This is a genomic window from Streptomyces sp. 351MFTsu5.1, from assembly GCF_000383655.1.
Taxonomy (GTDB): Bacteria; Actinomycetota; Actinomycetes; order Streptomycetales; family Streptomycetaceae; genus Streptomyces; species Streptomyces griseorubiginosus.
The window spans coordinates 167,981-225,651 of the sequence record NZ_KB911789.1 but is presented as its reverse complement, the minus strand read 5'-3'; the positions used below and the strand labels follow the sequence as shown (position 1 = coordinate 225,651).

Sequence of the window (57,671 nt, the reverse complement as noted above, 5' to 3'; positions counted from 1 at the left end):
CGGATGCTGTACGAGGTCACGTCGAGGGCGCTGCGGCACCCCGTGGCCTCGCAGATCCTCCCGGACCTCCAGGCCGAGGCGGCCCGTAACCCCGAGATCGCCGAAGCCCTCCAGAACGCCTTGCAGAAGGGCCAGGAGGGCGTCGCCAGCAAGATCATCGTGGCGGCGGAGCAACGCGGTGAGATCAGGCCCGGCCTCAACGACGAACTGGCCCTCGACCTGATCTCGGGCCCTCTGTACTGGCGTTCCGTGGTGATCCGCAGCCCGAAGCTGCCCAAGGGCTACCTCGCGGCGCTGGCGCACGCGACCACGGAGGCGTTGAAGGCGCTCTGAGCGCTGCGCCGGGCGGCCCGTGTCCCTACGGGGGCGAGGGTCTGGCGAGGGCGCAAGGCCACCACTCGCGCGCGTCACTGCGGATGCCCCACCCCGACCCCGTCCCGCGGGCTCTGTGGCAGCCGGCCCGCGCTCTCGAGTCCGCTGCTCGCGCGGGTGTCGGTCACCATCGTCGGCCCCGGTCGGATCGCGAACGCGCCCCGTGACCTGAGACGGGCCGTCGGCGGATTGAGCCGTCCGCCGAGCTCGCCGCTCCAGTCGAGTCTCCCGTCACCAGCCGATCCGCGCCGCCACCGGCAGATGGTCGCTCCCCGTGGCCGGCAGCAGCCACGCGCTTTTCGGCTCCACCCCGCGGACCAGGATCTGGTCGATCCGCGCGACCGGGAAGCGCGCGGGCCAGCTGAAGCCGAACCCGGCCCCGGCCACGTCCTGAGCCGAGCGCAGCCGGGAGGTGAGGCCGTCGAAGGCCCGGTCGTCCGTGGTGCCGTTGAAGTCACCGAGCACCAGGACCCGCTTGTCGTGCTCGGCGGCGACGGCCGCGGCGAGCTTGGTCGCACCCGCGTCCCGCGAGTCCGTCCAGAAACCGGACCCGGCCGTCACCCGCACGGATCCCAGATGCGCCACGTACACCGCCAAGGGCCCCTTCCCGGTGGCCACCGTGGTGCGCAGCGCACGGGGCGGTTCCACCGGCATGTCCTCGGGCCGCAGCGTCTCGGCCAGGGGGCCGGCCATGCCCCGCAGGACGTCGACCGGCCGGGTGTCCGACAGCGGCAGCCTGCTCCACAGCCCGACCGTGCCCCGCACGACGTGGTGCGGGTACGCCTTCGCGAGCGCCTTCTCGTACGTGCCCCTGGCCCGGTCGGTGAGCTCCTCCAGCGCCAGCAGATCCGCGCCGGAGGCGGCCAGTTCGCGGGCGGTGCCGACCGGGTCGCGGTTCTCCGCGGCGACATTGTGGCTGACCACGGTGAGGTCACCGCCCTCCTGGGACCGGTCGCCGAGCAGCCCGCCGAAGAGGTGCAGCCACATCGTGACCGGCAGCAGCAGCGCGACGAGCGCGGTGGCGGAGCGTCGCAGCAGGGCCCCGGCCAGCAGGACCGGCACGAACAGGCCGAACCAGGGCAGGAAGGTCTCCACCAGACTGCCGAGCCCGGCGCGGTCCGTGAGCGTCCCGTGCAGCGGCAGCAGCAGACCGAGCAGCAGCGCGCACACCGTGAGGACGGGGCCGCGCCGCCACGGGCCGGTTCGGGAACCGCCCTCGGGCAGCCGGGAGTCTCCCTCGGGCCGCCGCTGCTTCGCCGCTGCGACGGCCGGCCGGACCTCGTCGAGGAGTCGGCGGACCCGACCGGGCGTCGCTGGTGCTGAGGGCTGGGTTCGAGGCATACCGGAAGTGAAGACGGCTGGGTGTTGCCGGCGCGTATGCGATTTTCGATACGCGGACGACATGTGGCGGCTCGTGGCGTCGGCGCATGCGCGACGGCACGCTCACGCCCGCCCCGCCCCCGGGTGCAGCCGCACCCACCCCTCCCAGGCCGAAGTGATCATGTCCTGGACGTCGTGCTTGGCCTTCCAGCCGAGTTCGGTCGCCGCCAGGTCGCAGGAGGCCACGACCAGGGCCGGGTCACCGGGGCGGCGGGGGGCGACGGCCGGGGGACGGTCGTGACCGGTGAGGGCGTTGATGCGGTCGATCATCTCGCGCACGGAGACGCCCTCGCCGCGCCCGATGTTGACGGTGAGGTCGCGGCCGGGGGACGACTGGAGGGCGCGCGTGGCGGCCACATGGGCCTCGGCGAGGTCGCTGACGTGGATGTAGTCGCGCACGCAGGTGCCGTCGGGGGTGTCGTAGTCGTCGCCGAAGATGCGGGGCGCGGCGTTCTCCGTGAGCTTCTCGAAGACCATCGGGATCAGGTTGAAGACGCCCGTGTCGGCCAGCTCGGGGGCCGCGGCGCCCGCCACGTTGAAGTAGCGCAGGGACGCCGTGGACAGGCCCGTCGCGCGGCCCGTGGCACGCACCAGCCACTCCCCGGCCAGCTTGGTCTCGCCGTACGGGGACACCGGCGCGCACGGGGTCTGCTCGGTCACCAGCGGGACGTCGGGCGTGCCGTAGACGGCCGCCGAGGACGAGAAGACGAAGGAGGGGACCCGCGCGGTCGTCACCGCCTCCAGGAGGACGCGCAGACCCTCGACGTTCTCCCGGTAGTAGTGCAGGGGACGGTCCACCGACTCGCCCACCTGTTTCCTCGCCGCCAGATGGACCACCCCCGTGACCTCGTGGTCGGCGAGGGTGTGCGCGACCCGTTCGGCGTCCAGCGTGGAGCCCACCACCAGCGGCACGTCCTCCGGCACCCGCTCGGCGATGCCGGTGGACAGGTCGTCGTACACGACCGCCTGCTCGCCCGCCCCGGTCATCGCCCTCACGACGTGCGCCCCGATGTAGCCGGCGCCGCCGGTGATCAGCCAGGTCATGTACGGCCGTCCCCTCGTCGGTTGCCTCGTGTCCGCGTGTCCGTGTTCGTGTCCGCGTGTCCGCGTCCGCGTATCAGTGAAGCAGGCGCTCGGGCTCGGGCGTACGCACGCCGGGGACGGGCCGGGGGGCCGTCGTCGAGCGCCACACGCGCGTGAAGGACAGCACGGCGGCCGCGCCCAGGAGCCCGTTGCGCAGGACCATCAGCGCGCAGCCCGTCCAGGTGGCGGCCGCGACCTGGTCGTACAGGACTGGAAACACCACGGCGCTGACCGCCGTCGCCGCCACGACCAGCGCGGCGACCGGCCGCTGGGTGGTGTGCCGGGACGTCAGGCACACGGCGGCCAGGCCCAGCAGCCAGATCATGTACTGCGGGCTGATCACCCGGCTGGTCACGGTGAACAGCAGCACGGCCGACAGGGCCGCGTCGTACGGCGTGGCCTCGCCCCAGCGCCGGGCCCTGGCCCGCCACAGCAGCACCAGACCGAGCGCCACGACCGTCAGCGCGAGCGAGGCGTGCGCGACCGTGGAGACGTACGGCCCCGTGTACTCCAGCGCCCCGTACCGGTACCGCACCTTCCCCGGCCAGCCCGCGTGCCGTGCCAGGGCGAGGAGGGTGCCGCCGAAGGACTCGACCTGCACGCCCCGGCCGCCCTGCTGGCGCAGGAACGCGAAGGGATGGTCGAAGAGGGTCACGAGGAGCGCGAGCACGGTCGTGCCGGTCACCGCGGCCGCGGTCCAGGCCGACCGGGTCGCCCGCCCCCGGGGAAGGCCCGTCAGCAGCAGGACCGGCCACACCTTGACCAGGGCGCCGAGTGCCGCGAGCGCCCCGCACGCGCGCGTGGAGCGCGTCGACGCCAGCAGGGCGAGCACCGCGAGGGCGGTGACCTGGACGTCGTAGCGGGCGAGCGGGAGGTGCAGGAGGAGCGGCAGGCCGCCGATCCAGACGCAGGCGCCGAGCAGGGTGCGGCCGGGGCGGGTGCCCGCGCGGGTGAGCGCGACGGCGACGGCCGCGTCCGCGGCGAGGGTGAGCGTGACGAAGGCCTGGAAGTACGTCAGGCCCGGCAGCAGCGCAGGGGAGAGGAGGAGCGGTCCCGCGCCCGGCGGGTACTGCCAGAGCGTGTCGCGCACGGGGTACGCGCCGTGCGCGAGGACCCCGTACCAGTGGTGGTAGAGCTGCCAGACCTCGCGTCCCACGGCGTCCCACCCGCGCAGGGTGAGCAGCCACAGCATCAGGGCCCGGGTGGCGAGCCAGACGGCGGCCAGGGCGGCACGGGGATGTCTCATCAGGGCGGATCGTAGGCGGGCATATGCCGCGCAAGCCCTAAAGCGCCGCTAGTTTTCGGTAAGTGTCCGTTTCGGTGAGCGTCAATGGCTCTCGGCGGCTTCGCTCTGTGCCGCCGCGTCCAGCATCGAGGTGAGCTGGTCCAGGCGAGTGCGCAGGTCGCGGATCTCGTCGACGTCGCAGCCGGTCGCGGCGGCGATCCGGCGGGGCACCTGGAGCGCGTGCTCCCGCAATGCCGTGCCCTCGTCGGTGAGGCGCACCTCGACCGAGCGTTCGTCGCGCGTGCTGCGCTCCCGGCGCACCAGGCCGGCCGCCTCCAGTCGTTTGAGCAGGGGGGACAGGGTGCCGGAGTCCAGGCGCAGGTGTTCGCCGAGCGCCTTCACCGGCAGGTCGCCGTGCTCCCACAGCACGAGCATCACCAGGTACTGGGGGTAGGTGAGCCCCAGGTCCTTGAGGATCACGCGGTAGACGCCGTTGAAGGCGCGGGAGGCGGCGTGCAGGGAGAAGCAGATCTGCTGGTCGAGCCGGAGCCAGTCGGTCGCGGGCGTGGTCATGTCCTCAAGGGTAGCTCTTACCCGCGATTTAGTTGTGCACAACTAAATTGTGTGCTCTACTTATGGCAACGACAAGGACTCACCCCCCAAGGGACGGATTTCCATGGACGCGCTCTACACCGCAGTCGCCACCGCCACCCACGGCCGTGACGGTCGTGCCGTCTCCAGCGACGGCAAGATCGACCTCAAGCTGGCCCCGCCGGTGGAGCTGGGCGGCAACGGAGAGGGCACCAACCCCGAGCAGCTGTTCGCCGCCGGTTACGCCGCCTGCTTCGGCAGCGCCCTCGGTCTCGTCGGCCGCCAGGCCAAGGTGGACGTCAGCGACGCCGCCGTCACCGCCGAGGTCGGCATAGGCAAGCAGGGCGAGGGCTTCGGCCTCAAGGTCGCGCTGCGCGTCGAACTGCCCGACACCGTGGACGCGGAGACCGGCCGCAAGCTCGTCGAGACGGCCCACCAGGTCTGCCCCTACTCCAACGCCACCCGCGGCAACATCGAGGTCGAGCTCGTCATCGAGTAACCCCGCACCGAAGCAGCGCTCAGGCGCCCGGCCGTCCGGCCGGGCGCCACGTCGTCGGCCGGCTCGGCGTGGGCCGGGACGAACTGGACGGCATGGGCCCTCCTAAAGGGTCTCGGTGAGGGGTGTCTCCCTGACGGTGTTCTCCCCCGTCGCGGGACGCGGCACGCTGGTCAGGGGCGCACGCCCCGCCGCGGCCGCCGCCGACGGCACCGGATGACGCTCCGTCGGCGGGATCACCGGCGGCGACTGCGGCTCGCCCAGCACCACATGGCGTACGACCCGTTCGGCGGCGCGGCCGTCGTCGTACGGGCAGAACCGCTCGCGGAACGCCGAGCGCAGCTGGGTGGAGCGGGAGCCGCGCCAGTGCCCGGAGGCGAAGATGTCGATCAGCTCGTCCTCGCTGCGCGCGATCGCGCCCGGCGCGAAGGACCGCAGGTCGACGTAGGTGCCCCGGGCCGCCTCGAAGGCCTCGCGGTCGTCGGCGTGGATCACGATCGGACGGTCGAGGCCCGCGTAGTCGAACATCAGGGACGAGTAGTCGGTCACCAGGGCGTCCGAGGCCAGGCACAGGGACTCCACGCTCGGATGGTCGCTGACGTCGATGACTCGGGGCGTCGGGACCGGGACGAGCGGGCCGCCGTGCCGGTGGTGGGCACGGGCCAGCACGACGTAGCCGGGACCCAGGCGGCGCAGCAGCCGCTCCAGGTCCAGCCGCAGGTGCTGGGTGCGCCGGTAGTCGCGGTGGGTGGGCGCGTACAGGATCGCGACCGTGCCCTCGGGCACGCCGAGCGACTCGCGCAGCCGCCGTACGTCCTCCGAAGTCGCCCGCTGGAACACGTCGTTGCGGGGCTGGCCGTAGGGAAGCACCGTGTAGCGGCCGGGGTGGACCCGCTCCCAGGTGAGGGAGGCGTGGCGGTTGGGGGACAGCACGTAGTCCCACTGGCCGACGCCCCTCAGCAGGGCGGCGAAGTCCATGTCGCGTGCCGCCGCCGGGCGTTCCTGGAGGTCCAGGCCCATGTGCTTGAGCGGGGTGCCGTGGTGGGTCTGCACGAGGACCTGGCCCGGGCGCTTGACCAGGCGGTGGTCGAAGTCGGTGTTGTGCACGAGGTACTTGGAGCGGGCGAGCGCCGTCCAGTAGGCGGCCGTGTCCGGGGTGATGCGCCGGGTCGCCGTCGGGATCGTGTGGTGGTGCTCGGGGGCGGCGACCCACGCGGTGCGGATGTGCGGTGCGAGGGTGCGGAACGCCTCCTCCAGCGCACCGGGGTTGCAGCCGTGGCCGCGGCCACCGTACGCGGCGAACAGGGCGCGGTCTGCCCGGACGGGCAGGCGCAGCTGGACGCGGTAGTGCAGCCGCAGGGCCGCCGCACGCAGGGCCGTCGCGAGCCGTACGGTGGGCCGGGCGATCCGCCGGCCGAGCAACTGGCCCGCTTTCAGGGCCCGGTGGGTGCGGTACAGGTTCAGGCGGATCGTGGTGTGACGCAGCCGGGAGCCCACCGGAGCCGGATGGCCCGGGGTGCGGTGCGCACGGTAGTGGTCGCGGGCCCGCCGCAGGAACTCGGCGCGGGTGTCCCGCGGCAGACGGCCCCGCCCGCTGAACACCGCCCACAGGTCGTCCACCATGCGGCGGAACAACACCGGCCGCCACTGGGCGAGTTCGGGACGCGTGTCGACGTACCCGAAGACCCTGTCGTACTGGTCGAGGACGTCGAAGTCCGCTCGCCCGGACAGCGCGGGGACGCTGCGCTGCCGGTGGTGGACGCAGACCCGCTCCAGGGTGGCGATGGACTCGGCCGCCATCAGGACCGGGTAGGTCCAGGGCAGGTCCGTGTGCCTCCCGGGCGGGAAGGCGAAGCCGCCGTCGCCGACGAACTCCCTGCGGCACACCTTGTTCCAGGCCGAGGCCCGCACCCGCAGCAGCCCCGGCCGGTCCTCCAGACGGAACGGCGCCGGACCCTGCTCGGTGAGCACGCCCGCGAACGGGTCGGGGACGATCTCGCCCGTCCACGGCACGAGCGCATGGCCGTGGACCAGGACGTCCGGCTCGCCCGTCTCCTTCAGCCGGTCGGCGATCGACCGCAGCGCGTGCCGGGTGAGGGTGTCGTCGCCGTCGAGGAACACCAGGTAGTCACCCGTGGCCTCGGCGATCCCCGCGTTGCGGGCGGACCCGAGGCCCTCGTTGCGGATACGGCGGACCACCCGGACCCGCGAGTCACGGGCCGCGAACTCGTCGGCGATCTCACCGCACGCGTCCGGGGAGCGGTCGTCGACCACGATCAGCTCCAGATCGTCGTACGACTGCGACAGCACCGACTCCAGGCAGGCGGGCAGATACGCCTGCACCTGGTACGCGGGGACGATGACACTGAACCTGGGCACGGCACATCCAAGAGTCGGCGCGGGAGTTCTGCCCGGGAACGCACCATGCACGCCCTTGGTTACGGTCCGTACGGCATCCGGGCGAACGCGAAGGAGGCGGGCCGGTGTCGGCCCGCCCCCAACTCGGCTGTCGTACCGGCTACTTGACCGCGCCCGCCATCACTCCGGACACGAACTGCCGCTGGAACGCGAAGAACACGATCAGCGGAATCACCATCGAGATGAACGCGCCCGGCGCCAGGATGTCGACGTTGGCGGCGAAGGCGCGCACCTGGGTCTGGAGCGCGACCGTGATCGGCTGGCTGTCGGCGTCCGTGAACACCAGCGCGATCAGCATGTCGTTCCACACCCACAGGAACTGGAAGATGCCGAGGCTCGCGATCGCGGGCGCGCCGAGCGGCAGCACCACCCGTGCGAACAGGCGCAGTTCGCCCGCCCCGTCGAGCCTGGCGGCCTCCAGGAGTTCGCGCGGGATCTCGGCGAAGAAGTTCCGCAGCAGGAACACCGCGAACGGCAGTCCGAACCCCGTGTGGAACAGGACCACACCGAAGATGTTGCCGAACAGGCCGATCTTGCCGAAGAGTTCGGCGATCGGGATCAGCGCCACCTGCACCGGCACCACCAGCAGACCGACCACGGCCATGAACCACCAGTCGCGGCCCGGGAACTCCATCCACGCGAACGCGTAGCCCGCGAGCGCACCGATGACGATCACCAGGAGCGTCGCCGGCACCGTGATCAGGATGGTGTTGAGGATGGAGTTGGTGATGTCGCTGTTGTGCAGGAGCTTGTCGTAGCTGTCCAGGGTGAGCTGGGACGGCTTGGTGAACACCGTCCACCAGCCGCTCGTGGCCATGTCCCCGGGGCTGCGCAGCGAGGAGATCAGCAGACCGAGCGTCGGCACCAGCCAGAACAGGCCGACGAGCACGAGCAGGACGCTGATCACGCCTGAGCTGACCCGCTCGACCAGCCGTGAGCCGAGGGACCGCTTCGCCTTCGTGTCTCCCGCCGACGCCGTCTCCGGAAGCCTCTCGGCATGGGTCGTCATCGCCGCACCTCCCGCCTGAGCCGCCGGATGTTGAACCAGATCACCGGGATCACGAGCAGCAGCAGGAACACCGAGATGGCGCTCGCGATGCCCGGCTGGTCCTCGGAGAAGCCCTTGCGGTACAGCTCCAGCGCGAGGACGTTCGCGTCGTCCTGCGAGGAGCCCGGGGCGATGATGTAGACCAGGTCGAAGATCTTCAGGACGTTGATCATCAGGGTCACGGTGACCACCGCGAGGACCGGCGCGAGCAGCGGCACCGTGACCCTGCGGAACACCTGCCACTCGCTCGCCCCGTCCACCCGGGCCGCCTCCAGGAGCTCCCGGGGGATGCCCGCGAGCCCGGCCGCGATCAGCACCATCGCGAAACCGGCCCACATCCAGATGTACGACCCGATGATGGACGGGGTCACCAGCGACGGGCCGAGCCAGTCGACCCCGTTGTAGGGCTCCCTGAAGTTGCTGGCGGGCAGCCGGAGTTGGGCGCCGTTCGCCTTCTCCGAGAAGGAGAACGTGCCGTCGTCGCCCGCCTTCACCGTCTCGACGACCTTGCCGTCCCTGACCGCCTCGACCTTCATGCCGGGGTAGCCGAGCTCGCTCGGGTCGACCCCGCCGAGCGTGCCGACGCCCTTGCCGCGGGTGAAGTCCTGCCAGGTGGTCCCGGTGATCCGGCCCGGGTCCGCCTGGGGCGCCACGGCCTTCTTGGCGTCACCGGGCATCTGGTCGGGGGCGACACCGACGAGGGGCAGCGTGACCGTGCCGCCGGTGTGGACCGTGGCCTTGGTGATGAAGCCGCCGCCCTGGGCCACCAGGGGCGAGTCGCGGCCCGGGTGCGCCTTCGGGAACGCCGAGGACTGCGCGAACGTGTCGTGCACGCCCACCCACACCGCGTTCGCGAACCCCTTGTCCGGGTCCTGGTCGTAGACGAGGCGGAAGATGATGCCCGCCGCCAGCATCGAGATCGCCATCGGCATGAAGACGAGCAGCTTGAACGCCGTGCCCCAGCGGATCCGTTCGGTCAGCACCGCGAAGATCAGGCCGAGCGCGGTGGAGATCGTCGGCGCGAACACCACCCAGATGACGTTGTTCTTCAGGGCGGTGCGGATGCCGTCGTCGGTGAACAGCGCCTTGTAGTTGTCGAACCCGGCGAAGCCGTCACCGGACTGGTTGTAGAAGCTGCGGACGAGCGAGTACCCGATCGGGTAGACCACGAGCGCGCCCAGCAGCACTAGGGCGGGCAGCAGGAACAGCACTGCCACGGTCCTGCGCGTGCCGGTCACGCTCTTGCGCGACTTGGGAGAGGCAGGGGCCGGTGGGACCCCTGCCTCGGTGGCCGACGTCATCGCCTCAGTTCCCGTAGGCGGCCGCCGCGTCGGCCTCCAGCTTCGCCTGGGTGCCCGCGATGTCCTTCGGGTTGGCCAGGAAGTCCTGGAGCGCCTTCCACTCGCCCTTGCCGGGCGTACCGCCGAAGGCCTGCGGGGCCTGGTCGGACATGTCGAAGCGGAAGTCGTCACCGGACGCGATCAGCGCCTTGGCGATCTTCTGCTGCACCGGGTTCGGATACGACGAGACGTCCACGTTCTTGTTCGGCGAGAGGTAGCCGCCGAGCTTCGCCTGGATGGTCGCCGCGTCCGGGGAGGCCAGGAAGGTCGCCAGGGCCTGCGCGGCCTTGGAGTCCTTCAGGATCACGGCCGCGTCGCCGCCGGAGACCACGGGGGCGGTGTCGCCGACCTTCGGGAAGGGGAACACCTTCGCGTCGGTGCCGACCTTCGCCTTGGCGGTCTGGATGTTGACCTGCGCGAAGTCGCCCTCGTAGACCATGGCCGCCTTGGGCTGGTCGCCCCCGGTGAAGACCTGCGTCACCGAGGCCGGGAAGTCGGTCTGGAGCGCGCCCTTCGCGCCGCCCGCCACATAGTCCTTCTTGCCCCAGATCTGGCCCAGCGTGGTCAGCGCGTCCTTCACGGACGGGTCCGTCCACTTGATCTCGTGCTTGGCCAGCTGGTCGTACTTCTCGGGGCCCGCCTGCGAGAGGTAGACGTTCTCGAACCAGTCGGTGAGGGTCCAGCCCTCGGCACCGCCGACGGAGAACGGGGTCACGCCCGAGTCGTAGACCGTCTGAGCGGTGGTCAGCAACTCGGCCCAGGTCTTCGGCTCGGTGGCGCCCGCGTTCTCGAAGACCTTGGCGTTGTACCAGATCAGGGACTTGTTGGCGGCCTTGTAGTAGACACCGTACTGGGTGCCGCCGACCTTGCCGATGTCCTGCCAGCCCTGCGAATAGTTCTTGGCGAGCTCCGCCTTGGCCTCCGCGCCCAGCGGTTTGGCCCACTTCTTGTCGACGGCCTGCTTGATCGCGCCGGGCTGCGGGAGCATCGCCACGTCCGGCGGCTGGCCGCCCGCGATCTTCGAGCCCAGGAAGTTCACGATCGGGTCCTGCGCGGGTACGAAGGTCACCTTGGCGCCGGTGCGCTTCTCGAACTCCGCGAGGACCTTCTTGAAGTTGGCCTGCTCCTCCCCGCTCCACACGGCGGCGACCTGGAGGCTCTGGCCGTCCAGCTTGGGGAGGGTGACACCGGTGCCGGTCGCCGTACCGCCGGTCGGACCGCTGTCACTGCTCTTGTCGTCGTCCCCGCCGCAGGCGCTGAGCGAGAGGGCGAGGGCCGCCGCGAGCGCGGCGGCCGCGGTTTTCGCGGCCCTGGGCTTTCGGTTTGTGCCGCTCGTGCTGCGCATCACGTCCCCGTTCCTCGTTCCTCGTCGAACGTAGAGGGTGTCCCGTGCGAACTGGTCTACGCCGGGAGAACGGGGTCGGCAAGGGCGCGTCCGCTGTCAATCGGGCGATCGTTGCGGCCTCGTGACCAGTACGGCTGCGTGCGGGCACGCGACGGAGAGAGGCAGCCTGATTCGGCTAAAGCAGTGACGGCACCTCTGCTGCTGCGACTTCCCTCGCTGCCCGTTCCAATGCACTGGCGAGCAGAGCGAGGTCCGTCGGACCGTTGCCCAGTTCCCGGACCTGACGACGGGCCGGGGGATCACCCATGCGCTCCCACTCCAGGGGCACGACCGTGGGCCGCTGGGTGGCCGTACGCGGGATGCGGCCGGTGACCCGGCCCGCCTGGAAGCCGGTCACCCGGCCGTCGGACCAGGTCAGACGGCCGCGTCCGGGAGCCGGCTCCTCCGGCCCGGTGGCCGGCGGGTCCAGGGTGACGCGGAGGGTGGCCCGGCGGGCCGGTTCCGACTCCGCCGTACGGCCGCCCGGGCCGGTCGCGGCCACCAGGTGGACGCCCAGCCGCTCGCCCTCGCGGGCCACCGCCTCCAGCGCGCGTATCACCGACCCGGCGGCGGGCCGGCCCGGAGAGCCGAGCGGCGGTGACACCAGGGCGTCGAGGTCGTCCACGACCACGACCAGACGGGGGAGCGGGGGCACCGCCTCCGCCTGGCGGCGGGCCGCGGCGGGGCGCAGCCGGATGGTGGAGCTGGGCGGCGAGTCGAGGTCGGCGGCAGCCGGATCGGCGGGAGCCTCGCCGGTGGCGCCGGGCGCGTGGGGGCCGCCCTTGCCGGCGGACGGGCCGCGGGTCGCCGCCGAGCGCTGGGAGACCATACGGCCGGACAGCTCGCGTCCGGTGTGCCACCCGGTGAAGTCGGAGCGGCCGAGCAGCTCCGCGCGCCGCTTCAGCTCGGCGCTCAGGGACTGCGCGAACTCCCGCATGCGGACCGGGTCGTTGGCGGTGAGGTGGGTCGTCACGTGCGGCACGTCGGTGCACACGCGCAGTCCCTCGCCGTGGCCGCCGCCCGCGCCCACGCTGTCCCGGCCGTCCATCAGGACGACTCCGAGCCGGTCGGGGCGCTCCGCGGCGGCCAGCGAGGCGACGACGGCCCGCAGCAGTTCCGTACGGCCGCTGCCCGCGGGTCCCTCGATCAGCAGGTGCGGGCCCTCGGCCACCAGGTCGGCGCAGACCGGCCCGCGCGGGCCCGCCCCGAGCACGGCCCAGGCACGTCCGCCGAGCGACTCCGGGTCGTCGGCCGCGTCCGCCCAGCGCGTCATCAGCGACGGCGGGGTGGCCCGGGCCAGCCCCAGCTCGTCCAGCAGCCGCGCCGACTGGGGCAGCGGCGAGGACACACGCGTGTGCCGCCCGTCGGCGGTCCCGTCCGTGCGCAGCGGGGCCAGCGCCCGCGCGAACCGCTCGGCCCAGGCTGCGGAGACGGCGTCCACCGCGGCGACCGTGCCGTGGCCCACGGGGGTGGGCGCCGAGGTGAGGTGGAGGGTGTCGGAGTCGGTACGCCCGCCGGTGCCGGTGCCGGTGCCGGTGCCGGTGCCGGTGCCGGTGCCGCCGTGGGCCGGGGTACGGGAGGCGCCGTCGGCGGGACGGGGCACGGTGCGGGTGCTGTCGGCGCCGAGCCGGCGGTGTGCCGGGCGGGGGCCGTCGCCCTCCTTCTCGGGCCCGGGCTTCTCGGGCGCGGTGTACGTCGCCTGATCGTCCCGCGCGCCGGTGGTTACGCCCTCACTCGCGCGCGGGGCGGAGGACCCGCTCGTCGCGGCCGGGAGCCCCGCCCGCGCCACCCGCATCAGCCGCAGGGCCGTCGCCACGTCCCCGCTGAGCAGTCCGACCGCGCCGCACTCGCGGAACGTCGGGGCCGCCGCGCAGGCCGCCTCGTAGGTGTCCGTCACGGGCGAGGCCGGAGAGGCAGGGGCCGTCTCGGCCAGGCAGACGACATGGATACCGGCTCGCGGGCCCTGCGAGGCCAGCCGGGCCACCGCCTTGCGCAGATCCGCGCCACCGGGATCGCCGTCCACGACGACCACGGTGTACGGCCCGGGGAAGCCGCCGGTCCCCTCGCCCTCGTCGTCGCGGGCCCAGGAGGGGCGTCGGGCGGCGCCCCGGAGTCGGTCCGGGGAGCCGGCGGAGCGGGCAGCCGGGATCACGCCGCGGGGCGGGACCGACTCCGCGTCGGCCAGGTGGTCGTCCAGGCGCCGGAGCAGTTCGTCGGTGCGGGCCGCGGCCTGTTCGCGATCGTGCGCCAGGAGGAGCCGGCAGTCCTGGCCGTGGCCCGGGCGGACATGGGGAAGCCAGCCGAGCCAGGACCACTCGGTGACGCGCTCCTGCGCGGGCCGGGAACGGTCCGCGCTGATCAGCACGATCTCCAGGGTCTCGGGCGCGTGCAGGGCGGCCAGTTGGGCCACCACCGCGCGGGCCAGCCCGGCCAGCCGCGCGCGCGGTCCGGCGAGACCCAGTGCGCCCGCCTCGCGCAGATCCGCGGTGACCGGGACGGCGGGCAGCAGCCCCGTCCCGTCGGGCGCGGTCCGGTCCGCGGTGCCGAGCCGGACGGTGAGCGCCTCGGGGTGTTCCGGCCCGCGCTCCCACAGCCGGGCGCCCGGGCCCAGCGCCGTCAGCAGCAGGGCGGCGGGGTCCGGCCAGACCTCGGGCAGCTGGGCGGCCACGGCCGGCGCGGCGGCGACGGGGGCCGGTTCCCCGGCGTACGGTTCGTCCTGCTCGGTGGTCCCGGGCTCGCCCCGGCCGCCGGCCAGCCGCCGCGCCCACTTGCCGAGCCCGCCACGCCGGCGCCCGCTCTGCGGGACGTCGGTGCCGCGCAGTGGGGTGCCTTTGCGGCGGCCGGTGCCGGGTTCGGCGGGGTCAGGGGTGGCGGCGGGCTCCTGGTCGGTGCCGGGCGCCTGGGTGGGTGCGGCAGCGGCAGCCGCCTCGGTGAAGGAACCGAGCCCGGTCCGGCCGCCGTGGGTGTCCCCGACCGCACCGACGGGGCCGGCAGGGCCGGTGAGACGCGAGGAACCGGTGCCGGGGGCCGCCCCCGCGGGGCTGTACGGGCGCCCACCGGGAGCCGTCCCGCTCCCACCCCCGCTCTCGATCCGCGGTGCCCCGCCCTGCCCGGGCACGACGACCGGAGGCTCGACGGGACCGTGGGCCTGTGCCTCCGCGATCCCGGGGTTCCCGCCGGACGCGCCCCAGTCGGCCGAACCGTAGGTGTGGTGGGTCCGGTCGGCGGGCTGCCGGGAGGGGCTGCCCCCGCCGCTGTCCCGGCCCTCACGCGCGTGTGGCGCCCTGGTGCCGTCCCCGGCCCCGGAGACCCCGGTCCCGGCGACAGCTGCCCCCGCCCCGGCCGCGGAGCCCGCGGCAGCCGCCGACACCCTGCGGCCCCGACGCTCGCCGGGCCGGTCGTACCCGGCCTCGCCCGCCCCGGGGGCACTCTCGGGCGCCGCCCGCCCCGGACCGCTCCCGCCGTCCGTCCGCCCATGCTCGCCGGTGTCCCCGGGGGCCACCCGCACATGCCCTTCCCCGTCCGGCTCCGTGCCCAGACGCCGGCCCCCGCTCGGGGCGAGGCGCAGGACCGACTCGCCGATCCTCAGGAGCGCCCCCGGGGGGAACCGGACCGGGCGGGTGCCCACGCGGGTGCCGTCCAGGACGGTGCCGTTCGTGGAGTCGAGGTCGGCCACGGAGACGCGGCCGTCGCCGGCGACGGTGATCGCGCAGTGCAGGCGGGAGACATCGGGGTCGTCCAGCGGGACGTCGGCGTCGACGGAGCGGCCGATGTGGATCTGGCCGCCGTGCAGCAGGTGGACGCCGCCCGCGTCCGGGCCCGCGACCACATGGAGCTGGGTCGGCGCCTCGTCGAGCTCGGGGTGGGGTTCGGGGGCGGCGGGGGCGCCCAGGGACAGCACGGCGCCGTCGATCAGCGGCGGCTCGCCGAGGGTGGCGCGCTGGACGTCGAGACGCTCGCCGTCCGCGTACAGCACGACGGTGCCGCCGCCGCGCTCCGCCTCGCCCGCGCGGGAGGCGCCCGCCTCCCCGGGGACCGCCGAGGCCAGCGCGGCGGCCACCGCGGCCAGGGCTGTGCCGACGGGAGCGGTGACCAGCACGTCGCAGCTCGCGGCGCGGCCGCGGGCCCGGTCGGGCGGGCCCAGCGGGTCTACGACGGTCAGCCGGATCTGCATCGCCGTCAGCGGTCCCTTCTGCTCGGACACGGACATCCCCCACCCCGCACGAGCACCATCGGCCAGTACTGCACGCATCCTCGCACCTGCCACTGACAACACGCCCGCCGCCCGAGGGCAAGTGATCTTGATTGGTCAGCTCTGCCCCCAAAAGTGCCTGACCAGTGCAGCGCCGGCGATCACTTGAGATCGGTCACGTCAACGCCCGGCAACCGGGAGACCCGGACGGAGCGTCCTTGTTTCGAACGTGCTTGGCATCGCTCACGTAGTGCTGGGACGAGCGGCACTACAGTGGGTCGGAAGTGGGTCGGAACGACAGCAAGCAGCAGGGAGTGCATGACGTGCGGCCGGTGGGCAGCAAGTACTTCCTCGAGGAGCCGCTCGGACGCGGTGCCACGGGGACCGTCTGGCGAGCACGCCAGCGGGAGACCGCCGGCGCCGAGGCCGCCGTGGCGGGACAGCCGGGAGAGACCGTCGCGATCAAGGTCCTCAAGGAGGAGCTCGCGAGCGACCCGGACATCGTGATGCGGTTCCTGCGCGAGCGCTCGGTGCTGCTCAGGCTGACTCACCCGAACATCGTGCGGGTGCGCGACCTCGTCGTCGAGGGCGATCTGCTCGCCCTGGTCATGGACCTCGTCGAGGGCCCCGACCTACACCGCTACCTTCGCGAGAACGGCCCCTTCAGCCCCGTCGGCGCCGCCCTGCTGACCGCCCAGATCGCCGACGCGCTCGCCGCGAGCCATGCCGACGGCGTGGTCCACCGCGACCTCAAGCCGGCCAACGTGCTGCTGCGCCAGTACGGCGGCCAGATGCACCCTCTGTTGACCGACTTCGGCATCGCGCGCCTCGCCGACTCCCCGGGCCTGACCCGGACCCAGGAGTTCGTCGGCACGCCCGCGTACGTCGCCCCCGAGTCCGCCGAGGGCCGCCCGCAGACCTCCGCGGTCGACATCTACGGCGCCGGCATCCTGCTGTACGAGCTGGTCACCGGACGTCCGCCGTTCGCCGGCGGCTCCGCCCTGGAGGTCCTGCACCAGCACCTGAGCGCCGAACCGCGCCGCCCCTCCACGGTCCCCGACCCGCTGTGGACCGTCATAGAGCGCTGTCTGAGCAAGAACCCGGACCGCCGCCCCAGCGCGGAGAACCTCGCGCGCGGGCTCCGGGTCGTCGCCGAGGGCATCGGGGTGCACGCGAACTCCGCGCAGATCGCCGCGGCGGAGAACGTCGGCGCGCTGCTGCTGCCCGACCCGGACCCGGCGGCCGTCCCGGACACGCCCGGTGCCGCCGACCCGACGCAGGTGCTGCCGCACGGCGCCGGTGCCGTCGACCCGAACGCCGCGACCAGCTTCCTGCCGCACACCGGCGCCGGGAACCCGGTCGGCGCCGCCGACCCCACCGCCGTACTCCCGACCAACCGGGGAGGTGCGGCCGACCCGACCGCCGTCATGCCGCCGGTGCCGCCCGGGCAGTACGGGCAGCAGGGGCACCAGTCCGGTGGGCCCGAGGAGCCGCACCCCTGGCAGAACCAGCTGCGCGCGGCCCGGGACCGCAACGAACAGACCCAGGTCCAGTACCTCGACCCCAACGAGGACCCGCTGCGCCGTCGCCCCCAGCGGCAGGTCGCCAGGCCGCAACCGCAGCAGCCGCCGCAACGGCAGCAGCGGCCCCAGCAGCGCCCGCCGCAGGGCGGTTACGACCAGGGCGGTTACGGCCGTCAGCCGCAGCAACCCCAGCAGTACGCCCCGCAGCAGCAACAGCCGCAGCGCTACGCGCCCCCGCCGCAGCCCGAGCGCCCCGCGCGCGAGCCCCGGCAGCCGCGGCAGCGCAGCGCCAACCCGATGAAGATCCCCGGTCTGGGCTGCCTCAAGGGCTGTCTGTTCACGATCCTCATCCTGTTCGTGGCGAGCTGGCTGATCTGGGAGCTGAGCCCGCTCCAGGAGTGGATCGGCACCGGCAAGAGCTACTGGCAGCAGCTCGGCGACATCGTCGACACCGTGAGCAAGTGGATCGGAGATCTGGGCGGAAACTCCTCAGGTCAGCAGTAGTACTGGGGATTTGTCGACATCCGGCGGGTGATTTCCGTCTCCGCGGTGAAGGTTGGCTCCTGCGACGCGTAGCTTTAGCGACAACACGCGTCTGTAGGAGCAGTCTTGGCACGGAAGATCGGCAGCCGGTACACCGCCAACCAGATCCTGGGGCGGGGCAGCGCCGGCACGGTGTGGCTGGGCGAGGGACCCGAGGGTCCCGTCGCCGTCAAGCTCCTGCGCGAGGACCTCGCGTCCGACCAGGAGCTCGTCGGCCGGTTCGTGCAGGAGCGCACGGCGCTGCTCGGCCTGGAGCATCCGCACGTCGTCTCCGTACGCGACCTGGTGGTCGACGGCAACGACCTCGCGCTCGTCATGGACCTGGTCCGGGGCACTGATCTGCGCACCCGGCTCGACCGTGAGAAACGGCTCGCCCCCGAGGCGGCGGTGGCGATCGTGGCCGACGTCGCCGACGGCCTGGCCGCCGCGCACGCGGCCGGGGTCGTGCACCGGGACGTGAAGCCGGAGAACGTCCTGCTGGACATGCAGGGACCGCTCGGCCCCGGCGGCGCGCACCCGGCCCTGCTGACCGACTTCGGCGTGGCCAAGCTCATCGACTCGCCGCGCCGGACCCGGGCCACGAAGATCATCGGTACGCCCGACTACCTCGCGCCGGAGATCGTCGAGGGCCTGCCGCCGCGCGCCTCCGTGGACATCTACGCCCTCGCCACCGTGCTCTACGAACTCCTCGCCGGGTTCACCCCGTTCGGGGGCGGGCATCCGGGCGCGGTGCTGCGGCGCCATGTCACCGAGACGGTGGTGCCGCTGCCCGGCATCCCCGACGAGCTGTGGCAGCTGATCGTGCAGTGTCTGGCGAAGGCCCCGGCCTCCCGGCTGCGCGCCTCCGAGCTGGGCGCCCGGCTGCGGGAGCTGCTGCCGCTGCTGGCCGGGATGCCGCCGCTGGACGTGGACGAGCCGGACGCGGAGCCGGAGGACGAGCAGGACGGCGAGGCGGCCGCCCCCGCGTCGGCCGGCGAGCCGGTGTCCTCCGGGCGGCCCGCGCGGCGCGGTGCCGTGCCCCTGGTGCCGGGCGCGAGGCCCACCGACTCCAACCGGGACACCCACACGTCGATGCGGGTCCCGGCGCCCGACGAACTCGCCGGAGGCGCCCTGGGCACCGCCCGGGTACCGCGGCCCGCCGGCGCACCGCGACCGGGCTCCGCCCGCCACCGGGCCACCACGCGCCGCCGCCGACTGGCCGTCGGCGCCGCCGCGCTGGTGCTGGTGGCCGCGGCGGGGGTCGGGGTCTGGGCGGCCACGTCGGGGGACGACGCGGGGGCGTCCCCGCAGGACACGAAGAACTCGGCGCCGGTCTCGCCCTGAGGGGGCGGGGGCGACCGAGGTCGGTTGTGGTGGTGCGGGGAGCGGAATCCGCGTGGAGCGGGCCTTGCCCTGAGGGGACGGAGTCCGGGGTCTGGGGGACCACCTCCGGGGACGACGCCGGTGCGTCACCGCAGGACACGGTGCCGGTCTCGCTCTGTGGGGAGTGGGGCTGCGGCCTGGGGGACGGCCGAGGTCGGTCCTAGTGGTGCGGTGGCTGCGATGGGGGTCGGGGTCTGGGCGGCCGCTTCCGGGGACGATCCCGGGGCGTCGCCGCACGGCCCGGGGAACTCGGCGCCCACCTCGCCGCCAGGAGACTCGGCGCCCACCTCGCCCCCGCCCCCAGGGGACTCGGCGTCCACCTCACCCGCCCCGCCCCGGGGGACGACCGACGTCGGTTGCCACAGCCGTTAGGCTGGAGGGCGTGGCAGTCGTCGATGTATCCGAAGAGCTCAAGTCCCTCTCCTCGACCATGGAGTCGATCGAGGCCGTTCTGGACCTCGACAAGCTGAGGGCAGACATCGCCGTGCTCGAGGAGCAGGCGGCCGCGCCGTCCCTGTGGGACAACCCGGACGAGGCGCAGAAGATCACCAGCAAGCTGTCCCACCTCCAGGCCGAGGTCAGGAAGGCCGACGCGCTGCGCAGCCGGATCGACGATCTCGCTGTGCTGTTCGAGATGGCCCAGGAAGAGGACGACCCGGACACCCTCGCCGAGGCCGAGTCGGAGCTCACCTCCGTCAAGAAGGCGCTCGACGAGATGGAGGTGCGCACCCTCCTGTCCGGCGAGTACGACTCCCGTGAGGCGCTCGTCAACATCCGCGCCGAGGCCGGTGGCGTCGACGCCGCCGACTTCGCGGAGAAGCTCCAGCGGATGTACCTGCGCTGGGCGGAGCAGAAGGGCTACAAGACCGAGCTCATCGAGACGTCGTACGCGGAAGAGGCCGGCATCAAGTCGACCACCTTCGCCGTGCAGGCGCCGTACGCCTACGGCACGCTCTCCGTCGAGCAGGGCACTCACCGGCTCGTGCGCATCTCGCCCTTCGACAACCAGGGCCGCCGGCAGACCTCCTTCGCGGGCGTCGAAATCCTCCCCGTGGTCGAGCAGACCGACCACATCGAGATCGACGAGTCGGACCTGCGCGTGGACGTGTACCGCTCGTCCGGGCCCGGCGGCCAGGGCGTCAACACCACCGACTCCGCGGTGCGGCTGACCCACCTGCCCACCGGCATCGTCGTCTCCTGCCAGAACGAGCGCTCGCAGATCCAGAACAAGGCGACCGCCATGAACGTCCTCCAGGCGAAACTTCTGGAGCGCAAGCGCCAGGAGGAGCGGGCCAAGATGGACGCCCTCAAGGACGGCGGCAGCTCCTGGGGCAACCAGATGCGTTCGTACGTCCTGCACCCGTACCAGATGGTCAAGGACCTGCGCACCGAGTTCGAGGTCGGCAACCCCGAGGCTGTGTTCAACGGCGAGATCGACGGCTTCATCGAAGCCGGAATTCGCTGGCGCAAGCAGCAGGAGAAGTAACTTTGTCGACTTGACCGCCGCTCCCCAACTGCCGCCCACCGGGCGGCAGTTTGCTTTATGTCTGGGTTTTACATCACACTCACAGACCGCTTTCCCCGGCAAAGAGCCCTTACCGGGACATCGCGCGCGCAACGGCCTTGACGATGCTTTGAAAAATGGGAAGGGTAAAGCGTGGCATGCGTATCTCTGGGGCGCATGTGAACCGGGGGATGCGAGCAAAGCTGCCTTCCTCCGTCGATCACGGCCCCGAGCGCCGCCTCATTGACGATGAGCTACTGGGGGTAGCAACCACATGACGAAGAAGACGCGGATCCGGATCGCGCGCATAGCCGCCGGTGCCGTGATCGCGGCCGGTGCCTCGCTGACGGCCGCCGGCGCTGCTTCCGCGCTGGAGATCAACGTGGGCGTGGGCGCCGATGGCGTCGGCGTGAACGTGAACACCGGCGACGACGACCCGGGCGACGGCATCCCGACGGCGCCCAACACGCCGACCGAGGACCCGACCGGGGACCCGACCGAGCTGCCCACCACTCCGGTGACGCCGCCGGTCACGCCGCCGGTCACGCAGGAGCCGACCGAGGAGCCGACGGAGCCCACCGAGGAGCCGACCGAGCCCACCGAGGCCCCGTCCGACCCGGGCAACGGGAACGGCAATGGGAACGGGAACGGGAACGGCAACGGCAACGGGAACGCCGGTGGCGGCGGCAACAACGCCGACCCCAACGGTGGTTCCGGCGCCTCCACCCAGGAAGAGGGCTCCTCGGCCCTCACCGAGACCGGCGCGGACACCACGTCCAACACGTCGGCCCAGGGCAACGGCAAGGAACTCGCCGAGACGGGTGCCGGTCAGACCGCCTTCCTGCTCGTCGGTGCCGCCACGATGATCGCCGGTGGCATCGGCTTCCGCATCCTGCCGCGCCTCGCCGGCGGCCGCGGTGGCGCTGCCGCCTAAGAGTGACTCCCGGTAGTCGCACCGCTGCCTAAGGTGCGCATGCCGAACGGCGAAGGGCCCGGAGCGTATCCGCTCCGGGCCCTTCGTGCGTCTTCGCCGAGGGTTCGTACGGGGACCGGCTAGGCGGTCTGGTGGGCCAGCAGGGCCACCGCCGCGATCAGGACCGCGAGCAGTGCGATCAGGGTCACAGGGTTCAGGCCCGCGAAGTGGTTCTCCTGCTGGAGCCGCTCACGGTTCGCCCGGCACACCGGGCACCGGCCCTCACTCACGGGCGCCGCACAGTTTGCGCACACCAGGCGGTCGTACGTCATGCGCGTCACCCTTCTTGCCGACTGTTCCGTACACAAGAACGCTCCCGGATCGCAGAACGTTCCCTTCTCCACTGTGCCAGGTTCGTCTGGTGGCCGCCTGTGGGCTTCGGAAGAGAGGGATTCCAGGTCGGCACAAAACCGCCCAACCAATACGCAACCCGAACCGGCGCCTGCGCTCGCACACCCGGTTCGCGTATGGTCACGCTCATCTACCCCCGGCCTACCGTGGTGCATCCGTGATCCGATTCGACAACGTATCCAAGGTCTACCCCAAGCAGACCCGCCCCGCACTCAGGGACGTCTCCCTCGAAGTGGAGAAGGGCGAGTTCGTGTTCCTCGTGGGGTCCTCCGGCTCCGGAAAGTCCACCTTCCTGCGGCTGGTGCTCCGCGAGGAGCGGACCAGTCAGGGGCAGGTGCACGTCCTGGGCAAGGACCTCGCGCGCCTCTCCAACTGGAAGGTGCCGCAGATGCGCCGCCAGCTGGGGACGGTGTTCCAGGACTTCCGGCTGCTGCCCAACAAGACGGTCGCCGAGAACGTGGCCTTCGCGCAGGAGGTCATCGGCAAGTCCCGCGGTGAGATCCGCAAGTCCGTGCCGCAGGTGCTCGACCTCGTCGGGCTCGGCGGCAAGGAGGACCGGATGCCGGGCGAGCTCTCCGGCGGTGAGCAGCAGCGCGTGGCCATCGCGCGGGCCTTCGTGAACCGGCCCAAGCTGCTGATCGCCGACGAGCCCACCGGCAACCTCGACCCGCAGACCTCCGTCGGCATCATGAAGCTGCTCGACCGGATCAACCGGACGGGCACCACCGTGCTGATGGCGACGCACGACCAGAACATCGTGGACCAGATGCGCAAGCGCGTCATCGAGCTGGAGAAGGGCCGCCTCGTCCGCGACCAGGCACGCGGCGTCTACGGCTACCAGCACTGACCGCCTCGAAGAGTCCCCGGAAAGGCCTGAAGAAGACGCCATGCGCGCCCAGTTCGTACTCTCCGAGATCGGTGTCGGTCTCCGTCGCAACCTGACGATGACGTTCGCCGTCATCGTCTCCGTCGCCCTGTCGCTCGCTCTGTTCGGCGGGTCGCTCCTGATGAGCGACCAGGTCGGCGCCATGAAGGGCTACTGGTACGACAAGGTCAACGTCTCGATCTTCCTCTGCAACAAGAGCGACGCCGAGTCGGACCCCAACTGCGCCAAGGGCGCGGTCACCGAGGACCAGAAGAAGGACATCCTCTCCGACCTGAAGAAGATGTCGGTCGTCCAGACGGTCCTCCACGAGTCCCAGGACGAGGCGTACAAGCACTACAAGGAGCAGTTCGGCGACTCCCCGCTGGCCGCCTCCCTCACGCCGGACCAGATGCAGGAGTCGTACCGCATCAAGCTCAAGGACCCGGAGAAGTACCAGGTCATCGCGACCGCCTTCAACGGCCGTGACGGGGTGCAGTCCGTGCAGGACCAGAAGGGCATCCTGGACAACCTGTTCACCATGCTCAACCTGATGAACCGGGCCGCGCTCGGCCTCATGGCGCTCATGCTGATCGTCGCCCTGCTGCTGATCGTCAACACGGTGCGTGTCTCGGCGTTCAGCCGTCGGCGGGAGACCGGGATCATGCGGCTGGTGGGTGCGTCCGGCTTCTACATCCAGGCGCCGTTCATCATGGAGGCCGCCGTCGCGGGCGCCATCGGCGGTGCGCTCGCCTGTGTCTTCCTGGTCGTCGGCCGGTACTTCACGATCGACCACGGCATGGCCCTGTCCACCAAGCTCAACCTGATCAACTTCGTGGGCTGGGACGCCGTCCTGACCAAGCTGCCGTTGATCCTCGCCGCGAGTGTGCTGATGCCCGCATTGGCCGCGTTCTTCGCGTTGCGCAAGTACCTGAAGGTGTGACGCACGCCAAGAGGGCCGTACGGTCAACCGGCCGTGCGGCCCTCTTGCGTTGTCCTAGACTCACCGGCATGTCAGGCCGTGACCTGTTCTGTCAGCCCCGCCGCATCCGCCGCGGGGCCGCCCTGACATTGGTGTTCGCGACCGTCCTGGTGGCCGGCGCTGCCACCGGCTCGCTCCCCGAGGGCGACCGCGGTGACCGGAAGTCCTCGTCCGACACGGCCCGTTCGACCGCGCTCGCGGGGGCGCACGAGGACGTGGCCAGGGCGGCCGAAGAGGCCATGGCCGACGGCAAGTCCCCCACGGAGGCCGCCCAGCGCGCCGTCAGCCGCAGCGGGGACCGCTGGGGCGCCGTCTACTCCCGTGGCGAGTACGAGGAGTTTGAGGAGGCCCTGGCCGGCCAGTACACCGGCGTCGGGCTGTGGGCGCGGCGCGAGCAGGACGGCCGTATCGAAGTGACCAAGGTGAGCTCCCACTCGCCCGCGGCGGCCGCCGGGATCCGCCGCGGTGATCTGCTGCGCAGCGTCGACGGGACGTCCGCGGACGGGCGGCCCGTCACCGAGGTGGTCTCCTTACTGCGCGGTGACGCGAAGGACGCGGCCGCCGGGACCATGGTCCGGCTGGGCCTGCAGCGCGGCACACGCGCGTGGAGCGAGACACTGCGGCGCGCTCGGCTGTCCACGGACTCGGTCAGCGTCCGGGAGCTGGCCGGCTCGATCACGCTCATCAAGATCGACTCGTTCACGAAGGGCGTCGGGAACGAGGTCCGTGACGCCGTGCGGGCCGCGCCGGCCGACGGCGGGATCGTCCTCGACCTGCGCGGCAATTCCGGCGGCCTGGTCACCGAGGCCGTCACGACGGCGTCCGTCTTCCTCGACGGAGGGCTGGTCGCGACCTACGACGTGGACGGATCGCAGCAGGCGCTGCACGCGGAGCCCGGCGGTGACACCACCCGGGCGTTGGTCGCTCTGGTCGACGGCGGCACGATGAGCGCGGCGGAGCTGCTGACCGGGGCGCTTCAGGACCGGGGCCGGGCCGTGGTGGTCGGTTCCCGCACCTTCGGCAAGGGGTCGGTGCAGATGCCCACCCGGCTGCCGGACGGGTCCGTGGCCGAGCTGACCGTGGGGCACTACCGGACGCCGTCGGGGCGAGGGGTGGACGGGCGGGGGATCACGCCTGACCTGGAGGCCGACGAAGGGGCTCTGGGCCAGGCCGAGACGGTGCTCGAGGGATTGGGCGACTAGAGGTCGTCCTTCGGCTGCCGGACGGTGACCACGTCATTAAGGGCTGGCCCCGGACCCCCTCAGTAGTGCGAAAATGGCAGCACTATGAGCAAGGGAATGTACGTACCGAAGGAGTCCCAGCCCAAGCCGGGCGGGGCGGCCGCGAAGGCCAGGGACGGTGAGAAGGGCGGCAAGCGCAAGATCGTCGCCCAGAACAAGAAGGCCCGGCACGACTACGCGATCATCGACACCTATGAGGCCGGCCTCGTGCTCATGGGTACCGAGGTCAAGTCGCTGCGGGAGGGCCGCACCTCCCTGACCGACGGCTTCGTCCAGATCGACGGGGGCGAGGCGTGGCTGCACAACGCCCACATCCCGGAGTATCACCAGGGCAGCTGGACCAACCACTCCGCGCGCCGCAAGCGCAAGCTGCTGCTGCACCGCGAGGAGATCGACAAGCTGGAGTCGAAGGCGCAGGAGACGGGTCACACCATCGTGCCCCTCGCCCTCTACTTCAAGGACGGCCGCGCGAAGGCCGAGATCGCGCTCGCGCGAGGCAAGAAGGAGTACGACAAGCGGCAGACGCTGCGGGAGAAGCAGGACCGGCGGGAGTCGGACCGGGCGATCGCTGCGGCGAAGCGCAAGCAGCGGGGCCAGTAGGGCGGCGGGTCACCGGGAATACGGTGGCATCGGCGCGCGTTGGTCACGTACGATGGACTCAACACCGGCCGCGGTCGGTGTGAGCATTGAAAACAAAACATGGGGATGATCGGTTTCGACAGCGGCTGTTGAAGCAGGGGAAGCGTGTCGAGGAAGCGGCAATGATCTCGTTAACCATATGTCGCAACCAATAATCGCCAATTCCAAGAGCGATTCCCGCGCCTTCGCCCTCGCTGCCTAATAAGCAGTGAGTGAAGGCCCTAACGGGTGTCAGCCCGGGGATGTTCCCGACCCGGACCCTGGCATAATCTAGGGGACTAAACCATTGAGCCCGGTCACGGGGTTCAATGGGAAATCAAACAGTGACTGGGCCCGTCGGCGACTTGTTCGCGTGATCGCCGGGGCCGAGAAAATCTCAGCGAACTGCACACGGAGAAGCCCTGATTCTGCACCGTTGGACGCGGGTTCGATTCCCGCCATCTCCACTCGTCCCTCCGGGGACAACCCCATGTGGGCGAAGGCCCCGCAACCTCACGGTTGCGGGGCCTTCGTCATGTCTGTCCCCGACTGTCCGTGACTGTCCCCGTCTGTCCGCGCCGTCCCGGGCTTCACATGTTTCCCACATGTAACCCAGAAAACTCTTGTCCTGCACCCGACATGTATGTCTAAGGTAAACGCCGCGCCGGACGGAGCCGACCACTCCGCCACAGGGCGCGTCGCACGGCGACCGGGGGAACACCGTCGCCACGGGGAGGACACACCACCATGCCGAGATATCGGCTCTTCACGCATGCCCGTGCACGCTCCGGGCTTCTCACACCGCTGCTGACGTCCGCCGTCGCCGTGGCCCTGATCGGCTCGGTGGCCGTTCAGCCGGATCTGATCAGCCGGTACGCGGCCGACGACATGGCACCCGTGGCCGATGCCGGTGACAGTTACGACGGCTTCGACGCCAAGGCCGCCGAGCAACTCCGCCAGGACCAGTGCCTGTTGGGCGAGGCGTTGCGAATGGGCGGCCCCGGCATGTTCGGCGTCGCGCAGGACGGACTGAACCAGACCCCGGACAAGCTGCACACCGCGGCCAACCGGTCGTACTGGGAGACCACTCCGCTGTCGACGGCGTTCGAGCAGGACAGGGACGCCGCCAACAAGGAGGGCTCGGCTCTCTACGACCACATCCGGGATTTCCAGATCTCCGGACTGCCGCAGCCGGGCGGCTTCAAGTCGAAGGTCGACTTCGAGTGGCCACCGGGCACGAGCAGCGACGAACCGAACTTCTTCCAGCAGACCGGCATCTCCACGTGGATCTGGGAGCAGTTCTGGAGGAGCGAGAGCGACTTCTACCGCGACCTGACCCCGCAGGCCGACGAGGCCACCGTCAAGGCAGTCAAGGATCTCGGAGACCCGCTGTACGGCGGTGAGCTCGACCCGAAGTTGCCCAACTGGAACCAGCGTTACGAAGAGCATCAGGCCTACGACAACCTGGTGAACTGGTCGATGGAGCCGCCTTCCGTCGACAACGCCCGTCTCTTCCTGTCGTACGGCGGTTTCCCGCGCACCGCGCCCGAGCCGGGCAGCGTCGAGTACCGCATCGCGGTCGAGGACCTGAAGACCCGTTTCTCCTCCTGCGCCTGGCGTGGCCCGGTCGACCCGAACAAGGTGCTCGGCAAGGAGGTCGCCGCCGCCTCCGCCGAGTGGCAGCAGGAGATCGCCGCGCAGGCCACCCCGCGCAATCAGCTCCTGACCGCCAACAAGACCGCCGTCAAGGCCCTGGCCACCGGCTCCAAGGCGCTCGGTGAACTGCTCGGCCTCTCCTGGCGCGCCGACCACCTGGTGCGCTGGCAGGACTACTGGTCCGCCGGCGGCCCCGGCTGGATCGGCACCAGCCCCTTCGTCGTGCACGCCCACGGGGCCACCGACAAGTGCCTGGACGTGGCGGGCGGCAAGAAGGACAACGGCACGCCGGTGCAGATCTACACCTGCAACGGCAGCGCCGGGCAGAAGTGGCAGATCGACGGCGACCGCCTGGTCAACCCCAACTCGGGCAAGTGCCTGACCGTCAAGGGCGGCGCGAGCGCCAACGGTACGGCCGTGCAGATCTCCACATGCGGCACCGGCGCCTCGCAGAAGTGGGAGTACGGCACTCACGGCACGACTCGGTTGTACAACCCGGGCACCGGCAACTGCTTCGACCTCGCCGACTACACCAACAGCCGGGACGGCCGGATGTGGGACTGCACCGGCAAGGCGCCGCAGCAGTTCGACGTCGTCCCGTCCGGGCACCAGGGTGCCGACGACGACCTCGACTACCCGACCAAGGCACAGTTCGACAAGGCGAAGCAGGGTGTCACGGCCGCCCAGACCGAGGCGAAGAAGCAGGTCGACCTGCTCAAGGCCCAGGCCACGGCGGCCAAGACGGCCGCCACCACGTCGGACACCGCGCTGACCGCGGCGTACGGCATCGCCGACAAGGCAGGTGCCCCGCGCGGTCGCGGGCTGCTCGTCGGGCAGCAGAAAGCCCAGGTCACCAAGGCATCGGCGGCCGCGCTGGACGCGCTCTCCAAGGCCGGTGACACCGCCTACGCGGCCACCCGTGCCGCCGCGGGCGACAGCGCCACCATCGCGTCCCGCGCGCTGACCCAGGCCGCGCAGTCGAAGGCCGCCTTCCGTACCGCGGCCGCGAACGAGGCCCGCGCCCAGGCGAAGTCCGCCGCCGACGCGGCCGCCGTACAGGCGCAGACCGCGAAGGCCGCCCGGGACCTCGCGAAGGCGAAGCTCGCCGAGACGCAGAAGGCCGAGGCCGACGCGAAGGCGGCGGCGGCCGACGCACACGCCAAGCGGCTCGCGGCGGAGGCCGAGGCGGCGACGGCGAAGGCGGAGAAGGAGACCGCCGCCGCCAAGCAGGCCGAGGCCGCGCAGCACAAGGAGAACGCGCAGGGCTACGCGAAGACCGCCGACGAGGCCAAGGGCCGGGCGGAGAGCGCCGAGTCCACGGCCCGCGTCAAGCGGCAGGACGCCGAGGCCGCCCGGGACCGGGCCAAGGGCAAGCGGGACGACGCGTGGGACGCCGAGAGCCAGGCCAACGCGGCCCGCGCCAAGGCCGATGCCAAGGACGCCTACGCCGAGGCGCATGACTCGGAGTCCGACGCCACGGAGTCCCGCGCAGCCGCCGACCAGGCGGACAAGGCCGCCGACGACGCGGAGTCGGCCGCGAGTTCGGCTCGCGCCGAGGCGGACGCGGCAACGCAGGCCGCGGCCGACGCGGACGCTGCCGCCACCCGCGCGGAGGCCGCCGCGAAGCGGGCCCGCTCCGACGCGGACGCGGCCCAGGCCGCCAAGCTCAGGGCGGACGCCGCCGTCCGTACGGCGACCAGCGCCGCCGCCGATGCCATCAAGGCGTCCGAGGCCTCGGCTACCGCCGCCCGCAATGCGGTCGAGCTGGCCGACGAGGCCGAGAAGCACGCCGCCGACGCCATGAAGCAGGCCGACGCGGCGAAGGCCGAGGCCGCCAAGGCGGTCGCGGGCGCGGCCGACGCGGCAGGCCACGCCTACACCACCGCCCAGGCGGCGGAGGACGCCGGCAACGCGGCCCAGCAGGTCGCCGCCCCGGCCAACGACGCGATCCAGCTGGGCGCGCCGTACGTCACCACCGACTCGGCGGCGGGCCTCGCCGTCCTGTCGGGCCAGTCGTCGAAGACGATCGCCGAGCAGCAGAAGGCGGTCGCCGAGGCGCACGCGGCCAACGCGCAGAAGAACGCGGCCCAGGCGGCGAGCCTCGCGGCGGCGGCGACCGGTGACGCTAAGGCGGCGTACACGCTGGCGGCGGAGGCGGCCGGGTTCGCGGCCGATGCCCGCAGGTCGGCGAAGGAGGCGCTCGGCTACGCGGCCGAGGCCGCCCAGTACGCGGCGGACGCGCAGGCCTCCCTGGCCCGCGCGAAGGAGTACGACCGCCAGGCCACCGTGGACGCGGCAGCGGCCGACCAGGCCGCCGACCAGGCCGAGACCTACGCGGCCGACGCCCGCTCCTCCGCCGACCAGGCGGCCCTGGACGCGGAGGCCGCCCGCACGGCGGCGGCGCAGGCCGAGCAGTCCGCGAAGGACGCCCGAGCCGCCGCCGACCGCGCGGACGCGGAGGCGACCGCGGCGGAGCAGGCGGCGAAGGATGCGCAGAAGTATGCGGAGTCTGCGCAGCAGGCGGCCGACCAGGCCGCGCGCAACGACGCCAACAGCCAGGTGCAGGCGGGCGCGGGCGCGGGTGATGGCGTTGGCGGCATGTTCTCGGTCATTGACGACATCAAGCAGAACGGAGACCCGCAGCGACTGCTTGACGACTGCTCGCGCCTTCCCTGCGACCTCGTCTACGAGGTGAAGTTCGACGCGATTGTCAGCTATTACCTCTGTACCAACCCGGACGTGCCTGCCACCGAGTCCGGCTGCCCCACCGAGGACACGTTCTTCCTCACCACGAAGAAGTTCCCGGGCTTGACGAAGAAGGTCAAGATCTCGTCCTGGGACGCGACCAAGGGGCTGTGGAAGGGCCTGTTCGACGCGCTCATCGGAGACTTCACCGGCTGCTACCACAAGGTCACTACTGCGAATGACGGCGGCAGCTACGGTGACTGCGCCTGGGCCGCGTCCAACTTCATCCCGGGCAAGGCTTACAGCCTGATCGCGGACGCGATCCATACCCTGAACACCGCCCTGCGCCGCGGGGAGGGTGTCGCCGACGCGCTCAAGGCGCTGAGGAAGCTGGACATCGACCCGGAAACGCTGGCCGACATCGAGCGCACGGTGGACGCGTACGACGACGCTCGGATCGCCTGCAACATCAACAGCTTCCCCGGCGGGACCCAGGTGGTCCTCGCCGACGGCAGCCGCAAGCCGATCCGGGACGTCCGCCTGGGCGACCTGCTCCTGGCGACCGACCCCGACGCCGGAACCACGCGGGGCGAGCCGGTCACGCGTACGTTCTCCCACCCGTCCAAGGACCTGCTGGACATCACCCTTGCGGACGGCAGGCGTCTCACCAGCACACCCGGTCACCGGTTCTTCGTCGTCGACCGCGGCTGGACGCTCGCCTCGGACCTGGGCGCCGGCGACCGGCTGCGCACACCTGAGGGCGCCCTGCGCACCGTCGCTTCCGTGCGCGACCGGAACGAGTCGAAGGCCCGGACCGTGTATGACCTGACCGTGTCTGGTCTGCACACCTTCTACGCCGTGGCGGGCGGCACCCCCGTGCTGGTCCACAACTGCAACGACCTCATCGTCGACGACCACAAGTACTCCGGCCTCGCCCACACGCTCGACGAGCACGTGGACCCGACCAAGGCGGAGGCGATCGCACTGGCCCAGGCCAAGACGCTCAAGCTGGGCAGGGACACGCCGAACAGCGTGTTCGTCGACCGGCAGACGGCACAGCAGGTCGTCGACTACGCGATCGCCAACAACGCGAACGCCATCGCAAAATGGCTGCGTGGAAGCAAGCAGGAGCGCGAGTTCGTGGGCACGTTCGGCGCGAGGAACTCCCTCGGCACGGTGTACTCCGCGAACGGAGCCGAGAAGGCCGCGGGCAATGGCTTCTACATCATGCTGAAGAGGGCACCGGGCCATCCTCGGGGCTATTACGTGTACACCTGCTACCCGAGGTAAGGAGACGACCGACAGTGCAGCGCTTCACCGAGTTCGAGTTCGGTGTCCCCTGGGTGATGGGCTTCTTCCACCAGGACTGGATCTACGACGGCCCCACGGCCGCAGACGTCGTCGCGAAGCACCTGGGGGAGGAGAGCGACGAGGAGGTCCTGGCGGTCCGGCGTGATGCCCAGGTCCTTCTCGACCACCTTCCCTCGGAGACGCTGGAGGTGCTGTGGACGGCCGGGACGCAGTACATCCCGAGCTTCGAGCGGATCACGGGAGCCGAGTGGACGCGGACGGTCGTCGACCTGTGCGCGGCTCGGCTGTCCGGGAAGGCGGACGTGCCTCCGCTGGCGGGAGCGGACATCGAGGACGGCTTCGCCCACCGGGACGCGGTCGTCGCCGAGATCGAACATGTGGAGTTCCTGGCCACCGAGGTGCGCGGCGCGCTCGTCGAGTGTGCCTGTCGCTGCACTCCGGACCTGGCGTTCCGGATACTGCTGAGGGCTGTCGTGTACGCCCCTGACGGATCGCTCGCACCGGCCCAGTACCAGCGGATGGAGTCCCTGGGATCGGCTTTCCACTACGGCGAGTTCGTGGTGCAGAGCGCCAGGTTCCTGGTCGAGGAGTCGTAGCGCACGGCCGCTGTCCCGGTTGCGAAGGCCCGCACTCACGTGAGCGCGGGCCTTTGCCCGTGGGTCGCCGGGACCCCGCCTCACGCCACCGTCCGCACCCCCGTACTCCCCCTCTCCGTCATCCGGGGAGCCAGCAACGTCGCCTCCGGTACCGCCGCTCCCGTCAGCTTCTTCATCAGGAGGTCCACGGCCCGTTCGCCGAGTTCTGCCGACGGCAGCGCCACCGACGTGATCGGGACGCGGGGGGACTGTGCGACCTCGTCGGGGCAGATCGCGGTGACGGAGAGGTCGGACGGGATGCGGAGGCCGAGGGCGGCGAAGGCGTCGACCAGCGGTTCCAGCACGGGTTCGTTGTGGACGACCACGCCCGTCAACGCCGGCTGTTCGCGCAGGAGTTGTTCGGCGGTCTCCTGGGCCGCGGCCGGCTCGCAGGGCAGGACCGTCGAGGACATCCCGGCGCGGTCGGCGGCGGCCGTGAAGCCCTGGACCACCCGCCCGGCGTACGCCGTCCCGCGCACGTACACCTCCGGCGGGGAGCCGACCAGGGCCACCGAGCGGTGGCCCAGCCGTGCCAGGTGCTCCACGCACGCCTCGCCCGCCGCCCGGAAGTCGAGGTCGACGCAGGTCAGGCCGTCCGCGGCGGCCGGGAAGCCGATCAGTACCGACGGCAGGTCCAGTGCGCGCAGCAACGGCAGCCGGGGGTCGTCGAGTTGGACGTCCATCATGACCAGGCCGTCCACCAGGGCCGTGTCGGCGACCCGGTGCAGTCCCTCCTCGCCCTCCTCCTGCGTCAGCAGCAGTACGTCGTGGTCGTGGCGGCGGGCCGCCGTCACCACCGACACCGCGAATCCCATCACGGTGGGGACGTGGATCCCGGTCCGCAGCGGCACCACCAGCGCCAGCACGTTCGACCGCCGGCCGGCCAGGGCGCGGGCGCCCGCGTGCGGACGGTAGCCCAGCTCGCGGATCGCCTCCTCGACCCGCAGCCGCGTCTCCTCGGAGATCGGGCGTTTGCCGCTGAGGGCGTAGGAGACGGTGCTGGGGGAGACCCCGGCCCGTCGCGCCACATCCGTGATCTTCACCATCAGCCCAGCTCCAGGGAGAGGAAGCCGGTGCCCGCCCGCGCCCGCGCCGCCCTGTCCCCGGCCGCCAGGCCCCAGGGTGCCGAGGGGTCGGAGCAGGACGCCCGCAGCGTGTCCCCCTCGCGTACGACGGTGAAGGCGACCTCGCCCACCCGGACCGTGACCTGCTCGCCCCGGGCGAGGCCGTACGCCCGCAGGGTCACCCCGTCGGCGTGGTCGTAGTCGGGACGGTCCGTCACCGCGCCGACCGGGAGCACCGCACCGGGCCTGACCAGCAGCGGCACGCTCAGGAAGTCGTGCCGCTCGCGCACCCAGCGCGGCCCGGTCACCGTCTCCCCGGTCACGAAGTGGGTCCAGGTGCCCTCGGGAACGTAGTACGAGACCTCCCCGGCGTCGCTGAACACCGGGGCCACCAGGAGGTCGGGGCCGAGCATGTACTGCCGCTCCAGGTGCGCGCACCCGGGGTCGTCCGGGAACTCCAGGACCATCGCCCGCATCACCGGCACCCCCTCGGCGTGGGCGGTCCGCGCGGCCTCGTACAGGTAGGGCATGAGGCTCAGCTTGAGGCGGGTGAAGTGGCGCAGGACGTCCACGGACTCCTCGTCGAACAGCCACGGGACGCGGTACGACGAGCTGCCGTGCAGCCGGCTGTGGGAGGACAGCAGGCCGAAGGCGAGCCAGCGCTTGAAGAGGGCGGGGGTCGGGGTGCCCTCGAAGCCGCCGATGTCGTGGCTCCAGAAGCCGAAGCCGGAGAGGCCCAGGGACAGCCCTCCTCGCAGGGACTCCGCCATCGACTCGTACGTCGCCTCGCAGTCGCCGCCCCAGTGCACCGGGAACTGCTGGCTGCCCGCGGTCGCGGAGCGGGCGAAGACCACCGCCTCCTGTTCGCCGCGGTGCTTGCGCAGCACGTCGAAGACGGTCCGGTTGTAGAGGTAGGTGTAGTAGTTGTGCATCCGCTCGGGGTCGGAGCCGTCGGACCACTCCACGTCCAGCGGCACCCGCTCGCCGAAGTCGGTCTTGAAGCAGTCCACGCCCTGCGCGAGGAGCGCCTCCAGCTTGGCGGCGTACCAGTCGCGGGCGGCCGGGCTGGTGAAGTCGACCAGAGCCATGCCGGGTTGCCACAGGTCCCACTGCCAGACGCTGCCGTCGGGCCGCTTCAGGAGGTGGCCGAGCGCCTTGCCCTCCGCGAACAGGGGGGATCTCTGGGCGATGTACGGGTTGATCCACACGGAGACCCTCAGGCCCCGCGCGTGCAGCCGGGCGAGCATGCCCTCCGGGTCGGGGAAGACCCGCGGGTCCCACTGGAAGTCGCACCAGTTGAACTCGCGCATCCAGAAGCAGTCGAAGTGGAAGACGGACAGGGGCAGTTCGCGGTCCTTCATGCCGTCGATGAAGGAGGTCACGGTCTCCTCGTCGTACGACGTCGTGAAGGACGTGGACAGCCACAGACCGAAGGACCAGGCGGGCGGGAGCGCCGGACGGCCGGTGAGGGCCGTGTACTTGCGGATGATCTCCTTGGGGGAGGGGCCGTGGATGACGTAGTACGTCAATTCCTGCGTCTCGGCGCTGAACTGCACCCGCGAGACCGCCTCCGAGGCGACCTCGAAGGAGACCTTGCCGGGGTGGTCGACGAAGACGCCGTAACCCGCGTCCGTGAGGTAGAACGGGACGTTCTTGTAGGCCTGTTCGGTGGCGGTGCCGCCGTCGGCGTTCCAGACGTCGACGACCTGGCCGTTCTTCACCAGCGGCCCGAAGCGCTCGCCGAGCCCGTACACCGAGGTGCCCACGGTCAGGTTGAGCTGCTCGCGCAGGTAGTGCCCGCCGGTCGCGTCCCGCAGGATGCCCATGTTCTTGGTGCCGCTGCTGGTGAGGACCCGGCCGTCGGCGAGGAAGTCGACCTGCCAGGGGCCGGTGCGGGCGAAGCGGACCGAGAGGGTGCCGGAGGTCAGGGTCGCGGTGTCCTCGTCGGATCCGGTGTGCGGGGTGAACTCCTCCTTCCTGAGCTCGAATTCGGGGCGGTCCGGCTGCTCGCCCTCGAAGTGGGTCAAGGTGATGCCGATGACGTCGGGCATCGGGGCGTGGGCACTGATCGTCACGACCGGTCCCTTCAGCAGGTCGCCGCGGTGGCGGATGGGCCGGGACGGTGCGTGGATCTCCAGCCCGCCGTCGGAGGCGACGACCTCGTGGACCACGGCCGGATGGTCCGCGGTGACGCCCTCGCGCAGCAGCCAGTAGCCGTCGGTGAACTTCATCGGTGGGGGGTCCTTACTTCACGGCACCCACGGCGATACCGCGGGTGAGGGTTCGCTGGAAGACGAGGAAGAACACGATCGCGGGGAGCACGCCGAGCAGGGCGGCCGCGTTGGTCATCGTGGCGTCCATCAGACGCTGGCCCTGGAGGACGCCGAGAGCCACGGAGACCGTCTGGTTGTCGTTGGAGATCAGCATGACCAGGGGGAGCAGGAACTCGTTCCAGGTCCAGATGAAGAAGAAGACCAGCAGGACGCCGAGGGTGGGGCGGCTGACCGGGACGACGATCCGCCACAGCACCTGCCACTTGTTCGCGCCGTCGATGCGGGCCGCCTCCAGGATCTCGCGGGGGAACCGGCCGAGCACCGCGGAGAGCAGATACGTCCCGAAGGCCGCCTGGATCACGGTGAACACGATGATCACGCTCAACCTCGTGTCGTACAGGCCGACTTCCTTGCTCAGGTAGTAGACGGGGTAGACCAGCGCCTCCTGCGGCAGCATGTTCGCCAGCACGAAGAAGGCGAGGACCCAGGTCCGGAACCTGATACGGCCGATGCCGATCGCGTAGGCGTTGAGGACGGACAGGATCACGGCGAGCACCGCCACCGAGCCGCTGATCAGCACCGAGTTGACGAGCTTCCGGCCGAAGTCGACGCGCTCCCAGAAGTCCTTGAGGCCTTGTGTGTAGAGACCGTCGGGGAGGCTGAGAGGGCCGTTCTGGGCGTACTCCGCCGGGGACTTGAAGGCGTTGACCGTGACGATCAGGAACGGCACGACCATGAACAGGGCCGCGACGCACAGGGCGATCAGCACCGGGTAGCGGCGCAGGGCGGTGGTCATGCGTCCGTCCTCTCCTGGAGCTTCAGACCGATCAGGGAGAGCGCGAGGATGATCACCGTGAGCACGGTGGAGATCGCGGCGCCGTAGCCGACCTGGGTCTTCTCGAAGAACGTGGTGAAGGAGAAGTAGGAGGGCACGTTCGTGGCCCCGCCGGGCCCGCCCTTGGTCAGGACGTACACCGCGCCGAACACCTTGAGCGCGGCGATCGAGCACCAGGTCAGCACGACGTAGATCTCGGGGCGGATCTGCGGCAGCGTGATGTGCCAGAAGCGGCGCCACCAGCCGGCGCCGTCCAGCTCCGCCGCCTCGTAGAGCTGGGGGTCGACGCGTTGCAGGCCCGCCATGAAGACGACCAGCGGGAAGCCCAGTTGGACCCAGACCATCACGCCCATGACGCTGTAGAGGGCGAGGCCGGGGTCGCCCAGCCAGTCCTGCTGCCAGGAGCCGAGGCCGACTGCCTTCAGGAGGGCGTTCAGGGAGCCGTTGTCCGGGGCGAGGATCCAGCTCCAGACGATCCCGGCGACCGCGATCGGCAGCACCTGGGGGAGGTAGAAGCAGGCCCGCAGGACGGCGGCGATCCGGGGGCCGAAGTGCTTGCCCACGAAGTCGAACAGGGCGGCGGCGAGGACCAGTCCGAGCGCCGTGGGGACCGCCGCCATCGCCACGACCATGAACAGGCTGTGCCGGAAGGACGCCCAGAAGTCGGAATCGTCCATCAGCTCGCGGTAGTTGGCGAGCCCCGACCACGTCGGCGAGCCCACGCCCTGCCAGTCGGTGAAGCTCACATACGTGTTCATCGCGAACGGCAGGACGATGATCGCGAGGAAGGCGAGGGCGCCCGGCAGGAGGAACAGGGCGTAGGAGTCGCAGGGGCGGCGCGGGGGCTTCGGCGTCCTGCTCCGGCCGGCCGCCCGCGCCCCGCGTTCTACGGTCACCGTCATTGCTTCGGCGCGCCCTTGTCGTAGGCCTCCTGGAGATCGCTGAGGTAGTCGTCCGGCTTCTCGCTGCCGGTGATCAGCTTCTGGGTCGCGGAGACGAGGACGTCGTAGAAGCCGGGGACCGGCCAGTCCGGGTAGAAGGCCAGGCCGTCGTTCCTGGAGAGGGTGTTGAAGTCGTCGATCAGGGCCTTGGACCGCGGGTCGGTGATGGCGGAGGCGTCGGCCGCGACCGGGACACCGCCGGAGTTCCCCAGCAGGTTCTGGATCTTCTTCGACATGGTGATGTCGATGAAGTCGTAGGCGAGGTCCTTGTTCTTCGAACCCTGCGGTACGACCCAGAGGTTGCCGCCGGAGCCGAGGGTGAGCTTCGAGTCGGGCCACAGGAAGGTGCCCCAGTCGAACTTGTTCTCCGCTGTGAAGCGGCCGTACCACCAGCTGCCGGAGAACAGGATCGGCGCCTTGCCCGAGGTGAAGGAGACACCGGCGGCCTCGTCGTTCTGGCCGCTGGAGCTCTTGCTGAAGTAGCCCTTGTCGACCCAGTCGGCGAAGGTGTCGGCGCCGTAGGTCCAGGCCGCGTCGTGGAAGTCGGTCCTGCCCTTGTAGAGCTGGTACGAGTCGACCCAGGTGCGGTCGGCCTTCGTCAGGGCCAGCTGGTAGAGGTACTGCTGGGCCGGGTAGGCCGCTCCGCCGTTGGCGAGCGGGGTGACCCCCTTCTCGACGAACTTGTCCATGGCGGCGGTGAGTTCGGCGAAGGTCTTCGGCTCGGCGACGCCGTACTTCTTGAAGAGGTCCTTGTTGTAGTAGACCAGCGTGTACTCGGCGTAGTTCGGGACGCCGAACCACTTGCCGGAGCCCATCACGCCGTTGGTGTCGTAGAGGCTGGTGGTGCGGACACTGGGGCTGAGCTTCTTGTCCCAGCCGCGCTTGGCCGCCTCTTGCGTGAGGTCGGTGAGCAGGCCCTGCTTGGAGAGCAGACCGGCCGTCGCGTTGCCCTTGTTGTACTCCATGATGTCGGGCGCGTCCGAGGAGTTGAGGACCATCGGGGCGGTCTTCTGGATCTGGTCGAAGCTCTTCTCCTCGAACTTCACCTTCACACCGGGGTGCGTGGCCTCGAACTCCTTGATCGCCTCCTTCCACGCGATGCCCATCGCGCTGTCGGGGCCCTCGTAGTGCCAGAGCCTCAGCGTCTTCCCGTCGGATGACCCGCTGTCCGAGCCTCCGCAGGACGTCAGCAGCAGCGATCCGCTCAGGATCACCGCGGTCGCCGTCGCACGCCTTCGTGCCGTCAACATCCCGTACCTCCGGGGAGTCGGATGGTGCTTCGGGCCGGGCGCCGCGCAGGGGTCGTCGATTCGACTCGATTCGACGACTCCTGTCGAAGCGCTTCGACGAAGGAACGTATGTGCGGGTGTTGAAGGACGTCAATGGGTTGGGCAGGATCAGGTGAAGCGATTCGACGATCGGGCGGGGCGGTGGGTGACAAGGGCGATCATCAACGCCGCCGCGGCCGCCGTGACCGGGACGCCGTAGCCCGCCACCGGCGACACGTGCTCCACCGTCCAGCCGCCGGCCGCGCTTCCGCAGGCGATCCCGCCGAGCAGTCCGGTCACCGCGAGGGTCATGCCCTCGTTCAGGCGGCCGGGCGGGGTCCGCCGCTGGACCAGCGTCATTCCGGTGACCATCGTCGGGGCGGTCGCCATCCCCGCGACCAGCAGCGCGCAGCCCAGGACGAGCAGGGAGCCGGTGAGGGCGGCGGCCAGCAGGGGGAGCGTCAGCAGGGCGGTCATGGCGGTGATGCACCACACGTAACGGTCCTCGACGGACCCGTCCCGGTGTACGGCCCCGTAGACCAGCCCCGCCGCACACGACCCGGCCGCCTGGAGCCCGAGCACGATCCCGGCCGCGGCGCGGTGCCCCTGCGCGTCGGCGAACCCGATGGTGACGACCTCCATGGACCCGAAGACGGCGCCCATGGCGAGGCAGACGGTGAGGAGGGGCGGGATGCCGGGAGCGCGGAAGGGGCTCTTCGAGGCGGCTCGCCTCCGCACCGGCGGTTCCGTCGAGCGCTGGGCCGCGAACAGGAGCGCGCCCGTCACCAGCAGCGTCACCCCGGCCAGCGTGCCCGCCTCCGGGAAGAACGTGCCGCACAGGAAGGCCGCGAGGACCGGGCCCAGCATGAAGCACGCCTCGTCCGCGGCCTGCTCGAAGGAGTTCGCGACATGCAGCGCCTTCTCGTCGCCGTCGAGCAGGTACGCCCAGCGGGCCCGGGACATTCCGCCCAGGTTGGGGGTCGTGGCGGTGGCGGCGTACGACACGAAGAGCGTCCAGGCCGGCGCATCGAGGCGCACACAGAGCAGCAGCGCGAGCGAACCCAGCGCGGCGAGCAGCGTGGCCGGCACGGCGATCTTGGCCTGTCCGTATCGGTCGACGAGCCGTGCGATCCACGGGGCGACGACCGCGGTGGCGCCGAGACCGGCCGCGGTGACGGCGCCGGCGAGGGCGTACGACCCCCGCGTCCCGGCGATCATGACGACCGCGCTGACGCTGAACATGCCCATGGGGAGGCGCGCGAGAAGATTCCCGATCGTGAACGCACGGGCGCCGGGGGTGGCGAGAAGGCGGCGGTAGGGGCCGGGGGAGCGGGGGGAGTCCCGGGAACGCCGGGCTCGGGGACCCCGCGGGCTCCGGGGGCTGAAGTCGGCGATGACGAGCGCGTCGGCGGTCATGGTGGGCAGCGGTCGGTGCGGTCCGTGCGGTCGTTGCGGCATGGCATCCACGGTCGCGCCGGGGCGATCAAGAGGTCCAACACCTTCTCCGCACCGATTCACGCACCCGCGTTGTAAGTTCACCGGATGCCCGCGCCCAGCCCCGCCCCCGCTCCCGGTCCTCACCGCACCGGCCCCCACCACCTCGACCCCCGCCTCCTGCGCGCCTTCCTCGCCGTCGCCGACGAGCTGCACTTCACGCGCGCCGCGGCCCGGCTGTACGTCGCCCAGCAGGCGCTCAGCCGAGACGTACGGCGGCTGGAGCGGGAGCTCGGCGCGGAGCTGTTCGTGCGCACCACCCGGCAGGTCACGCTCACCGGCGACGGCGAGCGACTGGTGCCGTACGCCCGCCGCGTGCTGGACGCCCAGGACGAACTGCTCGCCGCCTTCGCGCAGGCCCGCCCCCTGCTGGTGGACCTGAACTTCCCCGACCAGGCCACCGCCCGAAGTGTGCTGCTCAGAGCCCGTGAACTCGCTCCCGACCTGGAGCTGATGGCCCGCTACGAGAGTGGGCTGACCGGTGCGGCGGGGGAGTTGCTTGCCGGTCGCCTCGACGCCTCCTTCGGCCGGTTCGCCGGCCTGGACCCGGCACTGCGGGCGGGCCTGGACCACCAGCCCGTCCGCTACGAGCCCATGGCGGTCGTCCTGCCCGAGGGCCACCGGCTGGCCTCCCTGGAGCGGGTCCCGCTCGCCGCGCTGGAGGGCGAGACCGTGTACGCCGGGGCCGGGAATCCGCGTACTCCGGAATGGACCGATCTCGCTCGTCAACTGTTCGAAGGACGGGGCATCGCGATAGCGCCGCCGGTGCCGCTCGCGGTCGGCGAGGAGGAGTTCCAGCGGATCATGGCGAAGACCCGGAACCCGATCCTCGCCGTCGTGGATTTCCCCGCCATGCCCGCCACGGTGCTGCGTCCGCTGGTCGACCCGGTGCCGCTGTCGCCGCTGTCGTTGGTGTGGCGCAGGGGGCTGGTGCACCCGGCGTTCGATGTCCTCCGGCGGGCCGCGGTCGAATTGTCCGTCGAACGGGGATGGCTCCAACTGCCCGCCGATGGATGGATTCCAGCCATCGATCAGCACGATATGCACCCCTGCGATTGACACGCGGCAAACACAGAACGTCCGCTTGCGCTACATTCACCACCTGAGCACTTTGTGATAAAGGGGGCGCTCGGACCGGGTGGGGGCCCGGTTCGGCCGGCTGGTGCTCAAGGCATACGCGCACCCGGAACGGTCCCGTGGGGGGATGTGCGTGCGCGTGAAAAAGTGGCGAGAAGACGCCCAACCGGAATGGCCCGAGGCTGCATCAGGGACTCAGGACATACCTCTGGCGAAGGGGGCCGCCCAGGCGTTCCCGGAGAGCGGTGACGTCCGCCCGACCGAGGAAACCGGAGCCGCGAGAAGCGGTCTCCTCGACGCCGACGGCAAGGCCGGCTTCGACGCCGGTGACAAGCCGGACTTCCCCGGGGCGCCCAGAGCGGCGGACCGTATCCGGACCCTGTCCAAGCCGCCGGGCCCGCCGCCGGCCGTGCGTCCGGAGCCTGCCGTACGTTCGGAGCCGTCCCGCGACACGCCGACTGTGCAACCGCAACCGCAGGCGCCCGGTGTCAAGCCCGTCGTGCGGGACCCGTGGGACGAGTCCGGCAGCGGTGCCGGGCACGCCCATGACCCGCACGAGGTGACCGTGCAGCTCGACGCGGTCAGCGTGAACGGGGAGGGCCGGATCGAGGGCGGCGGGGCCGGGGGCGAGAGCGGCTCCGAGGGCTCCGACGGGCCGGTCTTCGTCGACGAGTCGGGCCGCCGCAGCCGCCGCTTCCGCCGGATCGGCATGGCCGTCGGCCTCGCCTGCGCGGTCTACGCCGTCGTCATCGTCGTCACCCTGCTGTCCGGCAACTCCAACGCGCCCTGGCTGCCGGTGACCGGCCCGAAGGACGACGCCCCGGCCGGGAAGGTCGACACCAGCCCGGTCCCGGCCGAGTCGGCGGATCCGGCCCTGCCCGTGGGAGTGCTTCCCGGGACCGTCCCGACGGTGAGCGGCGGGGCGACCCCGGTGCCCGGAGTCAGCGGCACCGCGCCGGGTGTCGTCGTGAGCCCGGCCAGGCCGGGGGCGTCCGCCGATCCGTCGGCACCGGCCACGCAGCCGGGCGTCAACCCGTCGGTCAGCGCCGACCCGTCGGCCCAGCCGACGCCGTCGGCCACCCCGCCGGCCAGCCCGACGGTCACCCCGCCCGCGACCACCAGCCCCGACCCGACGGTGGCCCCGACCCAGACCACGGGCGGCGACAGCGCCGGACCCGGCACGGTGGCCGACGGCCCGGCCGCGCCCTCGCCCATCGCGTCGGACACCCCGCCGGCCTCGGTGCCGCCCGCCGGCTCGTCTCCCGCCGGGCCCTCCGACGCCCCGCTCTCTTCCCCGTCCCCGGAGAACATCCTCTGATGGCATCCCGCACCCGCCGTACGGGGGCCGCACACGGTGCCCCCGTCGGCTCCCGGCGCCGCCGCCTGCCCATGCGCCTGCTGCTGCCCGTGCTCGTACTCGTCGCCCTGATGGCGATGCTGATGCTGCGCGGGTACGTCCACAGCGAGATCCTCGCCGACCACCGCATCCAGCCCGAGGCCTCCTCCGACAAGGTGCCGGAGAAGATCATCGACGGCGGGCCGGTGATCGACACCCGCGGCGGCGGGGCGACCAGCCTGAAGATCCCGGACCACCGGATCGTGCTCACCTTCGACGACGGCCCGGACCCGACCTGGACCCCCAAGGTCCTGGACGTCCTCAAGAAGCACCACGCGCACGCCGTCTTCTTCGTCACCGGCACCATGAGCTCCCGCTACCCGGACCTGGTCAGGCGCATGGTCGACGAGGGCCATGAGATCGGCCTGCACACCTTCAACCACCCCGACCTGTCGTTCCAGTCGAAGAAGCGCATCGACTGGGAGCTGTCCCAGAACCAGCTCGCGCTCGCCGGCGCGGCAGGCATCCGCACGTCTCTCTTCCGTCCGCCGTACTCCTCCTTCGCCGACGCCATGGACGACAGGTCCTGGCCGGTCACCGAGTACATCGGCACCCGCGGCTACATCACCGTCGTCAACAACACCGACAGCGAGGACTGGCAGAAGCCCGGCGTCCGCAAGATCATCAGCAATGCCACGCCGAAGAACGGCAAGGGTGCGATCGTCCTGATGCACGACTCCGGCGGCGACCGCCACCAGACCGTTCAGGCGCTGGACCGGTTCCTGCCGGACATGGCGGCCAGGGGCTACCGGTTCGACAACCTCACCGAGGCCCTCGACGCGCCCAGCGCGCACACCACGGTCACCGGGCCCGAGCTGTGGAAGGGCAAGGCGTGGATCTTCCTGGTCCAGGCCTCCGAGCAGATCACCGACGTCCTGGTGGTCGGGCTCGCGATCATCGGCTCCCTGGTCATCGGCCGCTTCGTGCTGATGCTGCTGCTGTCGGGCATCCACGCGCGCCGGGTGCGCCGCAAGGGCTTCCGCTGGGGAGAGCCGGTGGTGCAGCCGGTCTCGGTGCTGGTCCCGGCGTACAACGAGGCCAAGTGCATCGAGAACACCGTCCGTTCCCTGATGGCGAGCGAGCACCCGATCGAGGTGCTCGTCATCGACGACGGGTCCAGCGACGGCACCGCCCGGATCGTCGAGGCGATGGGCCTGCCCAACGTCCGGGTGGTCCGCCAGCTCAACGCGGGCAAGCCGGCCGCCCTCAACCGCGGCCTGGCGAACGCCCGTCACGACATCATCGTGATGATGGACGGCGACACCGTCTTCGAACCGTCCACGGTCCGCGAGCTGGTGCAGCCCTTCGGTGACCCGCGCGTGGGCGCCGTCGCCGGCAACGCCAAGGTCGGCAACCGGGACTCGCTCATCGGCGCCTGGCAGCACATCGAGTACGTGATGGGCTTCAACCTCGACCGCCGGATGTACGACATCCTGCGCTGCATGCCGACGATCCCGGGCGCGGTGGGAGCCTTCCGCCGCTCCGCCCTGGAACGCGTCGGCGGCATGAGCGAGGACACGCTCGCCGAGGACACCGACATCACCATGGCCATGCACCGGGACGGCTGGCGCGTGGTCTACGCCGAGAAGGCGCGGGCCTGGACCGAGGCACCGGAGTCGGTCCAACAGCTCTGGTCGCAGCGCTACCGGTGGTCGTACGGCACCATGCAGGCGATCTGGAAGCACCGGGGCGCGCTGGTGGAGCGGGGCCCGTCGGGCCGTTTCGGCCGCGTGGGCCTCCCGCTGGTTTCGCTCTTCATGGTCGTGGCCCCTTTGCTGGCCCCCCTGATCGACGTGTTCCTCCTCTACGGCGTGGTGTTCGGCCCGACCCAGAAGACGATCGTGGCCTGGCTGGGCGTCCTCGCGATCCAAGTGGTCTGCGCCGCCTACGCGTTCCGGCTCGACCGCGAACGCATGACCCACCTGATCTCTCTGCCGTTGCAGCAGATCCTGTACCGCCAGCTCATGTACGTGGTGCTGCTCCAGTCCTGGATCACGGCCCTCACCGGCGGCCGCCTGCGCTGGCAGAAGCTGCGACGCACGGGGGTCGTGGAGGCGCCGGGCGGGCCGGTGCCGAGCCCGCGGGCCAGCAGTGAGAGCGACGAGCGGAGGCCGGTGGGATGACGCAGGACTACGCAACCGGTCAGCGGGAGGCGGCCGCGGCCCCGAAGGCACCCGGCCGGGACCGCTATCTCGACCTTCTCCGCTCCCTCGCCCTGGTCCGGGTGGTCCTGTACCACCTCTTCGGCTGGGCGTGGCTGACCGTGCTGTTCCCGTCGATGGGCGTGATGTTCGCGCTGGCGGGCTCACTGATGGCACGGTCGCTGAACCGCCCGGCGCTGGGCGTGATCAGGGGCAGGCTCCGCCGACTGCTGCCTCCCCTCTGGGCGTTCAGCGCGGTGGTGCTGCCGCTGATGTTCGCGGGCGGCTGGAAGTTGTCCGAGGACCCGGACCACAGCGGCACCTGGGGCCTGCTGGAGCTGGTGAACTACGTCATGCCGGTCGGGGCGCCGCCGTACCCCTTGGAGGTCGGCTTCCCGAAGGACCTGCTGGAGAGCACGTGGGCTGACCAGGCGGTGGGCCCGCTCTGGTACCTCCGCGCCTACCTGTGGTTCGTGCTCCTGTCACCGCTGCTGCTGTGGGCGTTCCGCAGGGTGCCCTGGGCGACGCTGCTCGCTCCGCTGGCGCTGGCGGCGGTGGTGGGCACGGGCTGGGTGACCATCCCCGGCGAACTCGGCAACGCGGTCACCGACTTCGCGGTCTACGGCAGCTGCTGGGTGCTCGGTTTCGCCCACCACGAGGGAGTGCTGGCGAAGGTCCCGCGCTATCTCGCCGTCTCCGGCTCGGTGCTGGTGATGGCGTTCGGTCTGTGGTGGGCGTCCGGCCACCAGGGCCCCGACGGCTGGGACCTGAACGACATCCCGCTGGCCCAGGCGGCCTGGTCCTTCGGTTTCGTGGTGATCCTCCTCCAGTACTCCCCGTCCTGGCAGGAACTTCCGGGCCGCCTGGCCCGCTGGGACAAGCTGGTCACCCTCTCCAACAACCGTGCCGTCACGATCTACCTCTGGCACAACCTGCTCATCATGGCCACGGTCCCGATCATCGACCAGGCCTACAACCTCCCCTTCATGCAGAGCGACCGCGCGGTGGCGGCGCTGGACGCGACGGACATGCTGTGGATGTTCGTCCTGGTGTGGCCGCTGATCGGGGTGGCGATCGTGGCCTTCGGATGGATCGAGGACCTGGCGGCGAAGCGACGGCCTCGCTTGTGGCCGAACGGTTCGCGGCGGGGCCGGGTCCGGCATGCGGCGAGTTCGGCAGACGGATCCTGACGGCTCCGGGCTCCGCTCCCCAATGCGGGAAGCGGAGCCCGGCCGTGTCATCCGATGGACTGCCTGAGCGGCCAGTACGTGTTCGGGTTGATGACCTGGGTGCCAGAGCCCGACAGTACGGTCTTGCTCCCTGGATGGAATCGCACGGCACCGTTGGCCGTTACGGCCCAGATGTCGGGGATGCCGTCACTGTTGGCGTCAGGTGTGCCCATCAGCAGTGGAACGTCGGTGGTGAACCAGCCGGAGGCGCCGTACTCGGTGTCGGTCTTGCCCGAGGAGTTCGCGGCGGAGGCCAGGGAGTTGAGGTCGGTCCCTCCTCCGCTCGCGGCGATTCCCTTGCGGAGCAGAAGGCGCCCGGACGAGTCGGTGCGGTAGATCATGTCGGCGACGCCGTCCCCGCTGACGTCCATGACGGTCACCAGGTCACGGTTGGTCCACCCACCGGACAGCAGGACTGCCTGGTCGACCGTCGCACCGTGGTATCCGGTGAAGGCCCACAGCGAGTCGCCGGCCGTGGCGAAGAAGTCGGTGCGGCCGTCGCCCGTGATGTCCCCGGCGGCCATGATCTGGGTCAGGGTGGAAGGGCTCGGGGCGCTGGACGGCAGCAGGATCTCCTGCCGTCTGTCGATGTTCACCGCTCCGTAGCCGTCGCTCGGATAGACCCAGAGCTTGCCGCCCACGCGGACGACGAGGTCCTGGAGGCCGTCCCCGCCGTAGATGTCACCGTTGTGGGTGATCAGGGCGCCCTGGAAGTGGCCCTTCGGGGCTGCGACGTAGGGCGGCAAATCGTCGTTGCCGTTGGGATCCTTGTCGGGATTCGGCCAGTAGGCCCCGGGCATCGAGTAGTTGAGGTCGCCCGAGCCCTTGGCCGCATCGGTCGTCGTCGCCTCGGAGGGGTACAGCGCGAGATTGCCCTCGTCGGTGACGACCATCATGTCCGGGAACTGGTCACCGGTGAAGTCGCCGGGCTTGTCGGCCTCGTCGCGTGGTGTGACGTAGAAGAAGTACTTGGTGGGCTCGGAGACGTTGCCGGCACCGTCGACAGTTCGGACGTAGAGCACGTTGGGTCCGGCGGCGGGGGTTTGGCGTTGCTGATGGTCCCGAAGACGCTGATGTCCGTGCCGTTGACGCGTGGCACGTTGCCTGAGTAGGCGGGTGAGTTGTAGCCGTACTCGTAGCGCACGACGTCGGTGTTCACGGCACGCACGGAGAAGCTGCCGGCGGTGCCGAACTTCTTTACGGACCACTTTGAGTCCTCACCGCCGCTGCCGAAGCCGTTCTGGCTGGCGTCCGCGTTCGGGAAGTCGGTGGACGTCACCACGGGGGGGCGCGGGGCTGTGGTGTCGAGGACGAAGCGGCACGGTGTCTTCGGGTACCAGCCCGAGGTGCTGCCCGCGTCGTCGAATATCTGCACTCGCCAGGAGTATGTGGCGCCATTCTTGAGCTTGCTGGTGGCGAATCCGCTGGTGGTGCTCAATGCCGTGCCGAGGTTGTTGCCTAGTTGGATCCTGCCGGTCGACTTCAGCAGATCGCCGGTCTCATCCCACTTTCCCATCTCCCACAGGTCGAAGTCGAAGAAGTCGAGGTTCTTGTCCTTGTCCGTGGCCTTGGCGGTGAAGGCCAGATCGCCGGAGCCCATGCGGACATAGGGTTTCGTGGTGGTGCACTTGCCGCCCGGGCCGAGGTCCAGGGAGTCGGTGACGATCGATGGTTTGCGGTTGTAGACGAGTTCGAGCACGGGTGGGTGATCGGGGCCGTCGGCCACGAACTTCTTCCACGCGTACTGGGAGTCCTCATCCCGTGCCCGCATCCCGAAGGTGATCGAGTCCGCCCCCTTGTCGGCTCGCTTCTGTGCGCCCTTTCGCACATCGAATTTTTCGTAGGCGTCGCGGCAGCCGGACTTGTAGCCGTGCGCGAAGCTCTTGGTGCTCAGCTTGTTGCCGTCATGGAGCTCGGGAGCGTTGTCCCAGTTCGTGTGCGCGTTGATCTCGCTCGTCAGGTGCACGCTCATGGAGCGGGCCTGGCAGGACCAGGAATACGTCTCCAGCAGGTACAGCGTGGCTGTTGTGATCTTCGTGCCCTTGAGGTCCTTGTCGAACGTCATGTTGAAGAACGACCGTGACGTGCCCCAGGTGTCGGACTCGAAGCCGACCCGCGCTTCGTGCGTACCGCCCTTGTTGAAACCCTTGCCGTTGTAGAACGTGGCCTTGGGGTGGCGGTCGTAGGCGGTGGTCCAGCTTTGCATCTGCTTCTTCACCGAGGGGTCGATGAAAACCGGATAGACCGTGGCTGGATCGTTGAGGAAGTCCTGATCCGGCGTGAGAGTCCACTGGCCTGGGGACAGACCGGCTTTCACCAGATCACCGCGCGAGTCGGGTGAGGGGCCATCCAGGGCCGACAGGCTCAGCGACGCACCGGAACCAGTCTGGGATGGCGCCGGGGTCGGCTCGGCCGGCGCAGAGGGCAGGGGAGACTCCGAAACAGAGGGTCCGGGACCGTCGCTGGCGGAGGGGAGAACCTCGACGTCGGTGTCCTTCTGCTCGTCGGACTCTACTTCTTCCTCTGTCGGGCTTGCCGTGTCCGAGGGCGTCTCGGTCGGTGAGTCGGTCGGATCCGGCGATTCAGCCTCGGTCGGTTGGGCCGTGGCACCCACCTGTCCGTCGGTGACGGCGGGGGATCCGCTGCTGTCCCACATCAGCGGGGTAGGGGAGACAGCGACCTCATCGTTGGAGAGGTTCACCGCGCTGAGCATCCCTGACAGCGGATCCAAGCGGAAGGAAAGATTGTTGGAGTGCAGGCCGTATGTCATCTGCTGAACGTGCGGATCGGACGCGGCCTGCCGGTTCTTCACCACGAGGGTCTGGCCGAAACCGTCGTCGTCCGCGGTCAGCACCAGGTCGCCGCCCGGGAAGATCTCCGGGTACAGGATGCGATTGCCGTCGACGATCGGCGTCGGTATGGGGCCCGGCCAGGTGAGCTGGATCGTGTGCTCCCCGTTGTTGCCGACGTGGAGCGTGGCCAACGGCGTCCCGGCGTCGGCGGTGGCGGATTTGACCAGGGAGATGCGGTGCGTGGTTGAACGGGAAGAGCGCTCTTCGCCGCGCTCCTGCGACCCGGCGGAGAACACCATCCGCGTGTTGGTGGCCTTCGGCTCCCAACCCTGCGCAGTGCGCCGCAGGTTCGGGTCGATCCTCTTCCACTCGCCGTCCACCTTGGCTCGGATCGGGGAGGAGTACAGCTGCTTCGCCATCTGGCCGTCGGGCCGGGCCCAGGTGGTGGAGCGTGCGGTGCGAGCCGCGGTCACCTCGACGGACTTCCCCGTCCTCGCGGCCTGGGTGAGCGCGACGGATTCACTGACCGTCGGAGCGCTTCGGTCGCGGGCCCTGTCGTCGTGAGCGTCGTCGGTCAGCCGGAAGCCGGCGTAGACGATTCCGCTCGTGGTGACCGCGGCGGCGAGCAGTGCCGCTCCGGCCCGACGGCCGGGCAGGCGACGCCGGTTGTGCGTCATCGGGCGGGTTCCCCTTCCCCCTCGTGTGGCCAGCCGATGATGACCTATGGGGGAACTGTCGTCACCCTGTGGAGATCTCCGGGACTGCCTCTGCTGCGGGGATGCCCTGTGCCGGAGAGAGCGTCGCGCGCCCCATGTGTCCGCTCGCAAACAATCCTGAAACAGGGCAATTTGACCGCTTCGGAAAGCCTTATGTCGTAAATGAGGCTAATTTTCCCAATGGGAGATAAAGGGGAAGTCAATCCCGCGTAAAGCAAAATCGCGCTTTCAAGTATGTTCGCAGTGTAATAATGCGTTACGCACGATGACGATCATCACATTGATCCGTCACATCTGGCGTTTTTTCACAGAGTGATCACAGAATCTATGCTCTCTGATAAGTCGTCACGCGTGGTCCTTCACCGGTCCCGCTTCAAGTGGTCCGGGGGGACCTGGTCGTGTTCGATCGACTTTCGCATGCTCGCAAGCGCCGTCTGGCACGCACTGCTGTTCCGGTCACGGCCGCGGCGCTGCTGATCGGACTGCTGCCCGCACAGGCCATTGCCCTTCCCCCGGATCCGGCGAAGGCGGAGATCGGGCGGGAGACGCTCACCCTGGAGAAACTCGAGAAGGAAGAGCCGATCCCGGGTGAAGACTTCAGCCTGGACCGCTCGACGTTGCGCGCCAAGGTGCCCAAGGACCGGCTTGAAGCGCCTGCCGACACTGTCACGGCCCCCGCCGGATCGGCGCAGGTCGACTTCAATTCGCCCATTACGTCGGCCTCGGCCCGAACCGCAGCACAAGCAGCGCAGCAAGTGGGCATGAAGCCTGCCGGTACCTTGCCGGTGAGCCTCGGTCAGGCAGTGGGTCAGTCTGCACCGACAGGCATATGGCAGGTCATGGTTTCGCGGCGCGATACTGCGTTGGGCCAGGGCGCCGACGGTGCCGTCATCGTCGTGGAAGCCCCCGCCGGCGGAGCGGTTCCAGTCTCTGTGAAGCTCGACTACGCCAAGTTCGAGAACCTCTACGGCGCCGACTGGGCATCCCGCCTCCACTTCGTACAGTTCCCGGACTGCTATCTGGACACGCCCGACGACGAGGCATGCCAGGCGTACGAGGAACTGGAGACCACGAACGACACGGCGTCGGCATCGCTCACGGCCACGGTCGACCCCGCAGCCGACAGCACGGTGACACCTGCCTCGGCGAGGTCTGTGAAGCCGTCGACCTCCGGTGTCATCCAGGCGGCTTACCGAAAGGCGACACCGATCGCCACTGCCGGCAGTGGCACGGCGGTGATCGGCGCTGTCGATTCCGGAACAGGCGGCGGTGGCACCTTCAAGGCGACACCGCTTTCCTCGGACGGCAAGTGGACGGCTGGTGGATCATCGGGCGCGTTCAACTGGTCCTACCCCCTCACCGTCCCGGACCCACCGGCGGGACCGACTCCCAAGATCTCCTTCGAGTACAGCTCGCAGACCGTGGACGGCCGCACCTCCGTCGCCTCGCCCCAGGCCTCCTGGATCGGTGAAGGCTGGTCGTACGACCCCGGCTACATCGAGCGCCGCTACCGCACCTGCCAGGACGACCGCAAGACACTCAAGGCTGGAACTCCCAACAACACGGCCAAGAAGGACAAGACGTCCGACCTGTGCTGGGTGTCGTACAACGCGGTGATGTCACTGGGCGGCAAGACCACTGAGCTGGTCCGGGACGCGGCGTCCGGAAGCAACCCCGACAAGGACACCGAGGTCTACCGTCCGCAACAGGACGACGGTACCCGGGTCGAACACCGCGTGGGCGGCACGAACGACGACAACAACGGCGAGTACTGGGTAGTCACCACCACCGACGGCACCCAGTACTACTACGGCCAGAACACCGTGGGCGGAGGCCATGCGACCACCGACTCCGTCTCCACCGTCCCGGTCTTCGGTAACCACGAGGGTGAGCCGTGCCACGCCACGGCCTTCGCCGACTCCCGCTGCGGCGCCGGGAAACAGCAGGCTTGGCGCTGGGGTCTGGACAAGGTCGTCGACGTCAACGGCAACACGATGATCGTCAACTGGAAGCAGGAGTCCAACTACTACGCCGTTCGCGAGAAGTTCAAGTCACCTGAGCAGTACGACCGTTATGCCTACCCGGAGTCCATCGAGTACGGCATGCGGCCTGAAGGTCTGACCAAGCCGTCGGCGATCGTGAACTTCGGCGTCAAGCAGCGCTGCCTCAAGTCGGAAACGGCCTGCGCCTCGGCCAACTTCGCCAAGACCGACGACCCGGGCGCCTACCGTCCCTGGTGGGACACCCCCGGCAACCTCAACTGCAAGTCCACGTCAAAGATGTGCCAAGCGTTTCCGTCTTTCTGGACGCAGATGCGCCTGGACACGGTCACGACGAAGGCGGCTCGCGCGGGCCAGGCGGTCATGGGCCCGGTCGACAAGTACACGCTTCGTCAGTCCTTCCCCGAGGGCTGGTACGACACCGCCCCCGGTCTCTGGCTCAACTCCATCACCCGCACCGGCTACGCGCCCGGAGACACGACTGGCACCGTGCAGTCCGACTCCGGCGTGAGTTTCGCGCAGTACACGGTCGGTTCCTCCTCGCCCCTGCAGGGCCGGCTCCAGGACCGCCAACTGCCGAACCTGGTGCTGAAGAACAAGAGCGACCAGCGTCCCGGCTTCACTCGCCCGCGCATCGGGAGCGTCTCCACGGAGAACGGTGGGGACATCCAGGTCGAGTACACGGGCGGCTGCGCCACTGAGCCCACGGAGGACAAGGAAAGGAGCAACGGCACCTGCTTCCCGGTGCGCTGGTCTCCTGACGGTGACGAAAAGACTCCTGCCAAGGCTTGGTTCAACAAGTACGTCGTCGAGAAGGTGATCGAGACAGACAAGGTCACCTCCCGAGGAGAGCCGGTCACCACGGAGTACGAATACTCAGGATCGGCCTGGGCCAAGAACGACGATGAGTTCACCCGCCCCGCACTGCGCACCTACAGCGATTGGCGCGGCTATCGGCAGGTGAAGGTCACCAAGGGCCACATGGTCGTGTCCGAGGTCGGAGAGGCGCCGTCCCAGTCCCTCTCCATGACCCGCTACCTCCAGGGCGTCGGCGGTGCGGTGAAGGACTCCACCGGTACGTACACGCTCACCGCGGAAGACGCACCGCAGTACGCGGGCATGGCCGCGGAGACGATCACCTATCGCGACTCCAACGGCGAGGTTCTCAACCGCAGCCTCAGCTTCCCGTGGTCGCAGCAGACAGCCTCCCGAGCCCGCGAGAACGAGGACGGCACCACCGCGGACCCGCTGCTCGCTCACCGCACCGGTGTCAAGCGAACGGACGAGATCCAGACCCTGGACTCGGGGTGGCGCGCCGTGCGCACGCTCACCACGGTCGATGACACCTACGGACTGCCCGAGCAGATCGAGACGGCTGTCGTCACGCCCAACGGCACCGCCGAGATCCTCTCCGACCAGACGTGCACCAAGACGTCGTACCTCCACAACACCACGGCGTGGCTGATCGGGCTGCCGAAGGAGCAGCGCAGCACGGGCACTTCGTGTGCTGCGCACGACACGGCGGATCCGGCCACCAAACTCAAGTCGGCCGTTCGGTTCAGCTACGACGATCTCTCCTACGGAGCGGTGCCGCCCAGGGGCATGGTCACGTCGAAGGCCGAGATCGACGGTGCCGGCACGGCGTACTCGTCAGTGGTCACGACGACCTACGACCCGCTGGGCAGGGTCCGTACCGTCACGTCTCCAGGCAAGGGCACGACGGAGACCAAGTACACCCCGGCCGACGAGGGTGGTCCGGTCACCGAAGTGAGGTCCTACGACGCCAAGGACTACGAGACCATAACGACCTACGACCCGGGGCGTGGTCTCCCTCTCACGGTGACGGACCCCAACGGCCGTGTCACCCGCACCGAATACGACGCTCTCGGCCGCCTGGTGAAGGGCTGGTCCCCGTCCCGTTCAGGTGCGGGACAGTCGCCGAACGTGCAGATCGCCTACCAGGCGGCCATCGCAACGAGCACGAAGAACAGCCCGGCGGCGGTGACCGTCAAGACCCTGAAGGACGACGGTTCCTACGCCGCGAACATCACCCTGTACGACGGTCTGGGGCGGGAGGTCCAGCAGCAGTCTGAGGCGCATGGCCCCGGCCGCATCATCGTGGACACCAAGTACGACGACCACGGCCTCGTGCAGGAGAAGACGGGGGGCTATCTGGCGAAGGGCGAACCCGAGGCGGTTCTGTTCGCCCCGAAGTCGAAATGGCTGTTCCCCTCCTGGACCGAATACCGCTACGACGGCCTGGAACGCGAAGTACGGTCGCAGGTCTACCAGGGCGACCAGTACAAGTACGCGAACTACACGTCGTACGGCCGCTCCTCCACGTTCGTGGACCCGGCGGGCTCGACCCTGCCGAAGACGTGGACCGCCTACGACGCCCTCGGCCGCCCCACCATGCTGAAGCACTACACCCAGGGCAACTCCGACGCGGGCCGTCTGACCACGTACGACTACGACGCGAGGGGCAACCGCTCCAAGGTCACCGATCCGGCCGGCAACACGTGGCTGTACATCTACGACGCCCGAGGCAGGGTGACGTCCACGACGGATCCCGACACCGGCACCACAGACACCTGGTACGACTCGGCCGACCGCCCCAATCACGTGCGGAGCGACCTCGGCCTGCACACCTACACCGAGTACGACATCCTCGGACGCGTTCTGAAGGTGCGGCAGGGCTCGACGACCGCCACCCCGGTCAAGGAGTACACCTACGACGAAGCGCCCGGCGGCATCGGGCAGCCGCTCTCCTCCAAGCGGCACACCGACACCGGTGATTACGTCAGCCGCGTCACCGGCTACGACGCCGAGTACAACGTCACCGGCAGCGAGACGGTCATCCCGGCCAACTCGATGACGACGGGACTCTCGGGCACGTACGCGTACAACTACACGTACACACCGACAGGCAAGCCGCTGTCCGTCACGCTGCCCGCGGCAGGTGGACTGGCGCGGGAGAAGGTCGTCACCCGTTACAACGGCGACGGTCTGCCGGAATCGACCTCCGGCCAGACCTGGTACACCGCCGATGCCACCTACTCGCCCTACGGCGAGGTACTGCGCTCCGTCTCCGGATCCCAGCCCTACCGTGTCTGGACGACGAACTTCGTCGACCCCTTCAACGGCAGCCTCCAACGCACGGTCACGGACCGCGAGACGGCCGGCCCGCACCGCATCGCGGACAACTACTACTCCTACGACACCTCCGGGACGATCACCTCCAGCAGCCGCCAGCTCGGTGACCCGGCGGACAAGGTCTGGGACACCCAGTGCTTCACCTACGACGTGCTGGGTGAACTGGTGCATGCCTGGACGTCCAAGGTCTCGCCGGGCGGCGACGGCACGGGCTGCAAGGCTACGAGCGGTGCCGCCTGGGGCTATCGCACCGATTCCGCGGCCTCCTCGGGCCCCGTCACCGACGCTCCCGACGAGTCGACGGATGCCGCAACTCCGGACTCGGCACTGAAGTCGACGCTTGCGGCCGCCGCTCCGGACGCCACGACCGTCTCCACGGGTGCAACCGCCTACCGCCAGTCGTTCACCTTCGACTGGCTCGGCAACCGCGCCACCATGACCGAGCACGACACGGCGGACGCGACGAAGAACGTCACGCTCACCTACGGCTACGGCAAGACGGTCGATGCGACGCCGACCACTCCGGCGTACCGGACCCAGCCCCACACCATGACGACGATCAGCTCGAACCCGTCGGGCCGGGGCAGCTCCTACATCTACGACACCACGGGCAACAACACCGTCCGGGCCCTGTCCGGCGGCTCCCAGAACCTCGTCTGGTCGCAGGAGAACAAGCTCGACTCGATCACCACCGGCGGCAACAAGACGACGTACGTCTACGACGCCGCGGGCAACCGCCTGTTGGAGAACTCGCCGTCCGGATCGACCCTGTACCTGGGCGAGACGGAACTGACGACGAACGCGACCGGCACCATCACCAAGGCGTCGCGTTCCTACGCCCAGGCGGGCGCACCCACGGTCGTCCGCTCCACGACCAACGGCGCGACGACGGGCCACAAGCTCAGCGTCCTGATCTCCGACAACCTCGGCACGGCGAACACGTCGGTCGACCTGTCGACCGGCCAGCCGGTCACCCGCCGCGACTTCAAGCCCTACGGCGATGTGCGTGGAGCGAAGCCGACGAGCTGGCCGAACAAGCGGAGTTATCTGGGCGTCGGCATTGATGACGCGGCTACCGGTCTGACGCATATCGGGGCGCGCGAATACGACCAGGCCTCGGGCCGCTTCCTCTCCGCGGACCCGATCATCGACCTGGCGGACCCGCTTCAGATGAACGGGTACGCGTACTCGAACAACAGCCCTGTCAGCTTCAGTGACCCCTCGGGCCTGTGCCGGCGAGACATCTGCGGAGACGGCTACCCGGTGGCCGGAGACGGGAAGCGTGCTGGGTATACCGGGCAGCGCAAGGGGGAGAAGCCGTGCTCGTACTGCAATGGCCCGGCGGTCAGCTACAACTACAATCCAGCCGAGATATTTCCTGGCGTCACTGTTCCAGTTGAGTGGAGTGGACGCGATGAGTTTATCCGGCGCTTTTATAACTACGTGGACACGGTCAAGTCCACTAGTGGACGTCTGCCGGGTTATCTGACCGACGGGACGAATGCAGAGGGGGCAGCCAACCAGCTGGGGTATTGGGGGGTGAACGTCTGCTGGGCGATGAAGTCGTGCCCTCAAGGCGTGATGGCGAACTTCCGTAACATGTCAATGGGATATGGCGGTGCGGTCAGCGCCGTGGCGGGCAGCCCGTTGCATGGTGCTGCTGAAAAACCCATGGCGGGCGGCAGTTCCAGGAGGTCGACAGGCGACTGCACCAAGTGCTTCCTGGCCGGCACTGACGTTCTGATGGCCGATGGGACCACCAAGGATATCGAGAAGATCGAACTCGGTGACGAGGTCAAGGCCACGGATCCCAAGACTGGCGAGTCAGGCCCCAGAAAAGTCACGCGACTCATCATCACTGAGCACGACAAGCACTTCAGCGAGCTGTCCATCGCAACAGACGACGGCATCGAGAAGCTGACGGCCACGTTCGAGCACCCGTTCTGGTCTCCGTCCGAGGGTGACTGGGTCGACGCGGGGGCACTGAAGCCGGGCATGACCCTGCTGACCGACAAGGGCGACACCGTCGTTGTAACCGGTAACCGGGCCTTCAGTAGGCACGCACGCACGTACAACCTCACAGTCGACGACCTACATACGTACTATGTGCTGGCGGGCGAGACTCCGGTACTTGTTCACAACAGCAACTGTCCCACCGCGTCAAAATATGAGGACATCACTAGTCCTGGCGCTCGCATGCTGAACAAGTCGACGGACGTCGGTCCCGTGGAGTTCGGAAAGAACCTTGAGGCCAATGGGTGGGCTCGCACCGACAAGGGCCCGAACATCATGTACGAGAAGGATGGGGCAAGGTATTTCCTTCGCGGGAAGGCGAACAGCCACGAGGGGTGGACGGCTGACTACTACAATCCGGGTTCTAAGAAGGCCGACATCAAGATCAGGCTGGGTGAGGACTAATGGCAGAGGCGGGTTCGACAGTGATCGATCGCAACAGCTATCTGGATGTTCGCTCCCGTAGCGCAGCCACCTTCGATCTTGATGCCAGACTGCCTGTCCAGGTCTTCAAAGAGGGTGCGGAGGACTCGCTGTTCTGTGAGTTCGATGCGGTCCTCACCCCGGAATTCTGGCCGGCGCTCTGCACGATGGCCCGGTGGCATGGGGACAGGCACGTCGAACTGCTGGTTCTTGAGCCGGACTGCGACGCGTTCTATCTCCCGGAGTATCGGATGTACCCGGCGTTGTCGTTGTCCGTCGAGGCCGACATGGACGACTACTGGGCGGCGATCGGTCACGAGCCGGACGGCGACATCATGGGGTCGATCGCCATCTCTGCGAACGTCATCGCTGTGACTGGACCTTCCGGAAGGTGGGGGTGTTGGGGTGAAAGGGATCCCGAGGTTGCAGTCTTCCGGGGTTTTCCGAACGTGGCCGCACGGAACAAATGGCGCGCGCAGTTCGGGCCCTTCCTGGAGGTGTCAGGCGCACTGGAGTCGTATCTCCCGCTGACCTTCGCGGGGAGGACCGTTCCGGACGAGTACGCCGCAGCCCTGACCGCCAACTATGGACCTCCGAGCGGTAGACGGCCGTAACGTCACTGAGCGTCCCGCCGGGGTCGATCCGGCCCGGGTGCTGGGTCCCGTACAGCAGTACGCTTGTGCAAATCTGAAGCCCCGCCAGGTATGTCCTGGCGGGGCTTCTGTGGTGGGTGACGGCAGTAGTTGACGGCAACGTCAGCGGACGAAGGCGGCGCAGGATGGCGGCTCGCCGCCATCGCTGGCGGTCGTCTCGGTAGTCGCCGGGCTGCTGAGCGCGGTGCTGAGGGTGTCGATGGCGTCGCGTTGGAGGCGGAGTCGGACGTGGGCGTAGACGGTGGCGGTGACACCGATGTGGGCGTGGCCGAGAAGTTCCTTGATGACGACGAGTTCGACACCCTGCTCCAGGAGCAGGGTCGCGGTGGAATGCCGGAGGTCGTGAAAGCGGATGCGGCGGAGGCCTGCCTTGCGGAGAAGCGTGGTGAAGGCGCGGGTGAGATTGGTCGGGTCGATCGATCCGCCCT

35 protein-coding genes, 1 other RNA gene and 1 pseudogene (2 of these 37 running past the window's edge) are annotated in these 57,671 nt (G+C 70.0%); 19 read left to right on the top strand and 18 right to left on the bottom strand.

Annotation, left to right across the window (positions count from 1 at the left end; genetic code table 11):
• Positions 1–333, top strand: partial view of a TetR/AcrR family transcriptional regulator gene (locus tag H295_RS0130135; RefSeq protein WP_020139067.1) — the 3' portion only. Its footprint begins 306 nt before the window's first position; only the last 333 of its 639 coding nucleotides appear in the window; its start codon lies off the left edge, out of view; the stop codon is at positions 331–333.
• 270 nt (positions 334–603) lie between these two features.
• Here the strand turns inward: H295_RS0130135 and H295_RS0130130 are convergent, their stop codons facing one another.
• The 4 genes from H295_RS0130130 to H295_RS0130115 form a co-directional block, all read right to left on the bottom strand.
• Positions 604–1,713, bottom strand: coding sequence for an endonuclease/exonuclease/phosphatase family protein (locus H295_RS0130130; protein ID WP_078616780.1), 1,110 nt, complete (start codon positions 1,711–1,713; stop codon positions 604–606).
• 102 nt (positions 1,714–1,815) lie between these two features.
• Complete coding sequence (gene galE, locus H295_RS0130125; RefSeq protein WP_020139065.1) at positions 1,816–2,796, bottom strand: UDP-glucose 4-epimerase GalE; 981 nt, start codon at positions 2,794–2,796, stop codon at positions 1,816–1,818.
• A 73-nt stretch (positions 2,797–2,869) separates the two neighbouring features.
• Positions 2,870–4,081 (bottom strand): glycosyltransferase 87 family protein, encoded by a 1,212-nt coding sequence (locus H295_RS0130120; RefSeq protein ID WP_020139064.1) that lies wholly within the window; start codon positions 4,079–4,081, stop codon positions 2,870–2,872.
• Between the two features lie 81 nt (positions 4,082–4,162).
• Positions 4,163–4,633, bottom strand: coding sequence for a MarR family winged helix-turn-helix transcriptional regulator (locus H295_RS0130115; protein WP_020139063.1), 471 nt, complete (start codon positions 4,631–4,633; stop codon positions 4,163–4,165).
• A gap of 103 nt (positions 4,634–4,736) precedes the next feature.
• Here H295_RS0130115 and H295_RS0130110 point away from each other — a divergent pair, with 103 nt between their 5' ends.
• Positions 4,737–5,150: an organic hydroperoxide resistance protein gene (locus H295_RS0130110; RefSeq protein WP_020139062.1), complete on the top strand. Its 414-nt coding sequence runs from the start codon at positions 4,737–4,739 to the stop codon at positions 5,148–5,150.
• 102 nt (positions 5,151–5,252) lie between these two features.
• On the opposite strand, the gene H295_RS0130105 is transcribed toward H295_RS0130110, so the two are convergent.
• From H295_RS0130105 to H295_RS0130085, 5 genes are all read right to left on the bottom strand, one after another.
• Positions 5,253–7,526, bottom strand: coding sequence for a bifunctional glycosyltransferase/CDP-glycerol:glycerophosphate glycerophosphotransferase (locus tag H295_RS0130105; RefSeq protein WP_020139061.1), 2,274 nt, complete (start codon positions 7,524–7,526; stop codon positions 5,253–5,255).
• A 139-nt stretch (positions 7,527–7,665) separates the two neighbouring features.
• On the bottom strand, positions 7,666–8,574 hold the full coding sequence (locus tag H295_RS0130100) for a carbohydrate ABC transporter permease (RefSeq protein ID WP_020139060.1): 909 nt from the start codon (positions 8,572–8,574) through the stop codon (positions 7,666–7,668).
• A complete protein-coding gene (locus H295_RS0130095) occupies positions 8,571–9,914 on the bottom strand; it encodes a carbohydrate ABC transporter permease (protein ID WP_028809877.1) in 1,344 nt (447 codons plus the stop codon). Before H295_RS0130095 ends, H295_RS0130100 begins: the two co-directional genes overlap by 4 nt.
• A gap of 4 nt (positions 9,915–9,918) precedes the next feature.
• The gene (locus H295_RS0130090; protein WP_020139058.1) at positions 9,919–11,298 is read right to left on the bottom strand and encodes an ABC transporter substrate-binding protein; all 1,380 of its coding nucleotides are present in this window, start codon (positions 11,296–11,298) and stop codon (positions 9,919–9,921) included.
• A gap of 175 nt (positions 11,299–11,473) precedes the next feature.
• The gene (locus tag H295_RS0130085) at positions 11,474–15,511 is read right to left on the bottom strand and encodes an FHA domain-containing protein (protein ID WP_028809876.1); all 4,038 of its coding nucleotides are present in this window, start codon (positions 15,509–15,511) and stop codon (positions 11,474–11,476) included.
• A 341-nt stretch (positions 15,512–15,852) separates the two neighbouring features.
• On the opposite strand from H295_RS0130085, the gene H295_RS0130080 reads away from it, so the two are divergent.
• The 4 genes from H295_RS0130080 (at position 15,853) to H295_RS0130065 (ending at position 21,395) form a co-directional block, all read left to right on the top strand.
• Positions 15,853–17,556, top strand: a complete 1,704-nt coding sequence (locus tag H295_RS0130080) for a serine/threonine-protein kinase (protein ID WP_028809875.1) — start codon at positions 15,853–15,855, stop codon at positions 17,554–17,556.
• 105 nt (positions 17,557–17,661) lie between these two features.
• A complete protein-coding gene (locus tag H295_RS0130075; RefSeq protein ID WP_020139055.1) occupies positions 17,662–18,918 on the top strand; it encodes a serine/threonine-protein kinase in 1,257 nt (418 codons plus the stop codon).
• A 421-nt stretch (positions 18,919–19,339) separates the two neighbouring features.
• Positions 19,340–20,443, top strand: coding sequence for a peptide chain release factor 2 (prfB, locus tag H295_RS0130070; RefSeq protein WP_020139054.1), 1,104 nt, complete (start codon positions 19,340–19,342; stop codon positions 20,441–20,443).
• A 292-nt stretch (positions 20,444–20,735) separates the two neighbouring features.
• Positions 20,736–21,395: a hypothetical protein gene (locus H295_RS0130065; protein ID WP_020139053.1), complete on the top strand. Its 660-nt coding sequence runs from the start codon at positions 20,736–20,738 to the stop codon at positions 21,393–21,395.
• A 119-nt stretch (positions 21,396–21,514) separates the two neighbouring features.
• On the opposite strand, the gene H295_RS0130060 is transcribed toward H295_RS0130065, so the two are convergent.
• Positions 21,515–21,706, bottom strand: a complete 192-nt coding sequence (locus tag H295_RS0130060) for a hypothetical protein (protein WP_028809874.1) — start codon at positions 21,704–21,706, stop codon at positions 21,515–21,517.
• A 236-nt stretch (positions 21,707–21,942) separates the two neighbouring features.
• Here H295_RS0130060 and ftsE point away from each other — a divergent pair, with 236 nt between their 5' ends.
• The 7 genes from ftsE (at position 21,943) to H295_RS0130030 (ending at position 31,736) form a co-directional block, all read left to right on the top strand.
• Positions 21,943–22,632 (top strand): cell division ATP-binding protein FtsE, encoded by a 690-nt coding sequence (gene ftsE, locus H295_RS0130055; protein ID WP_007382424.1) that lies wholly within the window; start codon positions 21,943–21,945, stop codon positions 22,630–22,632.
• Positions 22,633–22,672: 40 nt separating this feature from the next.
• Entirely contained in the window at positions 22,673–23,590 is a 918-nt protein-coding gene (ftsX, locus tag H295_RS0130050) for a permease-like cell division protein FtsX (RefSeq protein ID WP_020139051.1), read from the top strand.
• 68 nt (positions 23,591–23,658) lie between these two features.
• A complete protein-coding gene (locus H295_RS0130045; protein WP_199788632.1) occupies positions 23,659–24,831 on the top strand; it encodes a S41 family peptidase in 1,173 nt (390 codons plus the stop codon).
• Between the two features lie 96 nt (positions 24,832–24,927).
• A complete protein-coding gene (smpB, locus tag H295_RS0130040) occupies positions 24,928–25,470 on the top strand; it encodes an SsrA-binding protein SmpB (protein ID WP_020139049.1) in 543 nt (180 codons plus the stop codon).
• Positions 25,471–25,571: 101 nt separating this feature from the next.
• Positions 25,572–25,958, top strand: a transfer-messenger RNA (tmRNA) gene (ssrA, locus tag H295_RS45035).
• Between the two features lie 277 nt (positions 25,959–26,235).
• The gene (locus tag H295_RS0130035; protein WP_020139048.1) at positions 26,236–31,119 is read left to right on the top strand and encodes a ricin-type beta-trefoil lectin domain protein; all 4,884 of its coding nucleotides are present in this window, start codon (positions 26,236–26,238) and stop codon (positions 31,117–31,119) included.
• Between the two features lie 14 nt (positions 31,120–31,133).
• Positions 31,134–31,736, top strand: a complete 603-nt coding sequence (locus H295_RS0130030; protein ID WP_020139047.1) for a contact-dependent growth inhibition system immunity protein — start codon at positions 31,134–31,136, stop codon at positions 31,734–31,736.
• 80 nt (positions 31,737–31,816) lie between these two features.
• On the opposite strand, the gene H295_RS0130025 is transcribed toward H295_RS0130030, so the two are convergent.
• The 6 genes from H295_RS0130025 to H295_RS0130000 form a co-directional block, all read right to left on the bottom strand.
• A complete protein-coding gene (locus H295_RS0130025) occupies positions 31,817–32,821 on the bottom strand; it encodes a LacI family DNA-binding transcriptional regulator (protein WP_020139046.1) in 1,005 nt (334 codons plus the stop codon).
• Positions 32,821–35,070: an alpha-xylosidase gene (gene yicI, locus H295_RS0130020; RefSeq protein ID WP_020139045.1), complete on the bottom strand. Its 2,250-nt coding sequence runs from the start codon at positions 35,068–35,070 to the stop codon at positions 32,821–32,823. The genes H295_RS0130025 and yicI overlap by 1 nt, the downstream gene beginning before the upstream one ends.
• A gap of 13 nt (positions 35,071–35,083) precedes the next feature.
• On the bottom strand, positions 35,084–35,908 hold the full coding sequence (locus H295_RS0130015; protein WP_020139044.1) for a carbohydrate ABC transporter permease: 825 nt from the start codon (positions 35,906–35,908) through the stop codon (positions 35,084–35,086).
• Entirely contained in the window at positions 35,905–36,849 is a 945-nt protein-coding gene (locus H295_RS0130010; protein WP_020139043.1) for a carbohydrate ABC transporter permease, read from the bottom strand. The genes H295_RS0130015 and H295_RS0130010 overlap by 4 nt, the downstream gene beginning before the upstream one ends.
• Positions 36,846–38,138 (bottom strand): ABC transporter substrate-binding protein, encoded by a 1,293-nt coding sequence (locus H295_RS0130005; RefSeq protein WP_028809873.1) that lies wholly within the window; start codon positions 38,136–38,138, stop codon positions 36,846–36,848. The genes H295_RS0130010 and H295_RS0130005 overlap by 4 nt, the downstream gene beginning before the upstream one ends.
• Positions 38,139–38,285: 147 nt before the next feature.
• Positions 38,286–39,614, bottom strand: a complete 1,329-nt coding sequence (locus tag H295_RS0130000; protein WP_028809872.1) for an MFS transporter — start codon at positions 39,612–39,614, stop codon at positions 38,286–38,288.
• A gap of 84 nt (positions 39,615–39,698) precedes the next feature.
• Between H295_RS0130000 and H295_RS0129995 the strand changes: the two genes are divergently transcribed.
• From H295_RS0129995 to H295_RS0129980, 4 genes are all read left to right on the top strand, one after another.
• The gene (locus tag H295_RS0129995) at positions 39,699–40,709 is read left to right on the top strand and encodes a LysR family transcriptional regulator (protein WP_020139040.1); all 1,011 of its coding nucleotides are present in this window, start codon (positions 39,699–39,701) and stop codon (positions 40,707–40,709) included.
• 157 nt (positions 40,710–40,866) lie between these two features.
• Positions 40,867–42,045, top strand: coding sequence for a hypothetical protein (locus H295_RS0129990; RefSeq protein ID WP_234021703.1), 1,179 nt, complete (start codon positions 40,867–40,869; stop codon positions 42,043–42,045).
• Entirely contained in the window at positions 42,045–44,246 is a 2,202-nt protein-coding gene (locus tag H295_RS0129985; protein WP_020139038.1) for a glycosyltransferase, read from the top strand. The genes H295_RS0129990 and H295_RS0129985 overlap by 1 nt, the downstream gene beginning before the upstream one ends.
• The gene (locus H295_RS0129980; protein WP_020139037.1) at positions 44,243–45,454 is read left to right on the top strand and encodes an acyltransferase family protein; all 1,212 of its coding nucleotides are present in this window, start codon (positions 44,243–44,245) and stop codon (positions 45,452–45,454) included. Before H295_RS0129985 ends, H295_RS0129980 begins: the two co-directional genes overlap by 4 nt.
• A 47-nt stretch (positions 45,455–45,501) precedes the next feature.
• On the opposite strand, the pseudogene H295_RS43690 reads toward H295_RS0129980, so the two are convergent.
• Positions 45,502–48,962: pseudogene (locus H295_RS43690) on the bottom strand (DNRLRE domain-containing protein).
• Between the two features lie 971 nt (positions 48,963–49,933).
• On the opposite strand from H295_RS43690, the gene H295_RS0129970 reads away from it, so the two are divergent.
• Together H295_RS0129970 and H295_RS0129965 are read left to right on the top strand one after the other, a co-directional pair.
• Positions 49,934–56,572 (top strand): polymorphic toxin-type HINT domain-containing protein, encoded by a 6,639-nt coding sequence (locus H295_RS0129970; RefSeq protein ID WP_020139036.1) that lies wholly within the window; start codon positions 49,934–49,936, stop codon positions 56,570–56,572.
• A 20-nt stretch (positions 56,573–56,592) separates the two neighbouring features.
• Complete coding sequence (locus H295_RS0129965; RefSeq protein WP_106960977.1) at positions 56,593–57,204, top strand: hypothetical protein; 612 nt, start codon at positions 56,593–56,595, stop codon at positions 57,202–57,204.
• A gap of 141 nt (positions 57,205–57,345) precedes the next feature.
• On the opposite strand, the gene H295_RS0129960 is transcribed toward H295_RS0129965, so the two are convergent.
• On the bottom strand, positions 57,346–57,671 hold the 3' end of the coding sequence (locus tag H295_RS0129960; RefSeq protein WP_020139034.1) for a tyrosine-type recombinase/integrase. 982 nt of this gene lie beyond the right edge of the window; the window shows 326 of its 1,308 coding nt (coding positions 983–1,308); its start codon lies beyond the right edge, outside the window; it ends in the stop codon at positions 57,346–57,348.

Excerpts from the sequence above, each read along its gene's own strand:
- H295_RS0130130 (WP_078616780.1), bottom strand. The coding sequence starts at position 1,713 with ATGCCTCGAACCCAGCCCTCAGCACCAGCGACGCCCGGTCGGGTCCGC.
- galE (WP_020139065.1), bottom strand. The coding sequence starts at position 2,796 with ATGACCTGGCTGATCACCGGCGGCGCCGGCTACATCGGGGCGCACGTC.
- H295_RS0130120 (WP_020139064.1), bottom strand. The coding sequence starts at position 4,081 with ATGAGACATCCCCGTGCCGCCCTGGCCGCCGTCTGGCTCGCCACCCGG.
- H295_RS0130115 (WP_020139063.1), bottom strand. The coding sequence starts at position 4,633 with ATGACCACGCCCGCGACCGACTGGCTCCGGCTCGACCAGCAGATCTGC.
- H295_RS0130110 (WP_020139062.1), top strand. The coding sequence starts at position 4,737 with ATGGACGCGCTCTACACCGCAGTCGCCACCGCCACCCACGGCCGTGAC.
- H295_RS0130100 (WP_020139060.1), bottom strand. The coding sequence starts at position 8,574 with ATGACGACCCATGCCGAGAGGCTTCCGGAGACGGCGTCGGCGGGAGAC.
- H295_RS0130095 (WP_028809877.1), bottom strand. The coding sequence starts at position 9,914 with ATGACGTCGGCCACCGAGGCAGGGGTCCCACCGGCCCCTGCCTCTCCC.
- H295_RS0130090 (WP_020139058.1), bottom strand. The coding sequence starts at position 11,298 with ATGCGCAGCACGAGCGGCACAAACCGAAAGCCCAGGGCCGCGAAAACC.
- H295_RS0130085 (WP_028809876.1), bottom strand. The coding sequence starts at position 15,511 with ATGCAGATCCGGCTGACCGTCGTAGACCCGCTGGGCCCGCCCGACCGG.
- H295_RS0130065 (WP_020139053.1), top strand. The coding sequence starts at position 20,736 with ATGACGAAGAAGACGCGGATCCGGATCGCGCGCATAGCCGCCGGTGCC.
- H295_RS0130060 (WP_028809874.1), bottom strand. The coding sequence starts at position 21,706 with ATGACGTACGACCGCCTGGTGTGCGCAAACTGTGCGGCGCCCGTGAGT.
- ftsX (WP_020139051.1), top strand. The coding sequence starts at position 22,673 with ATGCGCGCCCAGTTCGTACTCTCCGAGATCGGTGTCGGTCTCCGTCGC.
- H295_RS0130045 (WP_199788632.1), top strand. The coding sequence starts at position 23,659 with ATGTCAGGCCGTGACCTGTTCTGTCAGCCCCGCCGCATCCGCCGCGGG.
- smpB (WP_020139049.1), top strand. The coding sequence starts at position 24,928 with ATGTACGTACCGAAGGAGTCCCAGCCCAAGCCGGGCGGGGCGGCCGCG.
- H295_RS0130035 (WP_020139048.1), top strand. The coding sequence starts at position 26,236 with ATGCCGAGATATCGGCTCTTCACGCATGCCCGTGCACGCTCCGGGCTT.
- H295_RS0130025 (WP_020139046.1), bottom strand. The coding sequence starts at position 32,821 with ATGGTGAAGATCACGGATGTGGCGCGACGGGCCGGGGTCTCCCCCAGC.
- yicI (WP_020139045.1), bottom strand. The coding sequence starts at position 35,070 with ATGAAGTTCACCGACGGCTACTGGCTGCTGCGCGAGGGCGTCACCGCG.
- H295_RS0130015 (WP_020139044.1), bottom strand. The coding sequence starts at position 35,908 with ATGACCACCGCCCTGCGCCGCTACCCGGTGCTGATCGCCCTGTGCGTC.
- H295_RS0130010 (WP_020139043.1), bottom strand. The coding sequence starts at position 36,849 with ATGACGGTGACCGTAGAACGCGGGGCGCGGGCGGCCGGCCGGAGCAGG.
- H295_RS0130005 (WP_028809873.1), bottom strand. The coding sequence starts at position 38,138 with ATGTTGACGGCACGAAGGCGTGCGACGGCGACCGCGGTGATCCTGAGC.
- H295_RS0130000 (WP_028809872.1), bottom strand. The coding sequence starts at position 39,614 with ATGCCGCAACGACCGCACGGACCGCACCGACCGCTGCCCACCATGACC.
- H295_RS0129995 (WP_020139040.1), top strand. The coding sequence starts at position 39,699 with ATGCCCGCGCCCAGCCCCGCCCCCGCTCCCGGTCCTCACCGCACCGGC.
- H295_RS0129985 (WP_020139038.1), top strand. The coding sequence starts at position 42,045 with ATGGCATCCCGCACCCGCCGTACGGGGGCCGCACACGGTGCCCCCGTC.
- H295_RS0129980 (WP_020139037.1), top strand. The coding sequence starts at position 44,243 with ATGACGCAGGACTACGCAACCGGTCAGCGGGAGGCGGCCGCGGCCCCG.